Raw genomic sequence first — 57,671 nt, 5'->3', positions numbered from 1 at the left:
GTTTATTGCTGGTCTAGGGCTATGGCTTGGTATTCTTGGCAACCTTGAATTTATGCAAAAATATGTCCCTTCTGATTTCATGAAATCAGTTATATTATTTATCGGACTATTAGCTGGTGTACTAGTTGGTCCTATGGCTGGTCGTATTATCGATCAGTATGAAAAGAAAAAAGTTCTTCTTTATGCTGGGTTCGGTCGCGTTATTAGTGTTATTTTTATGTTTTTCGCTATCCAATTTGAAAGCATTGCCTTCATGATTGCATTTATGGTTGCTCTTCAAATTTCTGCAGCATTTTACTTCCCTGCATTACAATCTGTAATTCCACTCATCGTACGTGAGCATGAGTTATTACAGATGAACGGTGTACATATGAATGTAGGTACAATCGCTCGTATTGCAGGTACTTCACTAGGTGGAATTCTTTTAGTTGTAATGAGTTTACAGTATATGTATGCCTTCTCAATGGCAGCATACGCTCTATTATTCCTCTCAACTTTCTTCCTACAATTCGAAGATAAGAAATCAATAACACCAAGTAAACAAGCTGCGAAAGATAATAGCTTTATGGAAGTATTTCGTATTTTAAAAGGAATTCCTATTGCTTTTACAGCACTTATATTAAGTATTATCCCTCTATTATTTATAGCCGGATTTAATTTAATGGTAATCAACATTAGTGAAATGCAACATGATCCAACGATTAAAGGCTTTATATATACCATTGAAGGTGTCGCATTTATGTTAGGGGCCTTCGTTATTAAACGTTTATCTGACCATTTCAAACCTGAAAAATTATTATATTTCTTCGCTGTTTGTACCGCTTTTGCACACCTTTCCTTGTTCTTTAGCGATATAAAATGGATGTCTCTTACATCATTTGGTTTATTTGGTTTTAGTGTTGGTTGCTTCTTCCCTATTATGTCGACAATTTTCCAAACGAAAGTGGAAAAAAGCTATCATGGTCGTCTCTTCTCATTCCGTAATATGTTTGAGAGAGTTATGTTCCAAATTGTCTTACTCGGCACAGGCTTCTTCTTAGATACGATTGGATTGCAATATATGGTTCTCATTTTCGGTGTGATTTCATTATTAATTATTTTCATTTCATTATCTAAACAGAAACAATATGAAAAACAACCTTCGCAATCTGCGAATTTATAACATAAATAAAGACGCATGGATCATATTAGATTAATCCATGCGTCTTTGTTATATAAAGCCTTATTTATTACGCTTATTATAATTATTTAAAGGAGTACCCTCTTTCGCTTTCGAATACAGTATACTAACATGATATATACAGGAGGTGCGAAATTGTCTGATGGTATGCAGTTATTTAGTATCTTTATTTTTGTATTAGCTCTGTTTAGCATCATAAACTTTTTAGCAATTTCCTTATCTGGACATAACCTTAAAAGAAGAATTATCGCAGGTTTCATTTTTTTACTACTAACTCCTATTGTTTTTTTTGCTACCGTAGCATTCGCTTCTATATTTGATAAAGCTGGATTTGGCGCAGGTGGGCTAGCCTTCATTGTTGCAATTATATATATTTTAAATGGAATAATGATCCTACTTTCCTCATTATTTTTCCTCAAAAGAGACATAACATAGATTATAGTACTCTGCATGAATCTGACTTTGCACTAGATTCATGCTTTTTCAATTCCGTCTAAATTTTTATGTGAAATTAAATAATTCTTTATAAAAATTTAAACTTTATTTATTACAATATTCGTATCGTATTCGCACGTTTATTAAAAATGAAAAGAAAGGAGTACAAAATGAAAAAGGTTCTATTAATTATTCCAATATTCATCGTTCTACTTAGCGGATGTAGCAATAATGATATATACGGTTCTTGGGAAGTCGTTGACAACAAAAATGGTCTTTGCCCTGCATCTTATAAATTTGAAACAGTTGTAAAAGAAGAAAAGAAAGAAAAAATTGTTCAATATTTAGTGGAGATGCAAACATCAAAGGAAAAAGAAGATTTATACAAGGGCTCATTTGTAAAGAATTCTAATGTATATCACATTGATTATGGTAACTCATTTACATCGGATCAAACTTTAAAAGTTGTCGATGGCAAATTAAATGTATACTTTTATGCAGTGGAAAAGTTATGTACATATAAAAAGAAATGATTACACTTCATATAAGACGCAGAAAATATTTTCTGCGTCTTATATGTTTCTCCTTATTATCCTCCCTCTAAATTTGTCAATCGTTTTAATTTTCATAAAAAAATGATAAAATGTAAACATGTGTTTTCAGAATAATTAAAAACGCAGAAAGAAAACACTGTTTTTAGGAGGGGTTTTGATGACTTACACGTTAGCAACTAGAATGAAAGCATTCCAATCTTCTATATTTAGTGAATTAGGGGCTTATAAAAAAGAAAAAATTGCAGCAGGTCACAAAATGATTGATTTAAGTATCGGGAATCCTGATATGCCGCCTGCTGATTTCGTAAGAGAAGAAATGGTACATACAGCAAGTGAAAAAGAAAGCTATGGATACACATTAAGTGGTATTCAAGAATTTCACGAAGCTGTAACTGAATATTACAACAACACTCATAACGTTAAATTAAATGCCGATAAAGAAGTTTTATTATTAATGGGTTCACAAGACGGACTCGTTCATTTATCTATGGTTTATGCAAATCCGGGAGATATTATATTAGTTCCGGATCCAGGATATACAGCTTATGAAACTGGAATTCAAATGGCTGGTGCAACATCTTACTACATGCCATTAAAGAAAGAAAATGATTTCTTACCTAACTTAGAGCTAATTCCTGAAGAAATTGCCGATCAAGCGAAGATGATGATTTTAAACTTCCCAGGGAATCCGGTTCCAGCAATGGCTCATGCAAATTTCTTTAAAGAGGTAATTGCATTTGCGAAAAAGCATAACATTATTGTTGTCCATGATTTTGCTTATGCTGAATTTTATTTTGATGGTAATAAACCAATTAGCTTCCTCTCTGTACCTGGTGCTAAAGAAGTTGGAGTAGAAATCAACTCTTTATCAAAAAGTTATAGTTTAGCAGGTAGCCGTATTGGATATATGATTGGAAACGAAGAAATTGTTCGTGCACTTACTCAATTTAAATCAAATACAGATTATGGTGTGTTTTTACCAATTCAAAAAGCAGCATCAGCGGCACTAAGAAATGGCGCTGCGTTTTGTGAGAAAAATCGCGGTATTTATCAAGAACGTAGAGATACTTTAGTTGATGGATTCCGAACATTTGGTTGGAATGTTGATAAACCAGCTGGTAGTATGTTCGTCTGGGCCGAAATTCCGAAAGGCTGGACTTCGATAAATTTCGCTTATGCATTAATGGATCGTGCGAATGTCGTTGTTACACCAGGTCATGCATTTGGACCTCATGGAGAAGGCTTTGTACGTATTGCACTTGTTCAAGATAAAGAAGTGTTACAACAAGTTGTTGAAAACATTAGAAATAGCGGTATTTTTTCTCTTGAAAAAGTAAATGAATTAGTTAAAAATTAATGATAACTCCCCTGCTTAACTGTAGCAGGGGTATTATTTATTGGAGGTACTTTCATATGCATATTCAAGACACTCTTCCTCATCGTTATCCTTTTTTAATGATTGATAAAGTAACAAATGTAAAACATGGTGAATCCGTTACGGGATATAAACTGATTTCAAATAATGAGTGGTTTATAAATGATAATCAAAAACATATGCCTCATATGTTAATTGTAGAAGCACTTGCTCAGCTTAGTGCATTTGTAAATACAAGTGACTCTGAAGGTCTAGGCTTCCTCTCTTCGTTGGATGGGGTTGAATTCCACGGAAACGCATATCCCGGTGATAAACTTGATTTACATTATAAGCTTACTCGCAATCGTCGAGGTTTTATTCTCGGTAAAGGTACTGCAACTATTAACGATCAGCCTATTGTAACTATAGAAAAGCTATTAATATATCAAGCAGAATAGAGACGATGTAATTCGTCAGGATATCTCTCTCCTACAAATTCGTCTCACCAACATGAACAGAGTAAACAAATTACTTGGTTAGGAGCAGGAAAATGGAAAGTACTATCGGTATCGATGCTGGAGGAACATTAACGAAAATTGCTTATTTGAACGAACAAAAGCAATTAGCTTTTGAAAAATTTTATTCAAATGAACAAGATAAAATAATAGATTGGCTTAAGAAAAGCACTCGTATAAAACAAATATGTATAACAGGTGGTAAAGCAAAACAATTATAGCAACTACTTTCAGATTCATATAATATAGTAGAACTAAACGAATTTGAAGCTACTCTTGTAGGTGTCCGATACATATTAAAAGAAGAGCAATATGATATAAACAACTTTATTTTAACAAATATAGGTACAGGTACTTCCATTCATTACGTTTATAATGAAAAATATATTCGAGCTGGTGGAACGGGTGTTGGCGGTGGTACTATTATGGGGCTTTCAAAATTGTTAACAAATATAGATCATTTTGAAGATGTGATTCCTTTAACAAAATTAGGTTCTAGAAAAGAACTAGATATTACGGTCGGTGATATTTATGGTGGCATTCTCTCTCCTATTGATAATAGCTTAACTGCAAGCAATTTTGGTAAAGCTGCTATTTCAGAATCAAAATATAATAGCTCAGACATACTTGCTACTGTACAAGGACTTGTCGGTGAAGTCGTTACTGCATTAAGCCTTCAATTCGCCGAAAAAAAAAACATTGACCATATTATTTATATTGGTTCGACTCTATGTAATAACGTACACCTTCAAAATATTATTAGTAGCTACACTAAATATCAAAATAAAATACCTATTTTTTTACAAGATGGTGGTAATAGCGGTGCGATTGGTGCTTTACTTCATATTACGGATTAAAAAAGCTGACTTTTGTCAGCTTTTTTACAACGGTACTTCAAATTCAATAATTGATTCCCCGCCCTCTCCAATTCGCTCTACACTAATTCTATCAATTACACATTGTAACTTTTTAGGTAAACTATGAATATCCTTGGCTACTTCAGCAGCTAACTCCTCATTACTTTTTCTTCCAACTGTTACATGCGGTATGTATAGAATATCCTTTCTCAAAAATTGTAGTAAGGGACCTGTATATAGTCTATCGTGTAATACTTCTATTTTTTCTTTCCCACTCTCCACTTCCAAAAACAAATAGTTTCCTACATTAGTGATACGATTTGCAAACTCAATTTCAATTTTGCTTATCCCTTTTGCTGAATTCAAAATATGAGATTTTAATTCATCATTTGAAATATTACTCTTAAACGGAAATACAATTGTTATATGCGGTGGAATTAATTCAAATAAAGGATCATGTATTTGTCTAATGTTCTCTATTTTATCGATGGACATATTATTTAGAAAAACTAAAATTGTACGCATTTTTATCCCCTCTACTTTCCCTTATTTTAATATGTATCATATTCTATAACTGTCTTGCACTTCAACAAATTATTTTACTTACATGTAAAAATAAAAAACTTCTCAAATGAGAAGTTTTCATATAACATGATTACTATTTTCCCGCCAAACTTTTCTAAACTTTATATAACAAGCAATTCTCCACGGAATGATATACGATACTGCGACTACGTAAAATAATAAACCAATCGTTTGTTGATCTAAATCCACAATAAATTGTCTTGAACCATATCTTAAAATAACAAGTGCAATAAAAGTAATTAAAAAAGCTGCACTTTTTTTCGTATAAATATTCCCATCATCTCTTCGCTCATAATTTGTTAAAACTATAAGTGGTACGGCGAAAAGAATTCCAATGAATGCTGCTATTATAACTTGTAAAATAGCTGGATGTATGGGACCTAAAAACCATACAATACCTGGTGTTAAAAATAGTAATGGCCATAAAATACGTTTTCCTGTTCCTTTTATTGGCTTGTGCATAGAACGATAACGACGCCAAAATATGAGCAATGCAATGCATAAAAAGACTGTAATTAGTGAAGAAGTGTCTCCCATTTGTTTTTCCTACTCTCCTCAAATATATACTTAATTATATTTTAAATTGTTTGCTCAAATGATACCTTTCGAATAAATATACCGCTAGTCACGACATAGACGATAGTTAATATAATTGAAATGACAATAAAGTATGGGATATCTATTAAAGATAGATTAGATGTAGAATTTAAATCCTGTATTCCTACTTCTGCATAAAGCACACTATTCAATGATATAAAAAATGTTCCACCAATCATAAGACCAATCCACTTAAAACGTCGCTTAATCACAACTACTACTTGAAAGAAAGTTGCTATTGTAACATACAATAATAGTTGTACAATAAACTGTTTAACTGATTGTTCTCCTAAACTAATATTTACTGTACTATACAATGTATTTTTTAAAAAAATCACTTGAAGGAATGAGAAAACCACAGCTTGTAATAAGATATAGAAAACTGATCCAATGAAAAACTGTAATCTCGTTACTCCAAACGAAACTGCTAAACGAAACACATCATCCTGTATGATAAAAGTACTTACTACTATAAACAATGTAATTGCAATTGAAGGATTATTTAATATATGTTGTAAAAATCCTTCTCTTATTTTTCTCAAATCCATTACACTTGTAATTCCTTTTATAAGTAATGCTGCAATCCAAAATATTATAATTGCTTTATAATGAAAATTTATATGTAACTTCAACTGCTTCATTAACATCGTCATTTCACTTCACCACCCGTTATGTGTATAAATAGTTTTTGTAATGTAATACTATTAATCAGTAACCCTTCTTTTTCAAGAGAGTAATAATCTTCATTAGATAGTCCTTCCCATATAACAGCAATCCCCTTATTTCCATAAACTTCTCGATTTATTACTTTTTTATTGATTGAAAACTCATCCACTTTATCTTTTTTCCCTGAAATAATATGACCTTGTTGTAATAAATCATCCACTGATGATTGAACAACCAGCCTTCCTTCTTTTATGATAATTACCTCTTCGATAACATGAGTTACTTCTTCTACTAAATGTGTTGATAATATAATTGTTCTTGGATACTCACCGTAATCTTCTAGTAGTAAACTATAAAACAACTCGCGATGTGCTGCGTCTAAACCTGTAGTTGGTTCATCAAAAATGGTAATTGGCGCCCTACTTGCTAATCCTTGAATAATTCCTACAACAGTTTGCATTCCATGTGATAGTTTATGGTATTTTTCTTTCAAATTAAGTTGAAATTTCTTGGCAAGTTCTTCAGCAAACTCTTGATCCCAGTTTTTATAAAACATGTTACATAAATTAAAAATTTCTTTAATTTTATTATTTAGATACGCAGCTTCTTTCACTTTAATAAAACAAATATTTTGCATCGCTTTACTATTTTCAAAAACATGTTCGCCAAATATTGATATACTTCCACTACTTGAAGTAATTTGGCCTGCAAGTAAATTTAATAGTGTCGTTTTTCCTGCCCCGTTTCTACCGAGCAAACCATATATTTTATGCTCTTCCAATGAAATCGTTACTTCATTTACTGCTATTTTCTTTTTATATTTTTTCGTTACGGCTTTTGTTTCAAGTGCAATCATCCCTATTTCCCTTCCTTCGTAATTTTTTGAATCATATCCATCAATTCATCTTTGGATATTTCTAGTACTTTTGCTTCTTCCCACACTTTAGGTAAATATTCAGTCATAAAAGTATTTTGTCTTTTTTTAAGTACGACTTCTTTTGCTCCCTTTGCAACAAACATCCCAATCCCTCTCTTTTTATATAGAATCCCTTCATCCACTAATACATTTACCCCTTTAGCTGCAGTAGCTGGATTTATTTGTAACATCTTCGCAAATTGATTTGTTGATGGAACTTGTTCTTCTTCAAGTAATATGTCTTTTAAAATATCAGATTCAATCGTTTCTGCAATTTGTAAGTATATTAATTTGTTTTGCTCCAGAGTAGGTTTCACAATTTCACCACCTTAGGTTCATAGGTTCGTTACTTATGTAATTAACCATATCACATAAAAACATTTATTTCCATAAATTTCTTTTACAAAAAAAGAGAGTCATTCTATTAAGAATGACTCTCTTTCTAAAATTTCGAGGTTTCAACTCTTGTTCTCAAATTCTTTTCATTTATTCCATTTTGACAAAAGTTAAATTGTTGTTCCGTTATGGACTTTGTACGATCTACTACTTGCCCTAAATGATAACTTGTATGCTCCGCTAAATGTAATAAGCTATGAAGATTCATATGCTTTTTTTCTTCGCATGCTTGTAAATATGCTTTTCTCCATTCATCAAATACTTCTTCAACGTACTGTAGCAAAACTTCAGTACGTTGTCGCTTTACTGGAAAATACTCCTCGATTCCCTTTTCAAAAACTATATTTGGATTTTTATAACGACTAGTATTTCTCTGTATATGTTCACTAATATGCAGTACGATTCCACCAATTGAATTAATAGAGTCCCTTTGTTTCCACAAATCTTCTTCACTAACGAGGCTAATTGCCTGTAATAACTTAGGTAAATAATGATCTTGCATTCGATGATAAGTAATTTTGTATACTAACTCCACCTATTCTCCTCCTATCATTTCAACTACTGCACTGGATATTTAACAAATATAGATTTCCGAAACTCTTTCTCATTTATAAACATTGTAATTTTTTCGCTATTATCGTTAAGGAACTTTACTACTTTCTTTTTATCCCATATATCATTTTCTTTTGGAAAATCATCAAATTTTTCATACAAGATTGATAGTATATCTTCTCTTTTTATCGTGAAATTTTTATTTTCTACTTGAAACTCGTAACTTTTCGCATTTGGTACTAAAATCGCTAGATAAATAACGTTAAAGAGAAAATTCTTCTCCATTGTGTCCTTGCCATCAAACCAATACGTCTCAACCATGTCTTCTGTCAGAGTTCCATTTGCACCATAGTTTACCTTTATACTTTCATTCTCCAAACTAATACTTTGAAATGTATCACCACCGGGTAAATGATTAACAATTGCAACTACATCTGAGTTATTACCAACGTATGTCCCAGCATATTTCTTAAAGTCACTAGGTTCAACATCAGATATTTCTTTTATTCTTTCTCCCCTAGAACAAGCAGTAATACATAAAAAAATTGTTAGCATAACAACTACATTACGATGCATATATTTCATTTAGCATCCCCCATTTTTATCGATATTTCGTTCATTACAATACTTCTTCTCAAAACCCTTTAAAATATACGCATTTTAATCAAAATTAAAAATTTTCAATTTTTATGTTTACAATTATCCATTAATTGTATATACTTACTAACGTAAGAAAAAATTTTAAAAGGAGGTCGAAGGAAATGATGAAATTACAATTACATGCTTTAACTTTAGCGTTAACTGCACCTTTGTTTTTCGGACAATTAAATATGAATTCGACCACCCTAATGGAGAATTGAAAATCGTACATTATTTCGATTAATTGATAAATTCGCCACAGGAGGTCGTATACTTTCCTGTGGCTTTTTGACGCCCTGCCATAGGAGAACTATATCTTCCTGTGGCTTTTTTGTGCGATTTTTTAGCCTCTTACATCATTTTTTTATGAAAGGAGCAACATTCAATGACTATTAGCGTATTGTTTTTAAGTATTACGATTCAAAGAAATAAAATTTCTAAAGATGAAATTTTTCATAATGAGCAAATTGAAAAAGCTATGAATGATGTTAAGGAGCGCCAAGCGCTTTATTGTGATCACCTGTAATTCCTTTTCGAAAGGAGGAATTCATTTATGACTTTTCATATTTTCTTTTTTACAACTGTACTTCAGAAAAACACTTTATCTGAAGATGAAATCATTCGTAAACAACAATTAAAACAACTGACTGATAAAATGACTGACATTAAAAGTTCATACTATACGCAAATGTATTAAAAATATATTTTAAAGGAGCAATACCTTCATGAAATTCAAAGCATTCTTTTTAACAATCACCATTCAAAAACGTAAGCTTTCTCAAAGTGAGATTTTGCGTGAGCAACACATTCAAACTATTATGGACGAACTGAAAGAGCGTCAAGCTTCTTATTACAGCCGTCTTTTCTAAATAACTTTTAAAGGGGAAAAAACAAATGAAATTTAAAGTATTCTTTTTAACGATCACCATTCAAAAAACTAAGTTCTCAGACAGTGAGATATTGCATGACCATCAAATTAATAAAGCTATGGAGGATGTAAAAGAACGTCAAAGTCACTACTGTAGCCATCTATAATTCCTTTCGAAAGGAGGAATGTATCATGAAGTTTCACCTTTTCTTTTTAACAATTACAATTCAGAAAAAAAACTATTCTGATGCGGAATTAAAACAGGAACAACAATATAAACAGGTTATAGACGAAATTCGAGATCGTAGAAGCAAGTACTACTCTCATCTATAATCTTTTAAAAATATAAAATTTGAAAGGGGTCGATTATGATGTTGCTAGCACGCTGTAAGGAAATGATTTGGATAGTTCAGAGGGATTCCACATAGTTTTATTGAGGCTATATCATACAAGTTTATCGTTATATTTGATATGTAATAAATATATAATAAAAGTTTATGCATACACTTTTTTACATTGATTAACAAACAAAAGATACACCACTTAAAAAGCGGTGTATCTTTCTCAACTTATACTATTTTCGATTACTTCGTTTCGTCTTAAACAATCTCACTAAGTTCGATACAACTGTTTTTGTTACTGCATAAACTGGTACTGCCAAAATCATTCCGATAATTCCCGCAAAGTTACCTACCCCTAAAATTAAAATAATAATTGTTAACGGATGGATATTTAATTTTGAACTCATAATACGCGGTGAAATGATGTTACTTTCAAACTGTTGTACAATTGTTACGATAATAATTACGTACAACGCTTGCATCGGAGATACGAACAGACCTATAATAACAGCTGGTGCTGCACCGATAAATGGACCTAAGTTAGGAATGATATTTGTAAATGCTGCTATAATTCCTAAAACGAAAGCGTACGGTAAATCGATAATTAAATAACCGATAAAAGTAAAAGCACCTACAAATATACAAACGAGCGCTTGCCCTTGAATATATGCAGATAATGTTTCGTTCGTTTCCTTAATGATACGAAGTCCTTCTTCACGGTAAGACTCAGGTAATAGACTAACTGCTTTCCCTGGAAACGCATGTCCATCTTTAAACATATAAAATAAAATAAACGGTACTGTGAAGATAACTAATGCAACGTTTGTGATAATACCAAATAAAGCCGTTGCACTCGACGTAATCGTGTTTGGTATATCCTTTAAGTATTCAATCGCGTTTTTCTCAATTGTTTCAATGGAAACGTAGTTTTGTGTAGATAACCATTCAAATAATCTGTGATGGGATAAATCTTGTATGTATAGTTTTCCCTCTTTAATATAACCCGGCATATTTTTTACTAAATCCATTAACTGTTGCGAGATCGTTGGAACTACTACCCCAACTCCAACTGCAGTTAATGTTATAATAAAAAGATATAACAGTAAAATCGCTAAATTTCTAGGTACTTTTTTATTCTCCAAAAAGACTAACAATGGGTTAAATATGAAGTATAAAAATAACGCGATTAAGATTGGGAAAAACAATGTTGATATGAAGATACCAATCGGTTGAAATAGAAACGATATTTTTGTGCAAATAAATATGATCGCTACAACCATTAGCACTTCTAATGTCCAAAAGTGCACTTTCGATTTCAAAAAAACGTCCTCCTTTAAACTAGCACTTCTCTTCATTGTACCAAAATAAGCAAGAATTTCACATAATATTTTCCTTTACAATATTCCAAAATACCAATAAATACACTACAATGAGATTACATACAAATTTGCAGGTAAAGGTGATAAAAATGACACAATGCATCATATGCAGAAAAGATACGAAAGAACTTAGTGAACAATATGTCATCCCCGAAATATTATGTGGATATTATTTCACAAACTCAATTTGCGATACTTGCCATGAACAAATGACAACAAATATTGATCGTCCCTTAATTCGGCATAAATTAAGTCAATTTAAGATTGAGCAAATGAAAAAACAAATTGATTCCCCGCTCTATACGAATGAACATGGTGAGGAACTTGCGGCTGCTGAGACAGATGTTGTTGAAGTAAGTGATGAAATACTTTATTCCAATGCATTAATTATGAAACTATGTAAAAAGCACGATATTTCGCTACATAATGAAATTTGGAAAGAAGAACGTGTAACGAAAGTAGCTAGCTCTATTCAACGTGAATTACTTTTAGATAACCGTAAATACAAAATGAGTGTATTAAAAACAGCTTACACTTTCGCTGTCCAAGCTGTTGATGGCTATTTTGAAGATCCAGATGCGATTGTTATTTCTAACATTCTATCAAATGCCGATTTTATGGAATTAAAAGAAAAAAGTATAGTTCGCGATTTAAGTAAAAGTTCTTTATGGAATACATTAAATACAAATAGCGAGAACCATTACTTTATTTTATTAAGTGATAAAGATGGCCTGTTCTGTTTCATTCGTCTATTTGATATATTTGACGTTGTCGTTCATTTATCAGAAAAGAGATATGAACTTTCATCTCCAATTGTCGGCGTAAATGATGTAAATAGGCAGGAATTTTATGTCCAAACTTTAAAACAGTATATGGATGGGCTATTTAAAGAAAAAAAACCTACTATTTAATCGAAATCAGAACATACGGTCTCCTTTCTTGATGAAAAGACACTGTGTTATAATAAGTATGAAAAGAACAATACAATCACATAAACCAATTATTAATTGTAAATAAATAAAAAAGACCAGTGTGCGGCTACACACTAGTCCACGTAACTTAGCAGATTGGATTGTTCATTTATCCTATTTGTTTCTTACAAACAAAACAACCCACATTCTATTGGCATAGGTGGGTTGTTATTTTTTGAGCTTGTCTATTAAAACGACGACGAACGTTAACAATGCAACGAGAAACAGTCCACCCTGCAGTAGCAACGCTATTTCACTCACGTATTATCACCCCCCTCCTATTTGGAGAAGTGATAATTGAACAACCAACCGTACCTTAAGTTACTATTTAATTTTACCATATTTTCTAATAGTTTACGACGAAAACCCGCAAGTGAAATACTTGCGAGTTTTTTTATCCCGTATTAACAGGCAGTAAACAAAATGAAGCAAAACATAGGTGAAACTGCCTGTTAATGGCCGATTGGTTCAACTTTATTTCTCACTATTTTTTTAATGCATATGCATCAGCTATCATTTCACCAACAATTTTATTTTCTTGTTTCTTCTCGTCTTTCAATAAAGGAAATAACAGTTCTGCCACTTCATATGCCTCTTCTAAATGGGGGTATCCTGATAATACAAACGTATCAATTCCTAACGCTTCATATTCTTTTATTCTTTCTGCTACTGTATGCGGATCTCCAACAAGCGCAGTGCCAGCACCACCTCTTACAAGCCCAATTCCAGCCCATAAGTTAGGACTTATCTCTAACGACTCTCTCGTTCCTTTATTTAAATGTGTCATTCGTTTTTGTCCAACTGAATCATATCTTGCAAATGTTTTTTGAGCGAGCTCAATTGTTTCATTATCTACATATTGAATTAACCTTTCAGCCTCTTCCCATGCTTCTTCTTCTGTCTCTCTTACAATTACGTGTAGTCTAATACCAAATCGTACGTTACGCCCCTTCTCTTCCGCAAGTTTTTTTACTTCATCTATTTTCTCTTTCACTTGCTCTGGTGGCTCTCCCCAAGTTAAATATACATCACTATGTTCAGCCGCAACTTCTTTACCTGCAGCGGACGATCCGCCAAAATAAATTGGTGGATACGGTGTTTGAACCGGAGGAAATACAACTTTACTCTCCGTAACTTTAATATGTTTTCCTTCTAAAGAGATTGTTTCACCTTGTAATACTGACTTCCAAACCTTTAAAAATTCATCTGCAACTTCATATCTTTCATCATGTTCAAGATACAATCCATCACCTTGCAATTCAACAGGATCTCCTCCAGCAACTACATTAATAAGTAATCTCCCATCTGAAATTCTATCAAATGTAGATGCCATCCTCGCTGCAACTGTCGGTGACATTAACCCTGGTCTAACTGCTACTAAAAATTTTAATTTCTCTGTCTCAGCCGCAAGAGCTGATGCTAACACCCATGGATCTTCACAACCTTGACCAGTTGGAAGTAATACACCAGTATATCCTAAATAATCAGCTGCCTGTGCAACTTGCTTATAATAACCATATTCAGCTGCTCTTCCTCTTTTTTTCGTTCCTAAATATCGACCATCTCCATAAGCCGGAATAAACCATAATAATTCCATATCTTTACACACCCCTTATTTATTTTGAAACGTATACTAACATACTCTATATAAATTACCCCTAATAATTTACTCCGCTATTTGCGGGCAGTAAGATCCCGATTGGTGAGGGCTGATAATCAGTGGGGGATGTCCCCTACTGATTAAAGTTTCACTTTATATGTTAATTCCCTGTCTCTCCATTAAAATTATCTCGCCATCTTAAAAACTTCACTTCTAGTAAACGTACGAGTGAATCAGAAAACTTTCCAACGAATGCAAAAATAATAATGCCGACAAATACGATATCTGTATTTGAAAATTGCCTTGCATCCATAATCATATAGCCGATACCTTCTGTAGACCCCATAAGTTCTGCTACTACTAAACTCACCCATGCAACTCCTAATGATAATCTTGCTCCGAGTAATAGGTTCGGCAATGCTGCTGGTAAAATTAATTTTGTAATTAATTTTCTTTTACTAAACTCTAACACTCTGGCAACATCGAATAACTTTGTATCTACACCTCGTATCCCTAAAAACGCGTTTACGTATAGAGGAAAAAATGCACCGTCCGCAATTAATAATACTTTCGATGTTTCTCCAAAACCGAACCATAATACGAAAAGTGGCGCAACAGCTAAATGAGGTACAGTTCTTAACATTTGTACAGATGGATCTAAATATTGCTCACTTCTCGTTGAAAATCCAACAATCGTTCCTAAAATAATTCCTAAACTCCCGCCGATAAAGAAACCAGCCGCAGCCCTAAATACACTGATACTTAAATGACCGAATAACTCTCCTGTTTTAATAAGTTCTTGAAAAGCTAGTAATATATCTAATGGCGTTGGTAAAACTGTTTTAGAAACTAAATCGAATACGCCGGCTAACTGCCAAATAATTAATACGATAATCGGTATAGTAATCGCTCTTACTAGCACTTTTACATTCGTCTTTCGCACTTTCTTTACATTGTTTTTGCCAATCGTTATACTCGCCCTTTTCATAACAGCTTTCGTATTCTCCAATTTACAAAACCTCTTTTCATTTCGCCTTTAATGCTTTTTCTACAAAAGAATTATCTACAACTTTATCTGTTTTGATTTCTTTCTTTATAGAGCCAAGCTTATATTGAAAATCCGCTGTCTTTTGCTGTTCGGCTATTATTTCTTTCGTTACCGGAACTAAAATTGGTTTGTCGTGATCAAACACTTCTTTTACAATTTCTTCATCTATCTTCTTTGCAGAAGTATATATTTTTATCGCTTCATCTAAGTTTGACTCTTGCCATACACGTGCTTTTTCATAAACTTTAAGGAATTTCTCAACTAATTCTGGATGTTCCTTCGCAAATTTTGTTCTCGCAATTAAAAACTCTGGTGAAGAAACATTTAATCGTTCACCATCTGCAATAACTTTTGCCCCTTTATTTAACGTATGTAGTGAAATGAATGGATCCCAAATGGCCCATGCATCTACTGATCCGGATTCAAATGCCGGCTGCGCTTCATCTGGTTGCAGTTGAATGACATTTACATCTTTCGCATTTATACCTTCTTTTTCTAATGCTCGATATAATAAATTAAATGCGCTACTTCCTTTTGCTACTGCAATTTTTTTACCTTTTAAATCTTTTACACTCGTAATCTTGCTATCTTTTTGTACAAGAATCCCTGTTCCTTTTCTCGCATAACTTGTATTAGCAATTTCAGTAAATTCAATACCTGCAGCTTGCGCTGAAATAACTGGGGAGTTCCCCACTTCACCAAAATCCAACCGATTTGATGCGATTGCCTCAAAATAAGGAGGTCCGCTTTGAAACTCTGTCCATTTCACCTTAACTCCTTCTTTTTTTAACTCCTCTTCAAACCACCCTTTTTTCTGTGCCAGTAAGAGTGGGCTTAATCCTTGCTGTATACCAATTTGTATTGTTACCTCTTCTTTCTTACTACTTGCAGTGTTTTTTTCACATCCTAATAAAAATAAAGATATAACTAATGCAAAAGAAAGAACCTTACATTTTTTATACATATATAATCCACCCTTTTCCTATATACTTGTTTGAATCAGTCCCCCGTGTTCAAACTGATGTAGCACCTTCGTTCGAAGTTGTTGGAACGATTGAGAAGTTTTATTTCGCGGATAAGGCAAACTATTTTCAATAACTTTATGTATTTTCCCAGGCTTTGCACTCATGATGATAATTCGGTTTGAAAGATATATCGCCTCGTCTATATCATGAGTAACAAATATCATTGTCGTTTTCTTTTGTTCCCAAATGTTCAGCAGCACTTCTTGCAAATGACTTCGAGTAAAAGCATCCAGTGCCCCAAATGGTTCATCAAGTAATAATACATTCGGATCTCTTAATAAAGCCCTCGCAATCGCAACACGTTGTGACATTCCGCCTGAAATTTCTTTCGGATATGATTTTTCAAAACCATCCAATCGAACGATTTCAACCCATTCCTTTACCTTGACTTTTACATACTTATCTTTTAACGACAGATCTGCAGCAATATTTTCTTCAACTGTTAACCACGGAAATAAACGATGTTCTTGAAAAATAAAACCTTGTTTTTTACTCGGTTTTACAATTTGCTCCCCATCGATGATAACTTCACCTTCAAATTCGTTATCTAACCCCGCAACAATTTTCAAAAGCGTACTTTTCCCACAACCACTCGGTCCGATTACAGTGACAAAATCACCTTTCTCTAATTGAAAATTAATATCTTCTAATACTTGAACCGTACCAGTTTGTTTCGAAAAATATTTTGATACCCCATCAATTGAAACAGTCACTTCTTCCCCTCCTTGAAATGATTCATTTAAATGAATAGATTCAGCATTTGTATAATAAAAAAACCAAAGGCATTTTATCAATAGATAAAATGCCTTTGGTTTCTCCAATCAGCAATACGTTATAGAATTAACTACATATTATACAAATATTTCCGATAAGTCAACTAGGTTTTAATGGACGATATTTATTTTTTTATAAAGAGTAGCAGTTTCTGAAATGATTTTTGGAAGTGACTCTTGAATTGTGTTTTTGACTGTATGAAGAGCCTTTTCTACATACCCGTCTTCAAATTGTTCTAACGACTCAGGTAATTCATCCGCATCCAATATAAAAAATTCTCCACTTGGAAGTATCATAATATCAAGGATTAAATCTTCAAAGGATAGCACTTCATCCGTTATACATGTATTCTTTACAATATTAAAATACGAACCTAGATACCCCCCATCCTGATTTCTCCAAACGTATAAATTATATGGACGATTTCCCCAGTAATATGCAACTGTATAACTTCCTTTCGGGATTGTTAACTTCTTATCGTTTGCTGCCATTGTAAAAGAATACTGTACTTCATGATATAAAATAATTTTGTCCTGCTGCGCTTCTATTAGTAAACAAGCATGATCTATAGTTGTACCATCATATCGGATTTTTCTTTCAATAATTTCAATGTCTGACGTATGTAAGCAACTCATTTTTTATTTCCCCTTTTATTTTAGTTCTTTCATTATATCCCTTTATATTTCCATTAAGAAAGCGTTCAGTCAATTCATTCATTTTTTCAAGTTAATATTTATATAATCTCATTTTCTACTTCACAAAAAAGCCCCTTCTAAATAAGAAGGAACTCCAATTGTATTATTATTTTATAACCCATGATTTATAAGCCTTTACTTCTAAACTAAACTTAGATTCTTTTAACCACTCTACAGCACTACATACAAGAGGAGATGAATTATCTTCAGTAATACTTTCTATTGGAATCCATCTAGCTCCTAATGAATCTTGCTCTCCAAATTGTTCCGGTACTTTGAATTCACCTCCGCACCTTTCTACAAAGTAAAAAACTGCGATATGATGTACATGTGTGTACTCCTTAAATTTTGATGGAAATTGAAAATCAATTGTACCTACTTGTTTTACTACCGTTACATTTAGCCCAGTCTCTTCTTTAATCTCTCTATGAAGTCCAGCTAATAATGATTCTCCATCTTCTAAACTACCACCAGGTAGATCATTACGATTTCTATATGGACCTTTAATTTTATCAATTACTAATAAATTATTGTTTTCGATACAAATGCCATACACACCAAACGCACGATGAAAATTAGTAGCATTATTTATGCTTCAACTTCTCTATAACCGCATCATAAAACTTCCGTTCCTCATCAACATTTAAGTGAACACGACTTACTGTTTTAGAAAATCCATATAACAATTGTGCTTTCACTGGCTCTTTTAGCGTTATTTCAAATGTTGGAGGTTCCTTTATAAATTCCATCACAGTTGCGTCAAGAACCTCTTTCTCTTCTTCTTTCTTTAAAGGTTTGCCTTTATAAAACGCAATTTTATCAATCTGTGTAAATGGTATAACAATTTTCTTTCCTAATCCGATTTGAATGATTACTCGTTCTTCTATAACAATAATTGGATTTTTACGCATTGCTTGTATTTCAGCTAAAAAATAAAACATTGCGTATGCGTTTAAAATAAGTAAAAACCATGCTACTACTGGATTCCATTGATGAAGCAAATAATGAAAACCAATACTTTCTATTAAGGTTGCATGGATAATCATAATATACACACCTATTGCACCGGTCTTTTTGTGATATGAGTATACGGATTCACCTTCCGGTACTTTTATATGCCACGATAAAAATGCATAATAGATTAACTTACACTCTGTTACAATGATATCTACTAATTTATTTCTTTTCATAGTAGCATCAAACGCTGCATCAATCGCATAAGAAAATGAAGAATATTCTCTTCTATATTCTTTATATCTTTTGATTATATTAGGAAGCACTTTAACGATTTTATACAGCAGGAATAGTTCTAGACCTACAAAAGCAATTTCTCCCGCAACTATAATATAAGAAACGTTTGAAAAAGCTTGTAAATAGTCACTTGGAATAATAAATCTCGCAAATATATATCCAGCTATTACGACAGGAAATATATACGTTAGCGAGTATCTTTTTCGAATAATAAAGAAATATGTAATAACCGGAATTACAAACATACAATCTAACAAAGAACCAAGCACTACTTCTTTCGGAGCGGCTGGTACAATCGGAAGGGTATACAATAAATAGTTTGATAACAAGATGAAAGATACGAGTCCAATCCAAATGCCTTTTCGCCTTCGTGATAGTGTGGCATTCATACGTTCACTCCTCTATTTAAAAACCTCGTTTAAATGATCTTTATAAAATGTAATCGCACGTTCAAATTCTTTAACTTCGTCTACTTTTATAACCGTTTCAAGTAATAATTTCATCGCGGATTCATGATCGTTAACGTTATATTTTGCTAATGATAAAAATACTTTTATCACGTCATTATCCGGAAACTGCTGCAAACCTGTTTCTAAAACTGTAATTGCTTTGTCATACTCACCTATACAACGATATGTACTTCCAAGACCGATATATGCACCGCAAAGTGACTCACCATCAAGACCATTTGCAATTGCCTGTTCATAATACGGCACAGCGTCTGTTTCAAGTCCCATTACATCATGTATCCAGGCACATTGAAAAAGCACTTCTGCATCCCGCGTAAAATTGGTTAACCCCATTAGTATCTCTCTAGATTGCGCATATTTCTTTTCATTTCTTAGTTTAATCGCTTGCTTTAATAAATGTTCCATAGAATCCACTCCTCACCAATTATTTTATGTATCCATCTTGAATGGTTAACGTTTGTGTAAAAGTAAAGTTCCCATAAATTAAAGTTTCGCTTACCTATATATACTATGCGGATTCACTCTTATCCAAATACTTAAAATTATAAAGCAGTAATGTGATTACATAGTACCTCTAACCTTTTGACAATTTCTTTCGCCGTTTCATCTTTCCCATTACATAACTTCCCTTTACCGTCCTGTCCAATTACGTAGTGCACCGCTCCACGTGAATATAAAGAATGTGGTGAATTTGCAATCATTACATTTGCCTTAGATTCTTTCATTCTATTTTTCGCTCTTTCAAACAATTCTTCTTCATTTACATCACTTTCAAGTTTAAAGCCAACGAGTACGGTTTCTGGATCCCACTCTTTTATTTGCTTTAATACTTTTGGAGCCTTTTGAAAATGAATAATTGGCGCTATATCACTTGAAATTTTCCCATTCATATTAAGAACATTACCATCTTGATCACAAATTTTGTCTACAACCCAATCTGATCCAGCCGCTGCCATAATGACCGCATCGACTTTTTCATGTGTAATTATACTTTTCATTTTATCTTGTAAATCAACAATTCCTTCAAATGGGTGTAATTCTAATTGATTGTTTACATCGTTCGGTTTCTCAGCGAAATAACCGTGTAAATATATAACATGTGCTCCTTTACTTATAAACTCTTCAGCGATTATTCTACCAATTGTTCCTTTTGCCATATTCGTATGACCACGCACTTGGTCCCATTTTTCTAAACAACCACCACTCGTAATTAATACCTTTTTCCCCTTCATTGTAACCATCCCTTACTGATTTTTCTTACGAAACCATTCTGTTCCAAAGTCAACTATATCTCGTTGCTTCATAAGACGGCACGTTGCATTTCCTATTTTTCCATTTGTTACAGTTCCTTTTCGCTCAAACTCTACACCGATTTCTACAAACTTATCAGAATCGTAATCCATATCAACAAACTCTTTCCATACTCTTGCACCATTCTCTATAATTGGTGCCCCTACTTTTATTAACTCACATGCACCAGTACGTACTTCAGATAAATGTACAGACGTATTGGAATCATATCCAACACCAATTAATAATATGTATCCGTCTAAATCGTATATTTTTCTTAATGGAGATTCCTCTCCTAAACTCATTGATAGCGACTGATTCATCGTTATTTCTTCCGCATGTTTTCCCCATGCAGCAAAACTTCCTAATGGATGGTTGCTACGTACTACATTCGGATATGTACGAAAACATTCAACTACTTTTCCCATTGCCCTTGTTGGTGTTATATGTGGCTCAAACGCCGGGACGTTATCTCGAATAATTTGCCACCATTCTTCAGGTACAGGTGGTCTTGACCAATGTTTCGGATCAGATAAATCCGAAGATTGAGTTGGCATAATAATTGTTCCCTCTTCCGTAATAACTTTCATTAACGCCTCTACTACCGCAACGGCTCCGCCAGATACCCAGCCAATAGAACTGAGCGAAGAATGCACAATAACCGTCATTCCTTTTTCTAACCCTAATTCTCTTAAATCATTTGTAATTGTTTTGATTGTATTTGGCAATTGTGTACTTGCCACTATGTCATTCATTTTCACGATTGTTCCCCCATTTTTTAAAACTAATACATACATATATTATCATATTTTTCTCAATTTTTAACTTAATCATTTCTGTCACTTCAAAAAAAGGTTATATATTCACATGCATAATAATCAAATGACAATATATCGATCTCAAATAACAATAGCAGATAAATAAAAAAACTTTATTCTCTTTTCTACTATTTGAACTAATTTGCTTAATTACATACGTTTTTTCAGTATGAAGAAAAATAAAAGTGATACGTCAAAACAATACAAACACTATATATAAACGAAAGAGCCCATCACAACTGATAAGCTCTTCCGTTTCATTTACCCTTCAATTGTAACCCCTGTAAACATCGATAAGTTTCCCGTTATTTTCTCGCCTACACGTAAAAATAACCCTGCGGCTCTCCCGCTAATACAGTGTGAACCAATTAATAGTTTACCAGTATACGGACCATCCCATGTGTCAATTGTATAGTCAGGCATTTCTATGTATTGCTGATATATTTTCCGTTGTTCAAAGTAATACTTCGTTTTATCTTCAGCCAATAGTTCATCATTTTCGTATATAGATACTCCTCCGCCTTCACGGCCGTATAAAGGTTTAGAAACATATGATTCATTTCTTTCTATAAACGGTTTATTTGTAAAATATGTTGGCAAGAAGTAGTTCTGAATGATTTCTCGCTCTTCTTTCTCAAAGAAAACTCCCTCTTCGAACAGTTGCCAAATTAATGCGAGTACACTTTTATTTTGCATAAGAAAAGAAGCAGGTGGATTAATAATTTTCACTCTTCCTTGCGCTATATGATCTAAAAGCTGAAGTCCAATTCTTTTCCCATTTTTATCGGTATCTGAAACTAAATATTCAATTGGATATAGTCTATATAAATAATGGATTCGTTCGCCACTTGGCGTATATATACCATCATCTGTAACGACGATATCTTGTATTCCTATATAGTCTGTTGATTGATCTAAGCAATAGCTTCTTAAAAGTTGAACTGTTTGATGATCTTCATCGTGCCAATCATAACTAGTAAAATATATCGGCTCTTCAGGACCTATATTATAGTCATGTTTAATTTGTTCCCACGCCTGCACAATATGCTCTTCTATATGATTTGGGTGATTCACGTCGTGATAACGGCATAACACTTCATTTGCGACAGACGGCTCTAAATAACCTGTTGGTGTGTCACAATTTACTTCTATTAACTTTATATCTTCACCATTTACGATAAAGTCAAACCTTGTAAAATATGAAAACAAACCAATATGTTTCATTCTCGCAATTTCCCACGTTTCAGCTGGAAATCCTAGTTTTTGAAAATCTTCTGTTGTATTGACAATATATTGATACGTTCTATATAACACGTACATAACTTCCTCTGTCGCTTTTGAAATAGCAGTATAAGTTTTTACTGGCATACGATACATACCTGTTGCCATATATTGATTCCATTCTTCATTTTCTAATAGACTCGGCCATGTAAAACCATTCCGACCAGCCTCTTCCGCAAGTGAAAACCATACTTTCATATACTCTTTCTGCTCTTGTTCTGTATACATGATCCTATTATCCTTTCGTGTTATGATCCGGCTGGCGCTTTTGCGTTTCCAATTCCACTTGAACCAGAATTCACTTTCGGCGTTTGAGTAGTAGATGATTTCGGCGTATTTGTATCTGGCGTCACTTTATTTGAGGAATTGGGCTGTTGTTTGTTTAAATCTGCTTTATTGGAAGAATTATTGTTGTTACTGTTAGTTCCACCGTAGTATCCACCACCACCACCGCTGCCACCAGTTCTACTTTGGTCTTTTTCACGATATGGAATAATATTATTTGCATACGGTTTTTTCATTACATTGGGTTTTGCTGAATAATTCATATTTGAAGTTCTGCTTGCTAATAAATATCCCGCTACGAATGGCAGTATCGGTAAATGTGAGTTTTCATTATACGATGAAAACGATGGATTAATTTCCTTGCATAACTCATCATTTTCTACATTTTCATTGGTAGGAGTTTTATCATCACAATGTAAAGTTTCTTGTTCATTTCCTTGTTTTCCACCATCCGTTTTAACAGCAGTACTTTCTTGTTGAGCAGTATCTTCTTCATAATCGCCACATCCAGTTAATAAAAAAGATGATACCCCTATTGAAGTAGCAATTTTTATAAATTTACTTTTATCCATTCTCATGTGTTATACACCTAATTTCTTTTATCTATATTTTTCCAGATACCTTTATTATATAATGTAAATCTTACTTTTTTCAAACTATACCTTAGATGTACATTTGCATATTTTATGCTTTTTATTCCATGAATAAAAACAAACTATCATTAGATTATAATTTTATTTATAGACTATAATAAATTGAAAGACGACCTAATACCTGGGTCGTCTTTCAATTGTTTTATTTTTATATATTAAACGTCTCAATAAAATCTCTAATGGTCCATTCAGATTGTTTTTCTCCATTATTGTAGCTAATATGACAGACAATATCCAAATACTTATAGCTATCAATGCAGCAAGAGCGTTACTTACATGCCCTCCTAAATCAAATGCTACAGGTGATAAAAGTATAACAAGCAGTGCCTCATTCAAAACAAAAAATGTTAATGAGCGCTTTCCCAAAGCAATTAATGAAAGGCTAAAGTACCCTAGATTTTTCAATTTACTCCCTATTATACCGAAACCCGTTGCATATGCTAATCCTCCAACAATTCCAGTTAAAATATGGATTCCATTTATCATTCCAGCTGTAAATACACTTGGATACCATAAAATCCCTATAAAAGATAGAGGCAAAGCACCTATTAAGGAAATTGTTAATCCTATAATTGTTATATAATATAATTTTTTCAAATTTTGCTCTGGTTTTATTAATAACTGATATCTAGCAATCCACAAACCAAGAATTACCGAAGGAAGAATTGGGAACATAAAATGGATGAGAACAGGTATAACAGGAAAGAAAAGTAATCGTAACATTGTAGTACTTAGATACGTGTCTTTTGCTGAAACATCTGGTGAAAAACCGTAATCGCCTATTGCTTGCATATTAAATCCCCATATTATTGGAATAAAAATGATATACAATATAGTGATAATCGTAAATGTTCGAATTAATGTTTTCATTTTACACTTTAATAGCGGGCTAACAAGAAGCCCCGCTACACCATAGGCCATAAGAATATCTTGCCCTCCAATTAAGACTGCTAACACAACCCCAAACAGTATTAAATACCAAGAGCGTCTTCTTACTATTTTTACAGCATGATTTTCATTTTTCCCTTTTGATATTTGCCCTTCAAGTGCTAGAACCAAACCGTAGCCTAATAATACGGCAAACATCGCTCTTGCACGGTTATCAATTATGAATATACCAAAAAGGTTTACAATTTGATCAAAGAAACTTCCGCTTTCCACCCTGTGCATAATTCCAGGATCTGCAGCATACAAGTAAAGCGGTGCATGAGCAAGTACGATTAATAGTAACATAGTACCCCTTGCTAAATCTAAAGAGACTGCACGCTTCTTCTCAATTGTTACATTATTTATTGACTTACTCATATTTTACTTCCTTTCTTAGCATCAACTAACCTTTCTTACATTTTTATCAAAAACCAATAACTAGTTGCTATTAAAATTAGAACAAATAAAGTGAAACTTTAAGCAGTGGCGGTTTCGTTCATCACCCACTAATTATTATTCCGTACCAATCGGGCTTTTACGAGCTTCAAGGCTTCCACCTAGCTTCCTTACTCCAGCCGAATTTTGAGGTGGGAGTTTTACTGTCCACAAATAGCGGGATACATATAAAAGGAACTATTTCTTCAAATCCTATTCCGGATATTATATTCTAAGATGATTTTAATATGTTTTATTTTTAAAATACACATGAAATCTTTCAATCCCGGGATATCTTTCTCCTAAACTTTTAACCTGAAAACCAATTTTTCCATAAAATTCTACCGCCTCATTGTCTGTCTCTGCTTCTATATAAGTTAATTGAAGCATTTTTACTACTTCTTTTATCATTTGCAACGCAATTCCTTTATGACGATATTGTGGAGCGACTGCTATGTGACATATTCTCGCTTTATTTGCTCCGATTATTTCAATACCTATACAAGCTTTCTCTTCATATTTGTAAAAAGTCCCTTTATTCCTTTCATAAAATAAAATTGCTTTCTTTAAGCTAGTTTCACTTGGCCCAACTGCATACTGTAGTACATTTAAAATAGGATCTTTCTCAATTTGTTCAACATGTTGCAAATTCATTTCTACATCCCTTTCCATGAAAAAAGACTAGCTCTTTCTATAAAGAGCTAATCTCATTACGCTGTTATTTTTTCTTCTTTTTTCACAACGACCGCTACATAACTATGTAGTATCATTCCGACAATAACAAGACTCATTCCGATCCAAGATAAAGATAACGGAATTGGCGCAGATAGTAAGATAAGCTCTCCTACTAGCGCAAATAAAACTTCACCGGACTGTGTTGCTTCTACTGTTGCTAGTTTTTGTGGATCATCTTTTACAAGATCTGTCGCAAAGAAGAATAGTACTGTCGCGATTAATCCAGAACTAACTGCTACAATAAAACATTGGAAAACTTGGCTACTTGATGGTAATCCGCCTGTTGATACTTCATAACCAGATAGTAAAAACCAAAATGGTAAACTTGCTAATGTCATACCGAGAACTCGCTGGAATACGTCTAATTCACCTTTACAAACTTGCATCATTTTTCGATTTCCAAGAGGATACGCAAACGCTGCAATGAGTACAGGAACTACACATAAAACGGTTTCTCGAATTCCTAATGAAGAAGCATGTTCTACTTGCATGAGTACAACACCGCATAAAATAACCCCAGACATAACTAATTCCTTCATTGGAAGTTTTTTATGTAATGGATCTACTGCAAAAAATGGTGTTAACAAAATTCCTGCGACAATCGTAATTTGCCAAGTTGATGCAACAAGCCAACCAGGTCCAAAAGCTCCGGCAAAACTAAGTGGTGCATAGAAGAGACCAAATCCAACGATACTCCACACTAACCATTCTTTCGGATTATTTTTCATATATTGAAAGAGTTGCTTTAAGTTCCCTCTATACATGACAATAAGTAAAAGCATTGGAACCATAAAGTAGTACCGTAATGAAGCGCTCCAAATCCAGCTTCCACCTTCTAAGTCCATCGCCCGGTTTAAAACAAAGGTAAAGGCAAAGAAAAATGATGCCAATATCCCTACTGCAATAGCTTTCATTATAAAACCCCTTGTTTAGTTTCTTCTTATACTATACAACAAATTAAATATAATTAAAATTCGAAATCTTTATCTCGCATCTATTCTAGCTCTATATAGTTTTCTTAACTGACTAATATGAGCTTGATGGTACCGATTATGATCGGCTATATGCCATATTCCCCACCTTATAGTCGCAGTTTCTCCCTTCTCATAAAAAACTTCCCTTGTTAAATCATTTTCTGTTAGTTTCATACACTCCTCATAAAACATATGTTGCACCGCTTCATAATCTTGCATTAATTCTTGTAATTTATACTTTCTTAAACTAGGCAATCCTCCCATTTCATTCAACATTGGTCCATATTTATTTTCAAGTGTCGGTGGAACTTCCTCTCCTTTTAAACGGTACACCCAGTGTAAATCGACTATTGCTAAATGCTGAAGTAGTTGCCCAATACTGTTTTCATTATTTTCTGACCTTTTGAAGGACAGTTCTTTCACATCAGTACCTTCTACTAACTTTTGCAATCGTTTAAATGTATCCGTAACCGTCGCATACAAAATCGCTACTTGCGGATTCATATTTTTTTCTAAATGGAGATCTTTCATACTAAACTCCCTCTATTAAAAGAACAAGACCATATGTTCATCATCACTATACACACCATTCATCTTTATAGCTCTCTTTTCAATCCCATACGTTTTAAAGCCCATTGATTCATACAATTTTTTTGCTGGTTCGTTTGTAGATACAACACCTAAGTTCAATTGTTCTAAGCTCATTTCTCTTGCTCTTTCAATTCCCTTACGTATTAACTCACGTGCAAGACCACTTCTTCGATTGCTTGCATCTACATACATCGCAACGATATGACCTTTATGTTTATACGCCTCTTTCTCTTCTGTTAGTAAAGTAACCACTCCAACTAATTGATTCTTTTCATTAAAAGCACCGAATGTACAGCTAGTAGTAGCTGTTAAATTATTTTCCACTCGCTTAATAGGATTTTCTTGACGAATCGCCTCTTCATAAGTTGTTACAAATGCCTCTGGATTTACTTGTAATGCCTGTAAACGTAACTCCCAATATTGTTTTGCATCTTCTTTCGTAAGTAATCGAATCATATTTCTCCAGCTCCTTTAAGTTAACATAATATTTTTATAAACTACTACTTATAGATTCGTATTCTTCTCTTAACATACTATAACGATAACGATGAATGAACTTTCCTTGACGTAATCGATCATTTCTCATTAATCCTTCACAAACAAAACCAGCCTTTTCATAACTCTTTCTAGCTTGAAAATTATCTTCATCAACACGTAGCCAAACTTTTTCTAATTCAAATTCAATGAATGCCAGATGTAACATACTATATAAACCTGCTAATCCATATCCTTTACCCCAATACTCTTTATTACCAATTGCGATTCCCAGTTCTGCATTTTTATTTGTTTTATCAAAGTTTTTAAGATCTACCCATCCAATATGTATGCCGTTTTCTGTAGTGATAGCTCTTTGTTCATAACCATTTTTTCGATTTATACATGCTTCAATCCACTTTTTCGTATCTTCACGAGTGAACGGTGGATATTGATCCGGTACAACTAAATGATTTGTCACTTCTTTATCTAATGACCATTGATATCGCTCTTCTACATCATCTAGTGTCAGTTCTCTTAATTGAACGATTGGTACATTCATTATGTATGCTATCCCCTTTTTATTTCCCTATAGAAAACCCTTCGAACATTCTTCCTCCGTACTGTTCTAGCGTTTTTTCTACAAAAGTAATTAAGTTTCTTTTCTCACCCGTTGTATAAAAATGATCGAACGCTGCTACAAATTGATCTGCGTACTGTTCATCATATTTTCTAAGTACCCTTATAAACCATTTTGAACTTCCAAGCCATTTCCCATTTACTCTTAATATATATTCATGTAATAAATCAGCTAATAAATTCGCGATAAACAATTCTTCTTCTCTTTTTGATGCACCAATAAAATCGTCCAAAGTATCCGTAATAAAATACCGTTTTTGCTTCATCATTTCTTCAGTCCATTTAGCTGGCCCTTTATTTAGTAAATCATTTGCTTCTCTTTTTAATTTCTCAACAATTTCATTTTCTCCTTTTAATACAATACCCTCTGAAACTAATTGTGGTAACGAAGGTCTCCCTCGGTCACAATCCATTTTAAAAAAGGTTTTACACGTTTCAAAATTATGTACAAACACTTCAACAGGCCATCCATTACTATAGAAAGATTCTCTATAACAAGACGGTAAATTTTGATCAACTATAACAATGTCCAGATCAGATGTTTTTGTCGCTTCTCCTCTTACAACGCTTCCTCCCAGTAAAGCTACATCACAATTCGGAAATTGTGATGTAATTATGCTTTGTGCTGCTTCCATTGGTTTCATAACCGTTCCCCTTTTCTTATTTCACTTTCTTTTTTTCGGCTCTTTCTCTCGCCTTTTGTATATACGGTTCTGCGTCTGGTGTTTTGCATGACGTTGCCCCGTGATCAACTTGTACTTTCCCAATTTTACGTGCAATTTCAATCGCTTTTCTCTCTAAGTCTTCATTACGAATTCCTATCGCGATTAAAGCACTATTCATCGCTTCTTTTTTTCTATTTTTTTCATTATGTATATTTGCTTTAATCTCTTCTAGATACGGAGTGAAGAATTCATCATGTAACGTTTTATTTTTAATCGCTATATTTGCTAATAGAGACCATCCTGCTCTTCCAATCCATTCATCATCAGACTTTGTCCATTCTTCCATTCTTTCTATCGCGATTGGCGACGTACAAATAGCCGTCATCAAAACGTCCATTAAACAATAATAATCAACTTCCTGTACCCATTTGTTTAGCTGTTCTGTCGTAACTTGCTTTGGTTCTAAAATCATTGTTGCTAAAGTCATTGCATCCATATTTTTTGTTTTCCATAATGAAATTGCTAAATCATGATCTTTTTTTATCTTCTTTTTTAACAATTTTAAATTGGCAAAACTAACTCCGAATAGTGGCTCTTTCGCTCCGTGGTTTTTATACGTTTTACGATTTTGTTCTGTTCCATATTCCTCTAGTTGCTGCATTACTTCTTCAAGTAACATATGCCCACCTCTTTATCTTTTATGTTGACTTCATATATGTATGTACGATATATTCTACATTACTTTTTGGTTTTCCTATATTTATTTCTTTAAATACGGTATGTGAAATTTTAAAGTTTCTACAGATAACTAACACAACCACGAAAAACCTGTACCTTTTACATATACAGGTTTTCATTTCATCAATTTTCCAAAGTATAAGAAATAGAATATGAAAGAACTTTTATTTATTCGATTTTCTCTATATTTGTTGTAAGCTCTTTACATCTGACCACTCTTCTATAGACACTGCGTCCGGAAAAACTGTAACTACATTAAAATTCGCACCTTTGTCTTTTCCAATTTGTTTAGCAGCTAATAAATTCGCTGCCGCAGACGTCCCTATTTTCATACCAGTTTCATTATAAAAACGTGCTATTTCATACAAAAAGAGCTTCTTTATTCAAATGCGTTCATAAGTACAATTCTCCAACCATCTGGATCCTCTATTGTGGTCCCTTTCTCTATCCAATACGGATTTTCTGGTTCTACCTCATGATAGCCCATATTACTTAATCGATTCACTATTTTTTCAATTTCATTTTTATTAGGCATATAAAAAACTAGTAAATTATCTTTTGTCGGTGCCGGACATGGAATTCCATTAACATGTGTTGTAAACTCCAAATGATACTCGGCATCCGGTAATCCAAACATAACTCCATCATATCCTTCATGATTGTGAAATTCTCCTATACGCTTTAATCCTAACCCCGTCTCATAAAAACTTATAACTTCTTCAAATTTATCTGTTGGTCTTGCCATTCTAAATTGAACCCAATTCTTCATGCAAATCTCCTCCTTTTCATTTTCCAAAGCTTTATAGTAATTATTATAAGTTACATATATTTCCTTTCATATCCCTCATTAGTGTGAGAACTACCTAAGTTGAAAGACCTATTAGTTTATAAATAGTAGGACTTTAGTATTAAATTCATATAAAAGTAGTTATGTAAATATTGAGATGAAATAAATAGTTCTTCCGATAATATCAAATGTTCCCCAGACTAAAATTTAATTTTTTCTATACCAATATTTTAATAGAAAACAAAAATATTCGAATCAATAATTGGAATGAAAATGAAATGCTACGAAAGTATGATTAGTCCCCTTTCATTTTGATATCGATTCTCCTAAAAACCACCTACATCATTATTAGAAGAACCAAATTTAATTCCTGAAAATTTTCATAATAAACATTAAAATCACCCTGTTTTTTCAAGACTGCAATTGATACAAAATCTTGCATATTTTTGAACAAACTTTTTTGCACTTGTAAAAAAGTTTTTTTGCAATTACCTCCCTATAATTGCTAATATAGTAGAGTAGAACTTTTATAGAGAGAAGGAAAATTATGCACAATGGAATTCGAATGACAACTTTAGTAAAAAGGGCTATGTTGATTTGCGCGGGGGTATTATTTACATACGAAGCAGCTTTAGGATCAGCACATATTGCTCTAGCAAGTACAGAGGATGAAGCAAAATCTGTTCAACTTGTAAGTGAAATTCAATCATCTCTTGCACCGAAAGAAGCTCCAAAACAATATAATGGGCAAGTTAGAAAAGTCGCTTATTTAACATTTGATGATGGTCCTGGAAAATACACAGCTGAGCTTTTAGATATGTTAAAGAGAGAAAATGCAAAAGCAACATTTTTCCTAATTGGTTCAAACGTAAAAGCATTCCCTGATCTTGTAAAACGTGAAGATGCTGAAGGCCACTACGTTGGGATGCACAGTATGACTCATAACTACAAGAAACTTTACACAGAAGGTCATTACGTAGATGAAATGAAGGAAGACCAAGGCTTAATCGCTGGCGTTCTAGGTAAATCACCAGTATTAACTCGTCCATCTTACGGTTCAATGCCAGGATTAAACGAAGCTCTTCGTAACAAAGTTGTAGAAAATGGCTTGAAAGTTTGGGATTGGACAATTGATTCTTTAGACTGGAAATATAACAAAATGCCTGTTGACGCTGCATCAGCTAAAATTGTCGAAAACGTTCTAAATGGTGCTAACAAACCGACAGAAGTTATTCTTATGCACGACATTCATCCACAATCCGTTAAAGCAGTACCTGGAATTATTAAGGGGCTGAAAGAAAAAGGATATGAATTAGAAAGTTATAGTGAGAACGAACACTTCCCATTAAACTTCTGGCACGATAATCGTATGTAATGAAAAAGACTTGATTTCCTCTAGTAGGTTATTGAGTCTTTTTTTATCGCATTGGGTATTACTTCTCGTATATTCAATTCAACTCCCTCCTTCCCTTATATGAATAGAAATTAAGAATCACATTAATTTAACTTAAAAACATGTCATGTTATACTATAGGCTAGTTTAAATGAGTAGGTGTCACATGATAGTATATACAGTTCAAACTGAAGCAGCATGGAAACAATTTAAAAAACTTGGTTATTTAGAAGGAAGTAAAGAAAACATCGATCCCGATTTTATATACTCATACGATTGGATGGTACGTGTAGCTAAAAAAAGATTACCCCACTACGAAGGTAACTATCCTATTTGGGTCTGGGAAGCAAATAATTATCCAGATCGAAATACTAAAGCCTGGGGTAGAGAAAATTCAAAAATGGTAATTTTAACACTTGATGTGCCGAATGAATGGGTACTATGGAGTGATATTAGTTACTGGTGTTGTGCCATGACTGCTAGCTCTATGTATTTTCATCAAACAAATAAACGAACATTAAAAGACTGGTTTACTTTTATGGATGAAGAGTACAGATTAATATTCGACTTCGACTATTTATTATCTCATCCTGATTGGTATAAAGGTAAAGAGGCCTCATTAGAAAAACAAGGTGTTATCGGCAAAATCCCCCTTTCCTTTGTAAAAAAAGTCAGACGTTTTCGTGCTAAGGAAGATAAATCTATTAATGAAATCAGAAGTGATAACTGGGATAATAGAAAAGAAAATCGTATCAAAAAGATGAATCGAAAATTAAGAAAAAGAAACGACAAGCAAAAAAAATTGCAAAAGCGAATTATACGGCATTAAAACATATATATCAAAATACAGTAAGAAATTATGGATTGAGTATACAAATTCAATCCTATTTTTTATATTATCAACACTTTAGCACATATTACTCTTAAGGAGTGATGTGTATATGGATTTTCTTTCAACCGAATATTTGTCTGCCTTACTTGCCATCATTGTAATTGATTTAGTGTTAGCCGGTGATAATGCCATTGTAATTGGGTTAGCAGCAAGGCGATTACCGAAAGATCAGCAAAAGAAAGTTATTATTTGGGGAACTATCGGGGCAATCGCGATTAGAGCCCTCGCTACTTTAGTTGTCGTTTGGCTATTAAAAATACCAGGGCTACTTCTAATTGGTGGTGTACTCCTTATATGGATCGCTTACAAATTAATTGCTGAAGGTAAAGATCATGATATTAAGGCAGAAGAAGGATTTTGGTCTGCTATTAAAACCATTATTATAGCTGATGCATTAATGGGAATTGATAATGTTCTCGCTGTTGCAGGAGCTGCGCATGGTAATTTTTCTTTAGTAATCATTGGACTATTAGTATCTATTCCAGTAGTAGTATGGGGCAGTACCTTAATTTTAAAATGGGTCGATAGATTCCCTGTCATCATTACGATTGGAGCAGCTGTTTTAGCTTATACTGCTGCGAAAATGATTGTAGATGAGAAATGGTTCGCTGGATTTTTCGAAAGTAATCCTTTCATAAAATGGGCATTTATCATTATTATCATTGCCGGTGTAGTATTCTTTGGAAAGATGAAACAAAAAACAAAAAACAAAAAACGAAAGATAATTCTATATAATGACAACGTTATATGTACAAACAAAAGCGCTACTCAAATGAGTAGCGCTCTTTAATATTTATTTCGTTTCCCCGTCTTCAGTCGTCTTTACCTTCGTTTTATTTTTATCACGATGGTTATAGTTGTACTTCGAACGATCTACTGGTGTAAAACCTTCCGGTGTGTAGAATCGTAATAAGTCTCCGTTTACGACTTGGTCAGAGTATTTTAGTGATTTTTGAACCATTTGTTCATTTTGTTTTATTTCGTCTGTTAATTCAACAGCGTTACCAGTCGCTGTATCATAGTATTTGCCGTTTAGTGCAGTCACTGTTGGACTTACGTAGTTACCGTTACGGAATGGAACGACTTGTTTATGCTCTGGTGATAATAAATCTGATCCGAACTGGACATAATTTTTCGTATCTGTACCTAGTAAGTGTAATAGTGTCGGCAGAACATCAATTTCTCCGCCGTATTGATGTTGTACGCCGCCCTTCATTCCTGGGACACGAATGATTAATGGCACACGTTGCAGTTGTGCATTTTCAAATGAGTTCATTTCTTTACCCATTACTTGAGACATTGCTGCGCCATGGTTATCTGAAATACCGTAATGATCACCGTACATAACGATAATTGAGTTATCGTATAAACCAGATTGTTTCAAGTAATCCAAAAATCCTTTTACAGACTCATCTAAATAACGTGCTGTTTGGAAGTACGTATCTACTGATGAATCACCTGTAGTCGCTGGTTCAATTGTTGCTTCCGCTTTATCAATTGGATAAGGGAAATGGTTCGATAACGTAATGAACTTCGTATAGAACGGTTGTTTCAATGTTTGTAATAACGGAATTGATTCGTTAAAGAACGGTTTATCTTTTAATCCATAGTTTACTACATCTTTTTCATTCATATCATAGTACGACGCATCAAAAAATTTATTGAAACCAAATGATTTATAAATATCATCACGGTTCCAGAACGTTTTGTAATTACCATGGAATACAGCTGATGTGTATCCTTGTTGACCTAAAATAGCTGGTGCTGATTGATACGTGTTATGAGCTTTATTTGTAAAAACAGATCCTTGCGGTAACCCATACATTGAGTTTTCTAGCATGAACTCAGCATCAGATGTTTTACCTTGTCCTGTTTGATGGAAGAAGTTATCAAAGTATAGCGTATTCGCATCTTTTGTAAATGAGTTTAAGAACGGTGTAACTTCTTGCCCATTTAATTTATAATCAATTAAAAAGTTTTGGAATGATTCTAAATGAATATAAATTACGTTCATTCCTTTTCCTTTACCAAAGTACTCAGGATTTGGACTTGCATATGTTGATGCAAGATAATTTCTAACCTCTGTCATATTATCTCCATCAGCTAACGCTCGTTCTGTTGATGCTTTCGCACTTTGAATGCCATCATAAATCGTATAGTTGTATGCCCCTAAATATTTCACAATATAATTACGGTCAAATGTTCTTGTTAATAATTCAGGACGATCAGATTCTGCAAGACCTAAGTTAATGCTGAATAATAAAATACCTGCTACAAATACTAGTGATAATTTATGTTTCGCAACACGAATTGGTTTTGGATTTGCAAATTTTGTTGCAACTAAAACAATTAAAATGATTGTATCTAGGAAATATAGTGGATCATATGCGTGTAGCAATGCAAAAATACTACCACCTAAATCTCCAAAGTTATTCGTTTGTGTTAATGTCGGGAACGTAATAAAGTCACTGAAAAAGCGATAATATACTACGTTTGCGTATAACAGTATAGACATTAACAAATTAATAACAATTAACCAAATGTAAGCACGTTTCCCCTTTGCAAATAATGCGAGCCCTAAAAATAAAACTGCTGAGCTTAACGGGTTGAAAAACAGTAAAAACTTTTGGATTGTGTTGGATATCCCTAAATTAAATTCTGTCACATATGCTGCGTATGTTTTTAACCAGAATAAAATAATGGCAAACACGAAAAATCCAAAGTGATTGCTTAACACTCGCTTACTCTTTAATAGTAATTGCTTCATCTCTCCACCTCTTTTGATCATCCAAGGCTTATTTTTTTATAAGTCTGTCTCTATTCAATTTTTTATCTTCAAATAGATTTTGTTTGTTTAACTAAATGAAGAATATTAGTAATTATAATTTGAAGCTAGTATTTATTCAACTATTTCTTTCTAGACATTTTGACCTTGGTTTCTATTTAATAAAATAAATTTGTAACATTTTCTGTTTTCTCCCAAGTCTCATCCACTAATTATGACTCCACATACTATAAACCTTTATTTACTGCTTCGCAAATAAATATTTCTCCAGTTCTGGAACATTAATGTAATATAGTGAAATTCACAATAGATAGTATTTGTTTTTTTCGGTGTATATTAAATTCCTTCATATATTTCAAGTTTATTCTTAATTACAGTCCTTTCTCTATATGTAACATCAAAAGGTCTTTTCTTCTCTAAAGTTATTTCTGTATAATTATTCACAATTCATAAAATAAAAGATTATAAAAAAACCTCGCTCTCATAAAGAGAGCGAGGTTTTTCATCATTTATTATTGACCTTTGTACATTGCTTCTACTTGTTTTTGAAGTTCTTCATTTTCTAAGAACTCATCGTAAGTAGCCTCTTTATCGATTACACCGTTTGGCGTTACTTCGATAATGCGGTTTGCAATTGTTTGTACGAACTGATGGTCATGAGATGTGAATAACATTGTACCTTTAAATGCGATTAAACCGTTGTTTAATGCAGTGATAGACTCAAGGTCTAAGTGGTTCGTTGGATCGTCAAGTGTGATTACGTTCGCACCACTTAACATCATTTTAGATAGCATACAACGAACTTTTTCGCCTCCAGATAATACAGAAACTTTCTTCTTAACTTCTTCACCTGAGAATAACATACGGCCTAAGAAACCACGTAAGAAGCTTTCTGACTCATCTTGTGGAGAGAATTGGCGTAACCAATCAACTAAGTTGGAGTCACTGTTCTCAAAGTATTTAGAGTTATCTCTTGGGAAGTAAGATTGAGATGTTGTAACGCCCCATTTGAATGAACCGCTATCTGGCTCCATTTCACCCATAAGGATTTTAAATAATGTTGTCATCGCAATATCGTTACGACCGATAAATGCAACTTTATCACCTTTATTTAAAGTGAAGTACACATTATCTAACACTTTTTCACCATCAATTGTTTTAGAAAGACCTTCAACAGTTAATAAGTCATTTCCTATTTCACGCTCAGGTGTAAAGCCAACAAATGGGTAACGACGTGATGATGGTCTAATATCATCTAATGTAATTTTATCTAATAATTTTTTACGAGAAGTTGCTTGTTTCGCTTTAGATGCGTTTGAGCTAAAGCGTGCAATGAAGTTTTGTAACTCTTTTACTTTCTCTTCTTTTTTCTTATTAGCATCTTGTGTTAATTTTAAAGCTAATTGGCTTGACTCATACCAGAAGTCATAGTTACCAACATAAAGTTGAATTTTACCGAAATCAAGATCAGCCATGTGCGTACAAACTTTATTTAAGAAGTGACGGTCATGGGATACAACGATTACTGTATTTTCAAAGTTCATTAAGAAGTTTTCTAACCATTGAATCGCTTTTAAGTCCAAGTGGTTGGTAGGCTCATCTAGTAATAGAATGTCAGGTTTACCGAATAATGCTTGAGCAAGTAATACTTTTACTTTCTCTGCCCCAGTTAATTCTGACAATTTCTTATCATGAACATCTTCACCAATACCTAAACCTTTAAGAAGGATTGCAGCTTCTGATTCTGCTTCCCAACCGTTAAGCTCAGCGAACTCACCTTCAAGTTCAGCAGCACGCATACCATCTTCATCACTAAAATCTTCTTTCATGTAAATGGCATTTTTCTCTCGCATTACTTTATAAAGTTGCGTGTGACCCATAATTACTGTTTCTAATACTGGGAACTCTTCATATTCGAAGTGGTTCTGTTTTAATACTGCTAGACGCTCACCTGGCGTAATATGTATATCACCTGTTGATTGTTCGATTTCTCCAGATAAAATCTTTAGAAATGTTGATTTACCCGCACCGTTTGCTCCGATTAAACCGTAGCAGTTACCTGGCGTGAATTTTATGTTAACATCTTCAAATAATTTGCGATCCGCGAAACGCAAACTAACGTTACTTACTGTAATCATTTGTGTCCTCCTACTAATACCGCTTATTTCAGCGTTTTCTCACCGACTGTCTTAAAAAATCGCATATTACGACTCAATTATTGTAGACTATAGCTATTATATAGTAGAAGATGGATGAATAGCAACGGTTGATTGCTATTCATCCCTTTTCTACCTTAAATAAAATGTATGTTTTTAACGAAACAATATTATGATAGAAGCACATTATACAATTTAAGGAGCCTTTATTTTGAAGAAAATATTTATAATTGGAGCATAATGTTTATCGCTCACTTCCTATACAAATAAATGGCGAAATGAAAGATGAAAAGTTTGCAAAATATAAAGATGTGATGGACAAGTTTATAAAATAAGAAAAAACCCCTTTGAAAAGGGGTTTTTTTCTTATTTTCTTTTGCTTAATTTCTTTGTATAATTCTTTATTTTACTTGTTAACCCTATTAAAGCAGGTAATAATATTGGCATCACAATTATCGCTAATAGTAACAGTGCAACACCAACAACAGATGCTACTTGTATAAGCGTCAATACGCCTGAAGGGATTAATGCAGCAAATGTACCGCCTAAAATAAGTGCCGCTGATAATACAACTCCTCCTATGTGACGAGATGCATTTACAATTTTCGTTGCGGGATCCCCTTCTAACTCATTGTATCGCATCATTACGAAAATGCTATAATCCACACCTAAAGCGACAATCATAATAAAACTAAAGAATGGCACATTCCAGCTTAATGACTCTACGTTTAATACGTGTGTACTAATTTGTTCACTTATGCCAAGTGATGCAAAATAAGCTAATATTAAAGATCCAATAATAAAGATTGTATTTAAAAATGACCGTGTAATAACGATTAATACAATCGCGATTCCAATTAACATAATTGTAGCTGTACGTAAGAAATCTTGCCCAGTTACTTCTTTTAAATCAACGTTTCTAGCTGTCGTTCCTCCGATTGCTGTTTTAGCATGATTTAATTCCGACCCCTTCAAAGTACCATCTATTGTGTTATTGATTTCTTGAATAATTGGCATCGCTTCTTTTGAATACGGATTTACGTCTAAAATGATTGTCATTTTAGCAGTCTTTCTAACATGTGACATGTACGTATTCAAAGCTTTTTGGAAATCTTCTCCCTCCAAAATTTCTTTGGGAATATAGAATTTCTCAGAGCTTTTTGATTCATTCAGTTCTCCTAAATATTTCTGAGCATCCCCTAGGCCATTACTTACCTTTTCAAGGCCTTCTGTACTTTTAGTTAGTCCGGATTGTAATTGACCCATCTGTTCTTGCAAGTCTTTCAGCCCGGTTAATAGCTGACCTTGCCCGTCGTTTATTTTTGTTAATCCGGTTTGTAACTCAGATGACTTGTTCGCAATTTGTTTTGAACCTGTAGCACCTTCATTTAATCCATTTTTAAGATCAGCTGCTCCTTTTTGTAACTTAGTAACTCCATCGCTCATGCCTTTTAAGCCGTTATCCACTTTCGATAACGCTTGATTCGCTTCTTTAAATGAACCCATCGCCGCTTTATGTTGCGTTGCTAATTTATTTAATTCATTTGAAAGCCCACCTAATTGCTTTTGTGCCTCTTTAGCAATTCCTATCGTTTGCAGTATGTTCGGATCATTTGTTAATTCTGGTTTCGTTTGAATGAAATTCGTCATTAACATTTCAATTTGTTCGTAACCTTTTTTCGCCCCATCAATCGCTTGATCAATACTTCCGAAGTATTGATCGTAGGAACTTAAACCTTTTTCTAACTGCGAATAACCAGCATGAAGTTGTGAAGTTGCATTAGATAATACACTAATATTTTCATTTACTGAAGTTAACCCACTCTCAATTTGCTGCGCACCTTGTGCTCCGTCATTTATGCCATTTGAAAGTTGATTTAAAGCTGTTCCTAATGCTGTTACACCATTTTTTGCTTCCGTTGTTCCATCAATTAATTTTTGAACGTTTGCAAGACTATTTGAATCTTTACTACCCATTTTATCTTTCGCAGTAGTTAATCCATCATTAATTTCCTTTATACCACCATTGGCATCTCCTAATCCTGTATTTAGTTCTCCCGCTTGTTTATTTATATATAGTTCTTTTATCCTTTCACCGGTTGGACGCGTCGGTGAATATACTTCTGAAACACCTTTCACTTTCAAAATCTTATCAGTTAGTTCGTCTAAAGTTTGAAGCGAACTCGCCTCATCTAACTTGTTATCTGATTGAATGACTAACGTACTTGGTGAAGAAAAACCTGGTGGAAAATGCTCTTCTATTACGTTAATCCCCATTTTCGATTCATATTTATTATCTACTTCAAATAAATCATTGTAATTTAGTGTGTTAGAGTATTTCATTACGAAAGGAATCGATATCACAAATACAATGATTAAAGCGACAAATGGTCTTGCTACTGAGTTTTTCGCAAGAAATCCCCATAATCGACTATCCTCATGACCTTTAAATGTTTTAACTGGATAAAACATTCCTTTTCCTAAAAGCACCATGAAAAATGGATTTAACGTAGTTAATACGAGTAATAATACTGCGACACCAATTGCTACTGCTGAAGTAGATTGATATAATTTAAAACTCGCTAAAGCAAGAGATGCAAAACCAATTAGTACTGCTATCCCGCTATATAAAACGGTTTTCCCTGCTGATTTAAACGTTTCTTTCGTAGCCAAAAATGCATTTTCTTGTTTACTTAATTCATCTTTAAATCTTGTATATAATAAAATGTTATAGTCTGTTCCAACTCCAAACAGGACAACAACTACAAACACTTGTGTAAAGTTAGAAAACGGAAAATTAAATTGATCTACTAGATGGGCAATCATCCCCATTGAAACTAAATATGATACACCCACTGTAAGAAGAGATACAATTGGAACAATTGGTGAACGAAATACAATGATTAATACAACTAGAATGAAAATGATAGAAATAACTTCTGTCTTCTTCACTCCCTCTTGAGAGGAAGTAAGAAAATCACCCGCTATTAAATCACTTCCTGTTAAGTACGTTTTTACCCCTTTCGTTTGCACTTTTTTATGAAGCCCATTTGCAACTTTTGATATTTCACCATTTTTTTTATCTACAGAGATTTGCGTTAAAATGGTCGTATTGTCTTTAGATATCAATTGTTTTTCCAAATCTTTATTATCTAAATGTGAAACAACTTCCTTAATTCCTAATTGCTCTTTTTCATTTTGTAAAGCATGGATTGTTTTTACGATTTCCTCTTTTTGCTCAGTTGTTAAAGCTGTTTTACTCCCACTATTAAAAACAGCTATAATTTCATACTTTTCAGTCCCGTCTTTATCCATCTCTTTTATCATCTTGTCAGCAATACTACTTTGTTCTGTATTAGGAATCGTAATGTGCCCTTTTTCTTTCACTAATTTATCCATATTAGGCATCGTTACGATCATTGCAATAGTAATAACTATCCATAATAGAAAAGATAAACTTCTCCAATTTTTCAGCTTACTCATTTTAATCATCTCCTATTTTGAAAGTGTCACGTTAATTTCGGAATGAATATTCATTCCTATTGTTTTGAACCTATTTTTTCAGAATGAACGTTCATTCCTATCATTCTATTATTTTTTATAAATTCTATTAAACTATTCTTTCCAGAATGAATGTTCATTCCTATAGTTGCACAAATATCCTCTCCTGCTCTCATTTTTCAAATCTATTTAGGAATGAATATTCATTCCTTCCCTTATAAAGCTATAGAATCAGATGATTCTAATAGCATTCCAAGAGCTTTCTTCCAGTTCTTTTACTAACTCTTTCGAGTATTCTAATTGCCCTGTTGCAATTACTTTCGTTAATTGTTCTAACGGTTGATATACAATAATAATTAAAGCAACTGGAGGCAATGGACGAAGAAAACCTTTTGCGATTCCATCTTCAATGATATTCATAAAGAAGCCTATAAAATCATCAAATATTTTCTTACTCTGTTCATCAAGAAAATAACTATCACAGTGAGAATTTGTAAATAAAAAAGCATCCACATTGTTTCTCGCAAATTCAAATAAACGGTTGTACGTATGACTAAACTGTTCACGAATATTTGCTTCAACAGGAAAATCCGTTTTTATCATTTCAGAAAGCTCTAACATACTTTTTGAAAATAATGAGTTAACAAGTGCCTCTTTATTTTCAAAATAGCGATAAATAGTACCCGCACCGACTTTTGCCTTTTCAGCGATCATTGGAATTGTCGTACCATCGTAACCACGCTCTGCGAAAAGTTGCATCGCAGCATCAAAAATATCCTCTTGTTTGTTTTTAGCCATTTTTTCCACCTCTATTTCCAGGAATGAAAATTCATTCCGTTTTTAATTATAAATTACAGGGAATAAAAGTCAAGTGCGTGACAAAGTATGGTTGCGTTTTAGTGAAAAAATTATATCAACGATTATTAGAATATATCAGCGATTCTCAGGATATATCGGCGCATCTCCAATTATATCAGCGTTTTTCAAAATATATCGACTTACCGACAAAAACCGACAACCAAAGAGAAAGCTGTCCCAAAATTTGATTTTGGACAGCCCTATTTTTTAAAAGAAATCATAAATAAATGCTTCTCGTACCGGAACTATATTCTCAAACGCTCGTATTTCCTCTTCACTTCCGCTAATTAATTCTAGTTCATTAAGTTCTAACGGACGTTTGTATCCAAACATTATAGTAGATAATGTATTTATATCTAGACTAATTCCTTTATCCTTTATTTCTTCTTCTACAATTGTTATTTCATGATTTGCAAGCTTTACTGTAACGTTATTCCACGGTGCAAATGAATCTATAATATGTAAAATCACTTCTTGCTGTGCATTGTTCCAATTCAACTCATATTGTTTTAAGAACTGCTCCACATCTACAATTCTGCCCATAAAATAGGGCTTTATTTCTGCTTTTACGCGTGGCTCTTTTAGTGTATATAATAACGGTTCATTTTCACTTACTGTCATTTCAAGTTCTTTAATCATAGAATCATGCTGGCAAATAAAGTTCCACAGACCATTTCGCGCTTCATTATGCAGTGGAACAAATTCCTCTACTGTCATTTTGTTTTTTTCAATTTTATATAACATGTAGCCAGCTGCCGTTTTATTTTTATCGTAATAAATCGCTAATGTTAAATCATCATAAACAGCTTGTAACCACCACTTTTCATCGCGAACTAGCATACCGGAAAAACGTTCTGCAAATGTTTCATAAATCTTTTCGACCTCTTCTGGGTGATTTTCTTTATTGAAACGTTTTACAGTACCATTTACTTGTTTTTTCATAACTAAATCACTCTTTGTCATATGACATACAAAGAGATTCGCACAAAGTTCCCAGCCGTATTTACGGTAAAATGAAACAGCAAATGGATGTAGCATTGATACTGTATATCCGTCATTTTTCATCGTTTGAAGTGAGTGTTGAAGCAATTCTTTTACATACCCGCTTCTTCTATACTCTGGATACGTCGCTACCCCTGCAACGCCTCCCATTTTAAATTTTTCTTTGCCTATGTATATATGAAACGGAATAAAATGCAGTTTTGCTGCTACATCTTTCCCTTCCATAATACCGTATATTTCATGACTTTCTTTCATCTTTGTAAGTTGTTGTTGCAATCGTTCCTCATCAACTTTATATTGAAAAGCGTATTCCGATAAGCGTAATGCTTCTCTAAAGCTATCTTCTTTTAATCGTATAACGTTCATATATTTCTCCTCCATTCCTTGTTTGAATTGTACCATAATTCTCAATATTCCAGTGCGGTGAATGAAATTATATGGACTTAACGACACGAATCCAATATAAAAAGCAGATACATCCCGTATCTGCTTTTTATTACTTTATTTGGCTAACTTTTGAAGTTCTTCGAAGAATGTAGGATATGATACGCCTACTGCTTCTGCGTCTTCAATTGTTGTTTTTCCTTCTGCTAGACAGCCGGCAATTGCAAGCATCATTCCGATGCGGTGATCACCGTAACTATTTACTGTATTGCATTTTAGTGCTGATTTCCCGTAAATAATCATCCCGTCATCAGTTGCTTCTATGCGCGCTCCTAGTTTCGTTAACTCCGCAACAACTGTATCAATACGGTTCGTTTCTTTTACTTTTAATTCGTGTGCGTCTTTAATAACTGTAATTCCTTCTGCTTGCGTTGCCGCTAAGGCGATAACAGGAATTTCATCGATTAATCTTGGGATAATATCTCCGCCAATTTCGATTCCTTTTAATGAAGATGTTTCAATTGTAATATTTGCAGCTGGTTCTGATGCTCCTTTGTTAATTGGCTCTACAGTAAACGTAGCACCCATTTTCTCTAAAACATCAATAATACCTGTACGAGTTGGGTTCATTCCTACATTTTGTAATACTAGTTTACTATTTGGAATAATTGCACCTGCTACTAAGAAAAATGCTGCTGATGATACGTCACCTGGTACTTGAACGTCTGTCGCTGTTAACTTCTGTCCACCTGCAAGTTTCACTGTTTTTCCCTCGCGAGTTACGTTAACACCAAATGCTTCAAGCATTCTTTCCGTATGATCACGTGAAATATGTGGTTCTGTAACAGCTGTTACACCTTCCGCACGAAGACCTGCAAGTAAAATAGCTGACTTTACTTGCGCACTTGCTACAGGTGAAGTGTATTCAATTGCTTTTAAATCTCCACCACGTATTGTTAACGGTGTAAACGTCCCTTCTTCGCGGCCATCAATGTTTGCACCCATTTGTTTTAATGGATTTGTAACACGTTTCATCGGTCTTTTTGCGATAGATGCATCACCTTGTACGCAAGAGAAAAATGGTGTATTTGCCAAAATTCCTGACATTAAACGTATTGTTGTACCAGAATTACCAACATCTAATACAGCTTTCGGTTCTTGTAAGCCTTCTAATCCTTTACCAACTACAGTGACTTCATCACCATTTTGCACGATTTCTACTCCCATTTCTTTAAAGCAAGAAATTGTACTTAAACAGTCTGCACCGGGCAAGAAACCTTTAATTGTTGTTTTTCCTTCTGCAATCGCGCCGAACATGACAGCGCGGTGTGAAATGGATTTATCTCCTGGAATTGTAATAATACCATTTAATCCGTTATTAACAGGTTCTATTGTTCTTTCCTTCATGTTTTCACCTTCTCATTTAAATTGTTTCATAAGTTTGGTATTTTTCTTCTCTAAGCGCTAGCTTTGCTTTCATACGATCTTCTTCTCTTTGGAAGCTAATACGTAATACCCCAAGCAACCCTTCACGTGCTTCTAATATTTGCAAGTTCGTAATACTAATTTCTTCACGTGCCAAAATACTCGTAATATGAGCCAATGCCCCTACTTTATCTAAAACATCGACGTATAAGTCGTGATAGGCAGGAATTGCCCCTCTCTTTCGTACTGGTAAAGAGTCACGGTATTCTTTCGCGTCTGCAAAATAGTTTTGAATCTCGCCTGCATCTCCGGTAGAAACTGTATCATATAAATCTTCCATTTCAGAGATCCACTCTTTTAATAATACTATTAAATGCTCGCGATTTTGCTTAACAATATCACTCCACATTTTTGGGCTACTAGATGCGATACGTGTAATGTCTTTAAACCCTCCGGCAGCTAGTTGATGAATGAGCGGATTATCTCCTGCATGTTTCTCCACTTGCTTTACTAATCCAGCTGCGATAAGATGCGGAAAATGACTAACGATCCCTGTTACATAATCATGTTCCTCTGTATTTAGAACGAGAAAATGAGATCCTGTTCCTTGTAACCAACGCTTTAGTTCTTCCACATGTTCATTTGGCACATGATTCATCGGCGTTAAAATATAAAATGCATTTTCAAATAAATGTGCTTTTGCACTTTCAACTCCCGTTTTATGAGAACCTGCCATCGGATGTCCACCAATAAAAGAAACTTCCTTTGAAAATAAAGCTTCCGCTTCATCCATGATCGTCCCTTTTGTACTACCAACATCTGTTACAATAACATCTTCTCGTAAATGAAATGACGCTAATTTGTGTAATAACTTCTTCGTTTCTTCAACTGGAGAAGCAAATACAATTAAATGCGCCTCTTCACATGCATGCTGTAAATCTACTGCTACTTCATCTACTACATGTAATTCTTTTGCACGCTCTACTTGTTCTTGAAATATATCATAACCTGTTATCGTTACATCGTGCTCTTTCTTAATTGCTAATGCGAGAGAGCCTCCGATTAAACCAGTTCCAATTAAAACTACCTTTTTACGCATTTTCCTCATCTCGAGACTTTCTTTTTTTATTTTCAAAGTGTTGTTTTAACACTGAAATCACTCCTTCATTTTGCTCCCTTGTTCCGACTGTAATACGGACACCATTTGGGAACGGACGAATAATAAATCCTGCGTGTGCACAAGCTTCATAAATCTCCCCAGCATTCTCAACTGGCAAGAAGATGAAATTTGTTTGCGATGGATAAAACGGAATTTCTTTTTCCTTACAAAAGCTTTCGTATTGTTGTAATCCCTCTGTATTCACACGAACTATTTCCTCAATAAACTCGTCATCACCAAAAGCAATCGTCGCTGCTTTTTGCGCTAATGAAGATACGTTAAATGGCAAACGTACGACATTTAATTTCTCGATTAGCTCTTCCTGTCCAATTGCATATCCAACGCGGAAAGAAGCTAATCCGTACGCTTTAGAAAATGTTCTAAGTACAAGAATGTTTTTATGTTTTTCTAAAAGCGGTAATGTCTCTGGGAAATCCTTTGCTGTTACGTATTCATAGTACGCTTCATCAATGACAATTAACGTATTTTCACTAATACCTTCAATAAATTGAGTCAATTTTCGATCATTCACATATGTGCCTGTCGGGTTGTTCGGATTACAAATCCATACGATTTTCGTATTATTATTTATTGCTGACGAAATTTCGTCTAAATCGTATACACCGTTATTTAAAGGGATTTCTTTCACTTCACAACCTTCAATAATTGCATGATGACGGTACTGCGGGAATGTTGCACCAGCCGTTACGATGTTATCTCCTGCTTTAAGTACTGCACGGCTTATTATTTGAATGACTTCATCTAAACCACTACCGCAAAGTATTTGTTCCATTTGAACATGTAACTTATTTGCAAGTGTTTGACGGAGTGCTGTAGCACCTCCGTCAGGATATAAAGCATGTTCCAACCACGATTTTTGCAACTCATCTAAAACACGTGGTGAGCAGCCGAATGGATTTTCATTTGATGCTAATTTCACAAATAAATGATCTCCGTACACTTCTTTCATTTGTTCAGGTGATTTACCTGGTTTATATGGTTGTAATGATGATAGTTGATCTTTTACTTGCATGTTAAAACCACCTTTTTATTAAAATTCTTTTGCGTATTTATTATGTTGCGTAATGTTTTGCTGAATTAAATCCATACGATCTTTTCCGAATTGTTCGACTAGTGCATGTGCAAGTTCCCATGCTATAACAGATTCAGCTACTACACCTGCTGCTGGTACTGCACAACTATCAGATCTTTCAATACTCGCTTGGAATGCTTCTTTCGTATCAATATCAACGCTTGCTAACGGTTTGTATAATGTAGGTATTGGCTTCATAACACCTCTTACGACAATTGGCATTCCTGTTGTCATACCGCCTTCTAAACCGCCGGCATTATTCGTTTTTCTCGTGTATCCATTTTCTTCATCCCATAATATTTCATCGTGTACTTTACTTCCTGGCTGTCTTGCTGCTTCAAAACCAACGCCAATTTCAGCACCTTTAAATGCATTAATACTCATAATTGCACCAGCAAGTTTTGCATCTAATTTACGATCGTAATGAACGTAACTACCAACACCAATTGGCATACCTTCTGCAATGACTTCAACAATACCGCCGATTGAATCCCCACTACTTTTAGCGTTATCTATCGCATCCATCATCTCTTGTTCTACTTCTTTATCTAAACATCGAACTGGTGAATTTTCAGTAATCGTTTGAATTTCTTCTATTGGTAAGTTTGAAATTCGTTTCGCTTGTACCCCACCAATTTCAAGAACATGCCCTGCAATTTCTACGCCTAATTCTTTCAAAATTTGTTTCGCAACTGCACCAGCAGCTACACGAACTGTCGTTTCTCTTGCAGATGAGCGCTCTAATACGTTTCTTATATCACGATGTCCATATTTAATTGCACCGTTTAAATCTGCATGTCCTGGACGTGGTTTTGTAATTGTACGTTTCATATCTTTACTTTCTTTTTCCGAAATTGGCTCTGCACCCATTACTTTCGTCCAATGTTTGAAATCATCATTTTTAACGATTAACGTTATTGGTGAGCCAAGTGTCATCCCATGACGAACACCACTTACAATTTCAACTGTATCAGTTTCTATTTGCATGCGTCTTCCACGTCCGTGCCCTTTTTGTCTTCTTAGTAATTCTTTATTAATATGTTCCGATGTTAATGTTAAACCTGCTGGTACACCTTCTAAAATAACTGTTAACTGCGGTCCATGTGATTCTCCAGCTGTAATGTATCTCATTTCTCTTGCCCCTTTACTATTTTTTTGTACAAAAAAGTCCCTACTGAGCGCTCAGTAGGGACGATGTTTATCGCGGTACCACCCTAGTTGTAGACAACTATCGTCTACCTCTCTTCTTCTGTAACGATCGTTTGACCGTCTTTCCCTCCAAAAGTTGGCGGAAAAGATGCTCCAAGGCTGTAATTCATGCTTATCTTTGTACTGATTCACACCGACCATCAGCTCTCTTTAACAGTGAGATAAGCACTACTGTTTCCTCTTCAGCGCATATATGATATGGAATTAAGATAATTTATTTTTGAAACCTTTTAACTCATCCATGAATCTATGGAATTCTGGAATATCCATTTGTTGTGCAGAATCTGATAATGCAACCGCTGGGTCTGGGTGTACTTCAGCCATTACTGCATCTGCGCCAATTGCAAGTGCTGCTTTCGCTGTTGGTAATAATAAATCTCTGCGTCCAGTTGAATGCGTTACGTCAACGATTACTGGTAAATGTGTTTCTTTCTTTAAAATCGGTACTGCTGAAATGTCTAATGTGTTACGTGTCGCTCTTTCGTATGTGCGGATACCACGCTCACATAGAATAATTTGGTCGTTACCTTGTGCAATGATGTACTCAGCTGCGTTAATGAACTCATCAATTGTTGCTGCTAATCCACGTTTTAATAATACTGGCTTGTTAACTTTACCTACAGCTCGTAATAAATCGAAGTTTTGCATGTTACGTGCACCGACTTGAATTACATCAACGTAGTCTAGCGCCATTTCAACATCGTTCGGATTTAAGATTTCACTAATGATCGCTAAGTCGAACTCATCTGCTACTTGGCGTAAAATTTGTAATCCTTCTACTCCCAAACCTTGGAAATCGTATGGAGATGTTCTTGGTTTGAAAGCACCACCGCGCATTAATTTTAGACCTTGGTCTTTCATCGCTTGCCCTACTTGGCGAACTTGCTCTAAGCTTTCTACCGCACAAGGTCCCATGATGAACGTTTGTGTTCCGTTTCCAATCAATTCACCTTTTACATTAACGATTGTATTTTCTTGTTTCTTTTTACGTGATACTAGTAATGCTTTACGGTTATCATCTTCTTGTAATTCTAAGCTAGCTTTGAAGATTGTTTTGAAAATGTGTTGAACTGTTGACGTTTCGAATGGTCCTTCGTTATGCTCTGCGATCATATCAAGTACTTCACGCTCACGTACTGGATCAAAACGTTTCGTACCTTGTACTTGCTTTTGCTCCCCAATTTTTTGAACGATTTCACCACGTTTGTTTAAAAGGTGTAATAGTTGTAAGTTAATTTCATCTACCTGTTTACGTAATTGATCTAATTCATGATTTGCCATTTGGAAATCCTCCTCTAATGTTTTAAAAGTATAGTAAGAGAATGAAAAATTCTCTATTTTCTGAACTGATAAATTATACAAAATTTAAGTGGAATCGATACCTCTTCTTATTTTAAACGAATACTTACTATAAGGACACTATCAACTCAATCAAAACCCACTTTTTTGTACAAAAAATCCCTACTGATTCAATCAGTAGGGACGATATTTATCGCGGTACCACCCTAGTTGTAGACTTATTTCGTCTACCTCTCTTCATTGTTAACGATCATCTGACCGTCTTTCCCTTCATAAAGACAATACTATCTTTACTACGAAAAAGATGCTCTAGGACTGTAATTCGCTCTTGTTTTTGTACTGGTTCGCACCAACCACCAGCTCTCTGTTACAGGGAAACAACAACTACTGCTTTTCCTTTCAACGCATATATATTTAATTTTCAAGTTAGACCACTAAAATACAAAAAGTCCCTACTGAATAAATCAGTAGGGACGATATTTATCGCGGTACCACCCTAGTTGTAGACTAACTTTCCGTCTACCTCTCTTCACTGTTAACGATCAATTGACCGCTTTTTCTTCATAAAGACAATACTATCTTTACTACGAAAAAGATGCTCCAAGACTGTAATTCATGATTATCCCTGTACTGGTTCACACCAACCACCAGCTCTCTGTTACAGTAAGACTAACCACTACTGTGATCTCTTCATTGCACTTTGTTTATTCAAATGTTTTTGAAATTGAATAAGTATGATTCGTATTATAGAACGCTTTTCAAAACACTGTCAACAACTTTTTATATTTTTTTTAAAATTCCACTTCCGCCCTACATTTCTTCTTGTAAATTCTCCATAACAATTCCGATGCGAATTATCTCATTATCTATTGCATTTAATACATATTTTTCTACTCCATACTGGATTAATATTTCTTTTATTTGAATAATTTCAGTTTCAAGTAAATCGGCTTCTTGAAGCGTTTGTAGTAAAGTGAAAAATACATTTGCATACAATTCTTTATACATTTTTATACTCTCTGTCTTTTCAAGTATTTCATTAAACAACTGTTTTAACTCCGTTTGATTCCCTTTTCCAACCAAACCTGAAAATGTTTTTATTATAGATAATCCTCTTTCTACTATTTCATCCATAAATAAAATAATACGCAAAAGCATTACATATTCTCTAGCTGTGATTTCACCCATTTTCGGTCGCTCTCGCAAAAATACACCGAGCCAAGATGCCCAAAATTTTTGTTGTTCTTTTGCACTTAACGTTTTGACGTAATAGCATAAAAACTGCATAAATTTAATTTTATTTTCTTCATTTTCTTGTATAAGTAACGGGTATAACCAATCTGTTTTTTGCTCCCAATACAGTACACATTTAATAAATACAAAACTGAGCCATTTCAAGAAAGCTTCCCTCGTATGCGGATGTAATACTTCCAAATGTTCTACTGCATACTTAATAAATCGTTTCATTTCTGTAAATAAAGGTAAATTGATTTGCGTGTAACATAAGCCTGCCCATGCATATTTCGTAATCTCATTTTCTTTCTTTAAATCTAAGCATGGCAACAAATATTTTCGGCACCATTGCTTCTCAATATGATAAAGAAATGTAACATCTGCTACTAAACGAGCTAACATAAAGTTTGTCCGTACTTTACTAACTCTTACTTGTTCTTCAAATAAAAATAAATATTCATATACATTACGATCGTATAAATGATCATATGATAACAGTTTTAATAATACAGCTGTCATTTTCCCAACAGGATGCTGGATCGATTCATTGTAAAAGTCTTGTTTTCCAAGCTTAAAATCTATATCACTTTTCATTACTTGAGGGAATACCGAAAAAGCAAAACGTTTCACACTGCGTATACTATTTTCCTCTAACTCTTCTAATCGATTACTAATCTCATATAGAAAGCTACTAATTAACCAATGAAAAGCAGTATTTCTAACAAATTTCTGTAATAGCGGAATTACTTTTTGGATTTGTTCATTTGTCAATCCTCGGTTATTTCGCCACTCTCTAATACAAACAAACCATACTTCATTACTTATTTCGTGCATACCAACTAATTGATAGGCAAATGAAATACTCCATTCTGTATTCAACTTACATGCTTTCGATAACATCTCTAAAAAATGGCGTTGTTCAAAAACACCATCTTGAGAAAATTGACGAACTTGCTTCATAATTTCATCGTCTTTCAACTGCAATAATCCATCAGCAGTTACATTACAAGTAATACTTTGATCTGCCGTCTCTTTCTTTTGTACACTATATCGATCAGAATGAAAGTGAGGATGTTTTTGCTTCATTAACTCATAACCTTTTGCTGTAGATGGACTATTCGAATCACAAGTGAATAATAAATCTAAAACTAAACAAGCATCAAATGCTCTCTCCTCTGCAAGGTCCTTCAATACAATTTGAATAACCACTTCCTTTGTTTTTTCTAAAGAGTGTGCAAAATGATTTTTTATAAGTTGAAAAACTTCGTGTTTATACGTGACATCTAAAAGAAGTCCTTCCTGTAACACCCATTTCATTTTGGCATCGGCGCTAACGAATCTATTTTTATTCATCGCATCAATTGCAATTCGGTTCTGAAGCATGCTGTTTGCTTCTATCATTTCTGTAATATAATAATTTGCTTTTTTTTCATTATTTTCACACAAATAGGCTAAACACTCTTTTACAATTTGAATTAAAAATGCAAGATCATTTTGCTGAAACTCTTTTTCAACATTTTCCTTATCCTTTTTTTTCAGTGCCGTTTGTCGTAGTGATAACATTCGCATCTTCTCTATTCCCATCATCATAATTGGTACGGCGTAATAGGAAATATGAGGTTTCATCTTCTCGTTCCAAATTTGCTCCACATAAGAAAATGTAGACACTGGTAAACGACTCGATTCCTCAAGTTCTATTGATTCTTGCGTATCATTTCCCCATTTTCTTTCCCGCTTCAATTTCAGTTTTCCGTCCAAAATAAATGTTAGTAATAATAAAGCAATTTCTTTATGCTCAGGAAAAGAACATTTTTGCAGTAAGCAAGAAATTTTTTCAATAGATTTACTATCTTTTTCAGCTGTTTCTAATAAAAGAAGTGTCCATCTTGCAAACAACAACGGGTCCATTTTAATTTTCATTTCGTTTAAGTAGCTACAAATTGTTCTCCATAATAACGGAGATATTTTAGAATGATTTTTAAAAATTAATTGAAATAATTCTTTTTGATGACTAAAAAGAAATTGTTCCACCAACCATTCTGCAAGTAATTCATCTACCTCATTATCGTTTGATGTAACTAAAAATAAATTTTGTAATTTCCCTTCTGCTTCAAGCCATTCCACCCATTCATAATCATGAGCAAATTCAACAAAGTAGCGGACTGTTTCAATTTTTTTTATGGATTGTTTTATGTACGATAATTGTTCCTGCTCTACTGACGGTGGAACTGTTACTATGTCACGAATTCGCATTCGTTTTGTAATATAATTATCTCCCATTAATTCTGCCCATCGCTTCACTGCTTTAACAAGAGATTGATGATTATTACCTTTATTCGGGTATACAATCGGCCGTATTCCTAAATGCTCCCAATGGTACGTATTTTCCCCTTGTGCAACAAATGCATAACGCCTTGTACTTGGCGGTAAACCAGTAGCCAAATATTTCATTACTGGGTCATTATGGCTATATCCAACGAATAAAACAGTATAATTCGAGAATAAATCAACTAAAAACCTTCTTGCCCAGCCTTCGGTCAAGTAAGCCCTTCCAAAATCACCATCTGTTAAAATTAAAGCTTCTTTCTCTTGTTCTATATTGCCATGTATGTAAGCGAGTCCTTTAAACGCTCTACCTGTAGGTAACGCAGGTGCGTAATATACGTTTAATTCTCTATTCATTTCTTTCATCGCAGTTGTAAAATGCCGATCAAAATTTGTCGTGACAATGCGGACTTCCGTATCTAAAGGAAACAACCTCGGAATCGCATAATGAAGCGGATTCGGCTTTGATTTTTCAATATGAACTAAATCTCTTGCAACTTGATGTATATCTTTTGTTTTCGCAATTTTACCAAGATAATAATCATGAGGTTCTGTTATTTCACGCGTTTCTACATATAACGTTTTCGCAATCTCATCAACTAGATCATCAAAATTCGGTAAGTTTGATTTCCCTTTCATAGAAACTCCCGCTCCAACAAATAGTACTAACTTTCCTTGTTCAAGATGATCAATTAACTCCTCTGGAATTTCTACTTCTGAAGTAATCCACATCATGGATTCCCCCTTACCTAAAAATGTCATATACTCTCATTTTACTATAACATTTTTTCTTTGTTTTTTTTAATATTTAGACAAAAAACGAACATGAAAAAGTTTTATGTAAATATATTCGTTACAATGTATGAACTCCTAAATTTATTGTAAAACTATGTATAAATCGGAGGTGTAAATATTGAATGGTTTTACTGTAGTACTTATCAAATTTATATCGTGCATTATCGCATTTAGTATTGGACTCGCTTTATTTTTCCCTGCAACGTTCGTCCAAATTATTTCATTTAGTCTCTTTGTTACAATCGTTTCCTATATGTTCGTCGATAAAATCATATTAAACCGAATAGGCAATACCGGTGCCATTATGTCGGATTTCTTACTAACGTATTTAAGCGTATGGATTTTCGGTAATATTTTATTAGACAATTACATGCAAATTGCATGGGGGAGTTTCCTTTCCGCTACTGTCTTTACATTATCTGAAGTAATCGTTCATCGCTTTTCTAACTCACACACAAGACACAACAACGATAACATTCATATTAATCGCCGCTTTGCATATGGTACGGAATTTGCTGAAGAACAGAATGTATTGGATAAAGATAAGAAGAAATAACATTTTGATGCAGGAGCGCCCTTTTTAATTATGTGGTGCTCCTTTTGTGTATTTTCATTATGGTATGTGAAATTATACGAACAATTTTTTTAATATATCTTATAATAAAAAACTGCCTCTTATTTAGAGGCAGTCACTTTCAAATCTTTTAACGCAACAACATTAGCAAACGCTCCAAACACTACATTATGATGCTTTACAATGTCTTCCGCACGTAACACGTCTGTATGAAACGTACTATGTGCATCACTCACTAACGTTACTTTATAACCTTCACTAAACGCTCTTCGCGTTGTCGTATCCACACAGTACTCTGTTTGCATTCCTGAAATAATAACGTGTTCAATGCCTTTTTCTTGTAATACTTCGTTTAAGTTTGTCTTATGGAAAGAATCTGGCGTCGTCTTTTCAACGATACGATCCCCTTTTTGCGGAGCAATCGCCTCATGCACTTTCCAGCCCTCTGTACCTTTTTCTAACGGATGATCTTTTGGCCCGTTATGTTGTACATAAATAACTGGAATATCATTTGAACGACATTCCCCAATAAGCTCTTGCAATATTTCTAAAAACTTTTCCCCATTATGTACTGGCATTCCTGCTGTATACATACCTGCTTGCACATCAATTACTAGTAATGCTTTTTTCATTTCGCGCAACTCCCTTTGTTTGTATTCCACCATCCAACAATCTTCTAATTTCCCCTCATGTAGTTCATGTTCCTTTAAAATCTTCACCTTTTTAAATCCGCATTTTTCATAACATTTTATCGCACGTTCATTATTTACTTTCGGATCCATTGCGATTGCTTCTGCTCCCGTGTTCTCCATAATATATGTAATTGCTGCCTGAACGAGTTTCGTTCCAATTCCTTTTCCCCAATAAGTCGGCTCTCCGATAAATTGATCCATTCCCCATACATTTTGTGATTCTTCATAGCCATATAATGTTTTCCACTCAGAATCAATTGGGTACATTTGTATGTAACCAATTGGAACAGCATCAAACTCTATTAAACATCTTTTTTCATGACTATTTGGATTATGTATAAAATGATTCAGTACCATTTCTACAGATTGCGGATTATCGCGTCCTTCGTAATACCGCAAGACTTCTGGGTCTGTTAACCATTTTGAAATGATTGGTGCATCCTCTTCTATTACGTATCTAATCGATATATTATCTTTTTGAAATAGCATATAATACCTCTTTTTAATTATTTATATTTTTTCTTGTTGTGACATCATTCATTGCACCTATTAGTGCGTATGGTAACAATGTAATCGCAAAAAATGCTGTAAACACATTAAAATGAGGAATTTCATATGGAGTGAACCATTCCGTGAAAAATTCAGAATGTAAAATTCTATTTAAAAACTCTCCACTTGGCTTAAAATTTGGTGTCCATCCAGTAACCTCACAAATAATAAACAACAATTGAACAATTATAAATGCCCCTAGATAGCGAAACCATGTCCGTTTCCAAATCGGCTGCGCCTTATTTAATTCATGTTCCATCTAGCTCCCACCTTTTTATTTCCATCATATTAATTATACACTTTTCATAGTTTATTTGTTAAAATTTTCTATATAATCATTCATGCTGGGGGAATTCATTATGTCTAATCCTATACATAAATCAACATTAATCATTCTTAGAGGAAACTCCGCAAGTGGTAAAACAACAATCGCAAAGCAACTACAAGAACATTTCGGACAAGGTACACTTTTAGTATCGCAGGATGTTGTACGTAGAGATATGCTTAGCGTACATGATACGATGGGGAACTTATCTCATGATCTACTATTTGAAATTACGAAGTACGGAAAAGGAAAGTGTGAGTTTGTTATTTTAGAAGGTATTTTAAACAGTCATAGATACGGTGAAATGCTAAAAGAGTTAATAGATTTTTTTGAAGGAAACACATATACATATTACTTTGATTTATCATTAAAAGAAACAATTCGACGACACAATACAAGAGAAAAGCGCCAAGAATTTGGTGAGGATTCCCTACAAAAATGGTAAAATCCACACGATACAATTGAAGTTGCTAGAGAAACTATTTTTACAGATACCTTCACGCAAAAAGATATATTTGATGAGATCCTTAATGATGTTGCGATACAAAAATAAAAGCCAGTCTCAATAAAGAGAACTGACTTCTATCTAGATGACTTTATTTATTAAAGAATTTTAACTTTAACAGTTTGTCTTCCCCAATTCATAGCTTTACTTTTTGAGCCCATTAAAACATCAATACGATTTCCTTTAATAGCACTTCCAGTATCACCAGCAATTGCTTCGCCATAACCTTCTACCCATACTTTAGATCCTAATGGGATTACTTTCGGATCTACTGCGATAATTCTCATATTCGGATTAGCCGTTAAATCATGCCCCATCGCAGTTAAAACACGACCACCATATGTACCATTTTCACTTGGATCAGCAGTATATGCTGTCGCAACTACCGTTAATTCACGTTTAGCAGACTGTATGTTATTTTTAGACTCTTCTCTTGCTTTTGCTTCTTCCTTAGCCTTTGCTATTTCTCTTGCTTTCTCTTCTTCTTTAGCCTTTGCTATTTCCCTTGCTTTCTCTTCTTCTTTAGACTTTGCTATTTCTCTTGCTTTCTCTTCTTC

The 57,671-nt window shown here is 33.9% G+C and carries 58 protein-coding genes, 5 pseudogenes and 3 other annotated features (1 of these 66 running past the window's edge); of the genes and pseudogenes, 17 read left to right on the top strand and 46 right to left on the bottom strand.

The features are described from left to right. From JDS99_RS00305 to coaW, 6 genes and pseudogenes are all read left to right on the top strand, one after another. Positions 1-1,162: the 3' portion of an MFS transporter gene (locus tag JDS99_RS00305; protein ID WP_048560752.1), read on the top strand. The gene continues 41 nt to the left of window position 1, outside the view; the window shows 1,162 of its 1,203 coding nt (coding positions 42-1,203); the start codon falls outside the window, past its left edge; its stop codon occupies positions 1,160-1,162. Between the two features lie 153 nt (positions 1,163-1,315). After that, positions 1,316-1,615: a hypothetical protein gene (locus JDS99_RS00300; RefSeq protein WP_098857867.1), complete on the top strand. Its 300-nt coding sequence runs from the start codon at positions 1,316-1,318 to the stop codon at positions 1,613-1,615. Positions 1,616-1,785: 170 nt separating this feature from the next. After that, a complete protein-coding gene (locus tag JDS99_RS00295; protein WP_061673347.1) occupies positions 1,786-2,148 on the top strand; it encodes a hypothetical protein in 363 nt (120 codons plus the stop codon). 178 nt (positions 2,149-2,326) lie between these two features. Then, positions 2,327-3,526 carry an LL-diaminopimelate aminotransferase gene (locus JDS99_RS00290; RefSeq protein ID WP_199694157.1) on the top strand — a complete coding sequence of 400 codons (1,200 nt, stop codon included), beginning with the start codon at positions 2,327-2,329 and terminating at the stop codon, positions 3,524-3,526. 56 nt (positions 3,527-3,582) lie between these two features. Beyond that, a complete protein-coding gene (locus JDS99_RS00285; protein WP_087983795.1) occupies positions 3,583-3,981 on the top strand; it encodes a 3-hydroxyacyl-ACP dehydratase FabZ family protein in 399 nt (132 codons plus the stop codon). Positions 3,982-4,073: 92 nt separating this feature from the next. After that, positions 4,074-4,895, top strand: a pseudogene (coaW, locus tag JDS99_RS00280) (type II pantothenate kinase). Between the two features lie 24 nt (positions 4,896-4,919). Here the strand turns inward: coaW and JDS99_RS00275 are convergent. The 7 genes from JDS99_RS00275 to JDS99_RS00245 all read right to left on the bottom strand — a co-directional run bounded on the left by JDS99_RS00275 (position 4,920) and on the right by JDS99_RS00245 (position 9,192). Next, entirely contained in the window at positions 4,920-5,420 is a 501-nt protein-coding gene (locus tag JDS99_RS00275; RefSeq protein ID WP_199694155.1) for a 2'-5' RNA ligase family protein, read from the bottom strand. Between the two features lie 117 nt (positions 5,421-5,537). Continuing rightward, a complete protein-coding gene (locus JDS99_RS00270) occupies positions 5,538-6,017 on the bottom strand; it encodes a CcdC family protein (RefSeq protein ID WP_098857863.1) in 480 nt (159 codons plus the stop codon). A gap of 41 nt (positions 6,018-6,058) precedes the next feature. After that, positions 6,059-6,730 (bottom strand): DUF4052 family protein, encoded by a 672-nt coding sequence (locus JDS99_RS00265; protein ID WP_098857862.1) that lies wholly within the window; start codon positions 6,728-6,730, stop codon positions 6,059-6,061. Further along, on the bottom strand, positions 6,727-7,599 hold the full coding sequence (locus JDS99_RS00260; protein ID WP_199694153.1) for an ATP-binding cassette domain-containing protein: 873 nt from the start codon (positions 7,597-7,599) through the stop codon (positions 6,727-6,729). Before JDS99_RS00260 ends, JDS99_RS00265 begins: the two co-directional genes overlap by 4 nt. 2 nt (positions 7,600-7,601) lie before the next feature. Beyond that, entirely contained in the window at positions 7,602-7,976 is a 375-nt protein-coding gene (locus tag JDS99_RS00255; protein WP_000805192.1) for a GntR family transcriptional regulator, read from the bottom strand. 125 nt (positions 7,977-8,101) lie between these two features. After that, positions 8,102-8,590: a hypothetical protein gene (locus JDS99_RS00250; RefSeq protein ID WP_199694151.1), complete on the bottom strand. Its 489-nt coding sequence runs from the start codon at positions 8,588-8,590 to the stop codon at positions 8,102-8,104. A 23-nt stretch (positions 8,591-8,613) separates the two neighbouring features. Then, positions 8,614-9,192 carry a DUF4825 domain-containing protein gene (locus JDS99_RS00245; protein WP_199694149.1) on the bottom strand — a complete coding sequence of 193 codons (579 nt, stop codon included), beginning with the start codon at positions 9,190-9,192 and terminating at the stop codon, positions 8,614-8,616. A 439-nt stretch (positions 9,193-9,631) separates the two neighbouring features. Here JDS99_RS00245 and JDS99_RS00240 point away from each other — a divergent pair, with 439 nt between their 5' ends. From JDS99_RS00240 to JDS99_RS00220, 5 genes are read left to right on the top strand one after another with little or no spacing between them, the layout of a single operon-like run. Next, complete coding sequence (locus tag JDS99_RS00240; protein ID WP_000156178.1) at positions 9,632-9,772, top strand: YrzI family small protein; 141 nt, start codon at positions 9,632-9,634, stop codon at positions 9,770-9,772. 27 nt (positions 9,773-9,799) lie between these two features. After that, complete coding sequence (locus tag JDS99_RS00235) at positions 9,800-9,943, top strand: YrzI family small protein (RefSeq protein ID WP_000142721.1); 144 nt, start codon at positions 9,800-9,802, stop codon at positions 9,941-9,943. 28 nt (positions 9,944-9,971) lie between these two features. Further along, positions 9,972-10,115 (top strand): YrzI family small protein, encoded by a 144-nt coding sequence (locus JDS99_RS00230; protein ID WP_199694147.1) that lies wholly within the window; start codon positions 9,972-9,974, stop codon positions 10,113-10,115. Between the two features lie 25 nt (positions 10,116-10,140). Further along, a complete protein-coding gene (locus JDS99_RS00225; protein ID WP_000669812.1) occupies positions 10,141-10,281 on the top strand; it encodes a YrzI family small protein in 141 nt (46 codons plus the stop codon). A 25-nt stretch (positions 10,282-10,306) separates the two neighbouring features. Beyond that, the gene (locus tag JDS99_RS00220; protein WP_064473550.1) at positions 10,307-10,447 is read left to right on the top strand and encodes a YrzI family small protein; all 141 of its coding nucleotides are present in this window, start codon (positions 10,307-10,309) and stop codon (positions 10,445-10,447) included. A 241-nt stretch (positions 10,448-10,688) separates the two neighbouring features. Here JDS99_RS00220 and JDS99_RS00215 read toward each other — a convergent pair whose 3' ends face one another. Continuing rightward, on the bottom strand, positions 10,689-11,774 hold the full coding sequence (locus JDS99_RS00215) for an AI-2E family transporter (RefSeq protein WP_199694145.1): 1,086 nt from the start codon (positions 11,772-11,774) through the stop codon (positions 10,689-10,691). Between the two features lie 149 nt (positions 11,775-11,923). Between JDS99_RS00215 and JDS99_RS00210 the strand changes: the two genes are divergently transcribed. Continuing rightward, a complete protein-coding gene (locus tag JDS99_RS00210; protein ID WP_000189705.1) occupies positions 11,924-12,745 on the top strand; it encodes an HNH endonuclease in 822 nt (273 codons plus the stop codon). A 228-nt stretch (positions 12,746-12,973) separates the two neighbouring features. On the opposite strand, the gene JDS99_RS31805 is transcribed toward JDS99_RS00210, so the two are convergent. The 23 genes and pseudogenes from JDS99_RS31805 to JDS99_RS00100 form a co-directional block, all read right to left on the bottom strand. Further along, on the bottom strand, positions 12,974-13,066 hold the full coding sequence (locus JDS99_RS31805; RefSeq protein WP_001289320.1) for a putative holin-like toxin: 93 nt from the start codon (positions 13,064-13,066) through the stop codon (positions 12,974-12,976). 223 nt (positions 13,067-13,289) lie between these two features. Next, positions 13,290-14,402: an FMNH2-dependent alkanesulfonate monooxygenase gene (gene ssuD, locus JDS99_RS00205; protein WP_199694144.1), complete on the bottom strand. Its 1,113-nt coding sequence runs from the start codon at positions 14,400-14,402 to the stop codon at positions 13,290-13,292. 163 nt (positions 14,403-14,565) lie between these two features. After that, positions 14,566-15,414: an ABC transporter permease gene (locus JDS99_RS00200; protein WP_199694143.1), complete on the bottom strand. Its 849-nt coding sequence runs from the start codon at positions 15,412-15,414 to the stop codon at positions 14,566-14,568. Between the two features lie 16 nt (positions 15,415-15,430). Next, positions 15,431-16,417 carry an aliphatic sulfonate ABC transporter substrate-binding protein gene (locus tag JDS99_RS00195; protein ID WP_098858826.1) on the bottom strand — a complete coding sequence of 329 codons (987 nt, stop codon included), beginning with the start codon at positions 16,415-16,417 and terminating at the stop codon, positions 15,431-15,433. An 18-nt stretch (positions 16,418-16,435) separates the two neighbouring features. Beyond that, positions 16,436-17,191 carry an ABC transporter ATP-binding protein gene (locus JDS99_RS00190; protein ID WP_098200473.1) on the bottom strand — a complete coding sequence of 252 codons (756 nt, stop codon included), beginning with the start codon at positions 17,189-17,191 and terminating at the stop codon, positions 16,436-16,438. Between the two features lie 171 nt (positions 17,192-17,362). Then, positions 17,363-17,887 carry a ribonuclease FAU-1 family protein gene (locus JDS99_RS00185; RefSeq protein WP_097908489.1) on the bottom strand — a complete coding sequence of 175 codons (525 nt, stop codon included), beginning with the start codon at positions 17,885-17,887 and terminating at the stop codon, positions 17,363-17,365. A gap of 166 nt (positions 17,888-18,053) precedes the next feature. Next, complete coding sequence (locus tag JDS99_RS00180; RefSeq protein ID WP_098201490.1) at positions 18,054-18,539, bottom strand: NUDIX hydrolase; 486 nt, start codon at positions 18,537-18,539, stop codon at positions 18,054-18,056. Then, positions 18,532-19,587, bottom strand: a complete 1,056-nt coding sequence (locus tag JDS99_RS00175; protein ID WP_199694142.1) for a hypothetical protein — start codon at positions 19,585-19,587, stop codon at positions 18,532-18,534. The genes JDS99_RS00180 and JDS99_RS00175 overlap by 8 nt, the downstream gene beginning before the upstream one ends. Before the next feature lie 12 nt (positions 19,588-19,599). After that, positions 19,600-20,073 (bottom strand): tetratricopeptide repeat protein, encoded by a 474-nt coding sequence (locus JDS99_RS00170; RefSeq protein WP_137036125.1) that lies wholly within the window; start codon positions 20,071-20,073, stop codon positions 19,600-19,602. A 137-nt stretch (positions 20,074-20,210) separates the two neighbouring features. Further along, positions 20,211-20,900 carry a phosphopantothenoylcysteine decarboxylase domain-containing protein gene (locus JDS99_RS00165; protein WP_048566190.1) on the bottom strand — a complete coding sequence of 230 codons (690 nt, stop codon included), beginning with the start codon at positions 20,898-20,900 and terminating at the stop codon, positions 20,211-20,213. A gap of 12 nt (positions 20,901-20,912) precedes the next feature. Beyond that, positions 20,913-21,713: a BA2930 family N-acetyltransferase gene (aacC, locus tag JDS99_RS00160; RefSeq protein WP_131233603.1), complete on the bottom strand. Its 801-nt coding sequence runs from the start codon at positions 21,711-21,713 to the stop codon at positions 20,913-20,915. A 324-nt stretch (positions 21,714-22,037) separates the two neighbouring features. Next, complete coding sequence (locus JDS99_RS00155) at positions 22,038-23,285, bottom strand: glutathionylspermidine synthase family protein (RefSeq protein WP_199694141.1); 1,248 nt, start codon at positions 23,283-23,285, stop codon at positions 22,038-22,040. A gap of 20 nt (positions 23,286-23,305) precedes the next feature. Further along, positions 23,306-23,920, bottom strand: coding sequence for a hypothetical protein (locus JDS99_RS00150; RefSeq protein ID WP_199694140.1), 615 nt, complete (start codon positions 23,918-23,920; stop codon positions 23,306-23,308). 189 nt (positions 23,921-24,109) lie between these two features. After that, entirely contained in the window at positions 24,110-25,300 is a 1,191-nt protein-coding gene (locus JDS99_RS00145) for a DUF418 domain-containing protein (protein ID WP_199694139.1), read from the bottom strand. Between the two features lie 300 nt (positions 25,301-25,600). Next, positions 25,601-26,011 (bottom strand): GNAT family N-acetyltransferase, encoded by a 411-nt coding sequence (locus tag JDS99_RS00140; protein ID WP_199694137.1) that lies wholly within the window; start codon positions 26,009-26,011, stop codon positions 25,601-25,603. Positions 26,012-26,067: 56 nt separating this feature from the next. Next, a complete protein-coding gene (locus JDS99_RS00135; protein ID WP_097908837.1) occupies positions 26,068-27,006 on the bottom strand; it encodes a DMT family transporter in 939 nt (312 codons plus the stop codon). Between the two features lie 69 nt (positions 27,007-27,075). Beyond that, positions 27,076-27,597 (bottom strand): DinB family protein, encoded by a 522-nt coding sequence (locus JDS99_RS00130; protein WP_098200481.1) that lies wholly within the window; start codon positions 27,595-27,597, stop codon positions 27,076-27,078. A 15-nt stretch (positions 27,598-27,612) separates the two neighbouring features. Continuing rightward, positions 27,613-28,113: a GNAT family N-acetyltransferase gene (locus JDS99_RS00125; RefSeq protein ID WP_097908584.1), complete on the bottom strand. Its 501-nt coding sequence runs from the start codon at positions 28,111-28,113 to the stop codon at positions 27,613-27,615. A 34-nt stretch (positions 28,114-28,147) separates the two neighbouring features. Further along, on the bottom strand, positions 28,148-28,693 hold the full coding sequence (locus JDS99_RS00120) for a GNAT family N-acetyltransferase (RefSeq protein WP_098858508.1): 546 nt from the start codon (positions 28,691-28,693) through the stop codon (positions 28,148-28,150). A 19-nt stretch (positions 28,694-28,712) separates the two neighbouring features. Continuing rightward, on the bottom strand, positions 28,713-29,414 hold the full coding sequence (locus tag JDS99_RS00115; RefSeq protein ID WP_098858509.1) for a nucleotidyltransferase domain-containing protein: 702 nt from the start codon (positions 29,412-29,414) through the stop codon (positions 28,713-28,715). A 16-nt stretch (positions 29,415-29,430) separates the two neighbouring features. Beyond that, the gene (locus JDS99_RS00110) at positions 29,431-30,114 is read right to left on the bottom strand and encodes a DNA alkylation repair protein (RefSeq protein ID WP_199694135.1); all 684 of its coding nucleotides are present in this window, start codon (positions 30,112-30,114) and stop codon (positions 29,431-29,433) included. A gap of 241 nt (positions 30,115-30,355) precedes the next feature. Further along, positions 30,356-30,541: pseudogene (locus JDS99_RS00105) on the bottom strand (cysteine synthase family protein); the annotation flags it as partial. Positions 30,542-30,552: 11 nt separating this feature from the next. After that, on the bottom strand, positions 30,553-30,942 hold the full coding sequence (locus JDS99_RS00100) for a VOC family protein (protein ID WP_199694131.1): 390 nt from the start codon (positions 30,940-30,942) through the stop codon (positions 30,553-30,555). A gap of 565 nt (positions 30,943-31,507) precedes the next feature. Here JDS99_RS00100 and JDS99_RS00095 point away from each other — a divergent pair. The 3 genes and pseudogenes from JDS99_RS00095 to JDS99_RS00085 all read left to right on the top strand — a co-directional run. Beyond that, a complete protein-coding gene (locus JDS99_RS00095) occupies positions 31,508-32,335 on the top strand; it encodes a peptidoglycan-N-acetylglucosamine deacetylase (protein WP_060487153.1) in 828 nt (275 codons plus the stop codon). Positions 32,336-32,519: 184 nt separating this feature from the next. Continuing rightward, entirely contained in the window at positions 32,520-33,182 is a 663-nt protein-coding gene (locus tag JDS99_RS00090) for a DUF3841 domain-containing protein (protein ID WP_199694129.1), read from the top strand. Positions 33,183-33,294: 112 nt separating this feature from the next. After that, positions 33,295-33,954 (top strand): annotated as a pseudogene (locus tag JDS99_RS00085) (TerC family protein); the annotation flags it as partial. Positions 33,955-34,038: 84 nt separating this feature from the next. On the opposite strand, the gene ltaS reads toward JDS99_RS00085, so the two are convergent. The 11 genes from ltaS to JDS99_RS00030 all read right to left on the bottom strand — a co-directional run bounded on the left by ltaS (position 34,039) and on the right by JDS99_RS00030 (position 54,406). Next, entirely contained in the window at positions 34,039-36,012 is a 1,974-nt protein-coding gene (gene ltaS, locus JDS99_RS00080; RefSeq protein WP_088063778.1) for a lipoteichoic acid synthase, read from the bottom strand. A gap of 530 nt (positions 36,013-36,542) precedes the next feature. Then, positions 36,543-38,168, bottom strand: a complete 1,626-nt coding sequence (locus JDS99_RS00075) for an ABC-F family ATP-binding cassette domain-containing protein (RefSeq protein WP_199694127.1) — start codon at positions 38,166-38,168, stop codon at positions 36,543-36,545. 384 nt (positions 38,169-38,552) lie between these two features. Beyond that, positions 38,553-41,669: an MMPL family transporter gene (locus JDS99_RS00070; RefSeq protein ID WP_199694124.1), complete on the bottom strand. Its 3,117-nt coding sequence runs from the start codon at positions 41,667-41,669 to the stop codon at positions 38,553-38,555. 249 nt (positions 41,670-41,918) lie between these two features. Beyond that, positions 41,919-42,485: a TetR/AcrR family transcriptional regulator gene (locus tag JDS99_RS00065; protein WP_088063780.1), complete on the bottom strand. Its 567-nt coding sequence runs from the start codon at positions 42,483-42,485 to the stop codon at positions 41,919-41,921. A gap of 267 nt (positions 42,486-42,752) precedes the next feature. After that, entirely contained in the window at positions 42,753-43,913 is a 1,161-nt protein-coding gene (locus tag JDS99_RS00060) for a GNAT family N-acetyltransferase (RefSeq protein WP_199694122.1), read from the bottom strand. A gap of 135 nt (positions 43,914-44,048) precedes the next feature. Continuing rightward, a complete protein-coding gene (gene aroA, locus JDS99_RS00055; RefSeq protein ID WP_199694120.1) occupies positions 44,049-45,338 on the bottom strand; it encodes a 3-phosphoshikimate 1-carboxyvinyltransferase in 1,290 nt (429 codons plus the stop codon). 16 nt (positions 45,339-45,354) lie between these two features. After that, positions 45,355-46,455, bottom strand: a complete 1,101-nt coding sequence (gene tyrA, locus JDS99_RS00050) for a prephenate dehydrogenase (protein WP_199694118.1) — start codon at positions 46,453-46,455, stop codon at positions 45,355-45,357. Further along, positions 46,448-47,548 (bottom strand): histidinol-phosphate transaminase, encoded by a 1,101-nt coding sequence (gene hisC / locus JDS99_RS00045; protein WP_098080217.1) that lies wholly within the window; start codon positions 47,546-47,548, stop codon positions 46,448-46,450. Before hisC ends, tyrA begins: the two co-directional genes overlap by 8 nt. Positions 47,549-47,566: 18 nt before the next feature. Further along, positions 47,567-48,739 (bottom strand): chorismate synthase, encoded by a 1,173-nt coding sequence (gene aroC / locus JDS99_RS00040; protein ID WP_061673330.1) that lies wholly within the window; start codon positions 48,737-48,739, stop codon positions 47,567-47,569. A gap of 53 nt (positions 48,740-48,792) precedes the next feature. Further along, positions 48,793-49,012, bottom strand: a binding site (T-box leader). A gap of 9 nt (positions 49,013-49,021) precedes the next feature. After that, positions 49,022-50,098 (bottom strand): bifunctional 3-deoxy-7-phosphoheptulonate synthase/chorismate mutase, encoded by a 1,077-nt coding sequence (locus JDS99_RS00035; protein ID WP_001273578.1) that lies wholly within the window; start codon positions 50,096-50,098, stop codon positions 49,022-49,024. 194 nt (positions 50,099-50,292) lie between these two features. Continuing rightward, positions 50,293-50,528 (bottom strand) — a binding site (T-box leader). A gap of 54 nt (positions 50,529-50,582) precedes the next feature. Next, positions 50,583-50,819: a binding site (T-box leader), on the bottom strand. A gap of 107 nt (positions 50,820-50,926) precedes the next feature. After that, positions 50,927-54,406 (bottom strand): DUF4020 domain-containing protein, encoded by a 3,480-nt coding sequence (locus tag JDS99_RS00030; RefSeq protein ID WP_199694358.1) that lies wholly within the window; start codon positions 54,404-54,406, stop codon positions 50,927-50,929. A 181-nt stretch (positions 54,407-54,587) separates the two neighbouring features. Here JDS99_RS00030 and JDS99_RS00025 point away from each other — a divergent pair, with 181 nt between their 5' ends. Next, positions 54,588-55,025, top strand: a complete 438-nt coding sequence (locus JDS99_RS00025; protein ID WP_001013096.1) for a YndM family protein — start codon at positions 54,588-54,590, stop codon at positions 55,023-55,025. A gap of 119 nt (positions 55,026-55,144) precedes the next feature. On the opposite strand, the gene JDS99_RS31800 is transcribed toward JDS99_RS00025, so the two are convergent. The 3 genes and pseudogenes from JDS99_RS31800 to JDS99_RS00015 form a co-directional block, all read right to left on the bottom strand. Then, on the bottom strand, positions 55,145-55,675 hold the full coding sequence (locus JDS99_RS31800; RefSeq protein WP_033662720.1) for a cysteine hydrolase family protein: 531 nt from the start codon (positions 55,673-55,675) through the stop codon (positions 55,145-55,147). A 15-nt stretch (positions 55,676-55,690) separates the two neighbouring features. Beyond that, a pseudogene (locus JDS99_RS31795) lies at positions 55,691-56,224 on the bottom strand (GNAT family N-acetyltransferase); the annotation flags it as partial. Between the two features lie 13 nt (positions 56,225-56,237). After that, positions 56,238-56,543 carry a YfzA family protein gene (locus tag JDS99_RS00015; RefSeq protein WP_098858865.1) on the bottom strand — a complete coding sequence of 102 codons (306 nt, stop codon included), beginning with the start codon at positions 56,541-56,543 and terminating at the stop codon, positions 56,238-56,240. 100 nt (positions 56,544-56,643) lie between these two features. Here JDS99_RS00015 and JDS99_RS00010 point away from each other — a divergent pair. Continuing rightward, positions 56,644-57,162: pseudogene (locus JDS99_RS00010) on the top strand (kinase). A 50-nt stretch (positions 57,163-57,212) separates the two neighbouring features. On the opposite strand, the gene JDS99_RS00005 reads toward JDS99_RS00010, so the two are convergent. Then, a partial coding sequence (locus JDS99_RS00005) for a 3D domain-containing protein (RefSeq protein WP_242475583.1) occupies positions 57,213-57,671 on the bottom strand: 459 nt, incomplete at its 5' end.

Origin of the sequence: Bacillus cereus group sp. N6, from assembly GCF_016483705.1 — a bacterium.
Taxonomy (GTDB): domain Bacteria; phylum Bacillota; class Bacilli; order Bacillales; family Bacillaceae_G; genus Bacillus_A; species Bacillus_A wiedmannii.
This window is presented reverse-complemented; position numbering and strand designations above follow the sequence as displayed.

Excerpts from the sequence above, each read along its gene's own strand:
- JDS99_RS00295 (WP_061673347.1), top strand. The coding sequence starts at position 1,786 with ATGAAAAAGGTTCTATTAATTATTCCAATATTCATCGTTCTACTTAGC.
- JDS99_RS00290 (WP_199694157.1), top strand. The coding sequence starts at position 2,327 with ATGACTTACACGTTAGCAACTAGAATGAAAGCATTCCAATCTTCTATA.
- JDS99_RS00285 (WP_087983795.1), top strand. The coding sequence starts at position 3,583 with ATGCATATTCAAGACACTCTTCCTCATCGTTATCCTTTTTTAATGATT.
- JDS99_RS00275 (WP_199694155.1), bottom strand. The coding sequence starts at position 5,420 with ATGCGTACAATTTTAGTTTTTCTAAATAATATGTCCATCGATAAAATA.
- JDS99_RS00270 (WP_098857863.1), bottom strand. The coding sequence starts at position 6,017 with ATGGGAGACACTTCTTCACTAATTACAGTCTTTTTATGCATTGCATTG.
- JDS99_RS00265 (WP_098857862.1), bottom strand. The coding sequence starts at position 6,730 with ATGACGATGTTAATGAAGCAGTTGAAGTTACATATAAATTTTCATTAT.
- JDS99_RS00260 (WP_199694153.1), bottom strand. The coding sequence starts at position 7,599 with ATGATTGCACTTGAAACAAAAGCCGTAACGAAAAAATATAAAAAGAAA.
- JDS99_RS00245 (WP_199694149.1), bottom strand. The coding sequence starts at position 9,192 with ATGAAATATATGCATCGTAATGTAGTTGTTATGCTAACAATTTTTTTA.
- JDS99_RS00240 (WP_000156178.1), top strand. The coding sequence starts at position 9,632 with ATGACTATTAGCGTATTGTTTTTAAGTATTACGATTCAAAGAAATAAA.
- JDS99_RS00235 (WP_000142721.1), top strand. The coding sequence starts at position 9,800 with ATGACTTTTCATATTTTCTTTTTTACAACTGTACTTCAGAAAAACACT.
- JDS99_RS00230 (WP_199694147.1), top strand. The coding sequence starts at position 9,972 with ATGAAATTCAAAGCATTCTTTTTAACAATCACCATTCAAAAACGTAAG.
- JDS99_RS00225 (WP_000669812.1), top strand. The coding sequence starts at position 10,141 with ATGAAATTTAAAGTATTCTTTTTAACGATCACCATTCAAAAAACTAAG.
- JDS99_RS00220 (WP_064473550.1), top strand. The coding sequence starts at position 10,307 with ATGAAGTTTCACCTTTTCTTTTTAACAATTACAATTCAGAAAAAAAAC.
- JDS99_RS00210 (WP_000189705.1), top strand. The coding sequence starts at position 11,924 with ATGACACAATGCATCATATGCAGAAAAGATACGAAAGAACTTAGTGAA.
- ssuD (WP_199694144.1), bottom strand. The coding sequence starts at position 14,402 with ATGGAATTATTATGGTTTATTCCGGCTTATGGAGATGGTCGATATTTA.
- JDS99_RS00195 (WP_098858826.1), bottom strand. The coding sequence starts at position 16,417 with ATGTATAAAAAATGTAAGGTTCTTTCTTTTGCATTAGTTATATCTTTA.
- JDS99_RS00185 (WP_097908489.1), bottom strand. The coding sequence starts at position 17,887 with ATGAGTTGCTTACATACGTCAGACATTGAAATTATTGAAAGAAAAATC.
- JDS99_RS00175 (WP_199694142.1), bottom strand. The coding sequence starts at position 19,587 with ATGAATGCCACACTATCACGAAGGCGAAAAGGCATTTGGATTGGACTC.
- JDS99_RS00170 (WP_137036125.1), bottom strand. The coding sequence starts at position 20,073 with ATGGAACATTTATTAAAGCAAGCGATTAAACTAAGAAATGAAAAGAAA.
- JDS99_RS00165 (WP_048566190.1), bottom strand. The coding sequence starts at position 20,900 with ATGAAGGGGAAAAAGGTATTAATTACGAGTGGTGGTTGTTTAGAAAAA.
- aacC (WP_131233603.1), bottom strand. The coding sequence starts at position 21,713 with ATGAATGACATAGTGGCAAGTACACAATTGCCAAATACAATCAAAACA.
- JDS99_RS00155 (WP_199694141.1), bottom strand. The coding sequence starts at position 23,285 with ATGTATACAGAACAAGAGCAGAAAGAGTATATGAAAGTATGGTTTTCA.
- JDS99_RS00150 (WP_199694140.1), bottom strand. The coding sequence starts at position 23,920 with ATGAGAATGGATAAAAGTAAATTTATAAAAATTGCTACTTCAATAGGG.
- JDS99_RS00145 (WP_199694139.1), bottom strand. The coding sequence starts at position 25,300 with ATGAGTAAGTCAATAAATAATGTAACAATTGAGAAGAAGCGTGCAGTC.
- JDS99_RS00140 (WP_199694137.1), bottom strand. The coding sequence starts at position 26,011 with ATGAATTTGCAACATGTTGAACAAATTGAGAAAGATCCTATTTTAAAT.
- JDS99_RS00135 (WP_097908837.1), bottom strand. The coding sequence starts at position 27,006 with ATGAAAGCTATTGCAGTAGGGATATTGGCATCATTTTTCTTTGCCTTT.
- JDS99_RS00130 (WP_098200481.1), bottom strand. The coding sequence starts at position 27,597 with ATGAAAGATCTCCATTTAGAAAAAAATATGAATCCGCAAGTAGCGATT.
- JDS99_RS00125 (WP_097908584.1), bottom strand. The coding sequence starts at position 28,113 with ATGATTCGATTACTTACGAAAGAAGATGCAAAACAATATTGGGAGTTA.
- JDS99_RS00120 (WP_098858508.1), bottom strand. The coding sequence starts at position 28,693 with ATGAATGTACCAATCGTTCAATTAAGAGAACTGACACTAGATGATGTA.
- JDS99_RS00115 (WP_098858509.1), bottom strand. The coding sequence starts at position 29,414 with ATGAAACCAATGGAAGCAGCACAAAGCATAATTACATCACAATTTCCG.
- JDS99_RS00110 (WP_199694135.1), bottom strand. The coding sequence starts at position 30,114 with ATGTTACTTGAAGAAGTAATGCAGCAACTAGAGGAATATGGAACAGAA.
- JDS99_RS00100 (WP_199694131.1), bottom strand. The coding sequence starts at position 30,942 with ATGAAGAATTGGGTTCAATTTAGAATGGCAAGACCAACAGATAAATTT.
- JDS99_RS00095 (WP_060487153.1), top strand. The coding sequence starts at position 31,508 with ATGCACAATGGAATTCGAATGACAACTTTAGTAAAAAGGGCTATGTTG.
- JDS99_RS00090 (WP_199694129.1), top strand. The coding sequence starts at position 32,520 with ATGATAGTATATACAGTTCAAACTGAAGCAGCATGGAAACAATTTAAA.
- ltaS (WP_088063778.1), bottom strand. The coding sequence starts at position 36,012 with ATGAAGCAATTACTATTAAAGAGTAAGCGAGTGTTAAGCAATCACTTT.
- JDS99_RS00075 (WP_199694127.1), bottom strand. The coding sequence starts at position 38,168 with ATGATTACAGTAAGTAACGTTAGTTTGCGTTTCGCGGATCGCAAATTA.
- JDS99_RS00070 (WP_199694124.1), bottom strand. The coding sequence starts at position 41,669 with ATGAGTAAGCTGAAAAATTGGAGAAGTTTATCTTTTCTATTATGGATA.
- JDS99_RS00065 (WP_088063780.1), bottom strand. The coding sequence starts at position 42,485 with ATGGCTAAAAACAAACAAGAGGATATTTTTGATGCTGCGATGCAACTT.
- JDS99_RS00060 (WP_199694122.1), bottom strand. The coding sequence starts at position 43,913 with ATGAACGTTATACGATTAAAAGAAGATAGCTTTAGAGAAGCATTACGC.
- aroA (WP_199694120.1), bottom strand. The coding sequence starts at position 45,338 with ATGAAGGAAAGAACAATAGAACCTGTTAATAACGGATTAAATGGTATT.
- tyrA (WP_199694118.1), bottom strand. The coding sequence starts at position 46,455 with ATGCGTAAAAAGGTAGTTTTAATTGGAACTGGTTTAATCGGAGGCTCT.
- hisC (WP_098080217.1), bottom strand. The coding sequence starts at position 47,548 with ATGCAAGTAAAAGATCAACTATCATCATTACAACCATATAAACCAGGT.
- aroC (WP_061673330.1), bottom strand. The coding sequence starts at position 48,739 with ATGAGATACATTACAGCTGGAGAATCACATGGACCGCAGTTAACAGTT.
- JDS99_RS00035 (WP_001273578.1), bottom strand. The coding sequence starts at position 50,098 with ATGGCAAATCATGAATTAGATCAATTACGTAAACAGGTAGATGAAATT.
- JDS99_RS00030 (WP_199694358.1), bottom strand. The coding sequence starts at position 54,406 with ATGTGGATTACTTCAGAAGTAGAAATTCCAGAGGAGTTAATTGATCAT.
- JDS99_RS31800 (WP_033662720.1), bottom strand. The coding sequence starts at position 55,675 with ATGAAAAAAGCATTACTAGTAATTGATGTGCAAGCAGGTATGTATACA.
- JDS99_RS00015 (WP_098858865.1), bottom strand. The coding sequence starts at position 56,543 with ATGGAACATGAATTAAATAAGGCGCAGCCGATTTGGAAACGGACATGG.